Source organism: Fulvivirga imtechensis AK7, from assembly GCF_000331535.1.
GTDB classification, from domain to species: domain Bacteria; phylum Bacteroidota; class Bacteroidia; order Cytophagales; family Cyclobacteriaceae; genus Fulvivirga; species Fulvivirga imtechensis.
This window is the reverse complement of the sequence record NZ_AMZN01000026.1, coordinates 1-57,671: the sequence shown is the minus strand read 5'-3', so window position 1 is coordinate 57,671 and position 57,671 is coordinate 1. Positions and strand designations below refer to the sequence as shown.

The following is a 57,671-nucleotide window of genomic DNA, read 5'->3' as shown; positions in this document are numbered from 1 at the left end:
TTAATACCCCATATGAATTCACTTTCATAGTTATCCGCATCCAGTCCTTGAGAGAAGCCGAGAAGAGGGAAAGTAAATAATGAAAATAGTAACACTATTTTGCGCATATCAAATCAATGGGAATAAAAGATTCTTTAAATTTAAGGATTATTAACTCTAACGCAAATTACGAAATTATAGTTTAATAATTTAGAAACATTATGCACTCAATGACAACTGAATACCTCGGTGAATTGCGAACATCTGCCAGGCATCTCAAGTCGGGTAATACTATCATTACAGATGCGCCTACAGATAATAATGGCAAAGGAGAGGCGTTTTCTCCCACCGACCTTGTTTGCTCTGCACTGAGCAGTTGCATGATGACATTGATGGGTATTACGGCTAATCGGGAAAATGTCGATCTCACCGGACTTCAGGCAGAAGTAACGAAGATCATGGGTGCTAATCCCCGGAAGATTGAAGAAGTAAAGATCAGTTTTTCAATTGCCCATTTGGACGCCACCGATGTACAAAAGGAAAAATTGAAACGAGCGGCACTTACCTGTCCGGTAGCTCTCAGCTTATCGGAAACAATCAAACAAACTGTGACTTTTAACTTTTAGTGGCTTCTTTGATGTCGTCATAGTTTATACCCATGTGAGAATTATCATAGATCACTTCTCCATTTTTTACAATGAGTACTTGTGGCGACTCGTGTCGAATGTTAAACTCCGATGATATTTGATTCGAAATGTCCCTGTAGCTGATCAGGTCAAGGTAGTAGGCTTTTACCTCTGTCATTTCTTCGGGAGACCACGATCTCTCCAGGCGATTAAGCGCCATGCTGCTAATGGAACATCGCGTACTGTGCTTGAAAATTACAACGGGCTGGCTCTTGGACTCTTCCTTTATCCTATCCAGATCTTCGTAAGTACTTAGTTTTATCCAATTCATATTAGTCATACCAAATTCCCTGTTCTCTTTTATCGTATCGAGGTTTCCTTTCCTTTTCTTTTAAGTGATCAGGTTGGTTTTCCTCTTTCTTAAATAGCTTTGACCAGAATAACTTAAAGCTGAATGTTTTGTCTTTTTCACTCTTGCCACTGCTGGATTTGCTCAGGTATTTGAAGTCCGGATGTCTGTCGGCAACATTTTTTCTTTTCATTTTAATGTTGCCCTGGTAGTTGCTGGCCTGAATGGCTGCTCTTGATGGTCCTATTCCTTTCATGGCACCTTCAGCAGCATTTGGCTTTTTACTATATTTCCAGGTCATCTTTACATTCCCCTGATACTTCCCGCCTTCCAAATAGTTTTTGCCCGGAGGCCTTACTTTCAAGGCCTCGTCAGATGCGGATTTATTTTTCGTATATCTGAATCCTCTTTTATTGAAACCCTGAAAATTGGCAGAAAGTTTTTCGTTTTTGCCCGGAGCACGCGCTTTCAACGATTCATCTGCTGAGTATGGACTCTTCTTGTATTTTGAGGTCACCTTAATATTGCCCTGGTACTCACCACCTTTGAAATAATTTTTGCCTGGCTTTTTGACCATCAAAGATTCGTCATCGGCCGATTTATTTTTCTTGTATTTAAATCCTCTTTTGTTAAATCCCTTAAAAGTAGCCGATAGCTTCTCATTCTTACCAGGCTTGCGAGATTTTAATGCTTCATCTACTGCATAAGGGCTTTTTTTGTATTTAGGTTGTTTGATTCTGCCTCTGAATTGGTGCTCATCATCTAGCCCCTTTTTTGACATGTATGCCGGCAATTTTCCTCGGTAGTTAGCATTTCTGCGATAATCGCGATTCATGTCTTTTACCTTCAAGGCTTCTTTGGCAGAACTTGGGTTTTTAACATATCCACGTCTTTTCCTAAGGTTTCCGGTGAATTTATGTTCATCATTAGGCCCCTTCTGTAACATATAAGCAGGAATTTTTCCCTTGTATGAGCCTGACTTTCTGGAATTATCCCTGGCGCGCTCCGATCGTCCCGCCTTTATATTTCCCTGAAATTTGGCTATTCCAATGTCTTGTGGTCGTGGTTGCCGGCTTTGGATGGCCCTGCCTTTGTTGTTCCATTGCCTACCGCTAATGCTGCCACCACCCTTATATATTTTGCCACCTTTTATCTTGCCCTGAAATCCTGCCACCTTAAGGTCCTGCGGTCGTGGTTGCCTGCTTTGAATAGCCTTTCCGTTATTATTCCAACGTTTGCCGCTGATGCTGCCGCCACCTTGGGGTTTTTTGCCTCCTTTTATTCTACCTTGAAATCCGGCAACTTTAAGGTCCTGCGGTCGTGGTTGCCTGCTTTGAATAGCCTTTCCGTTATTATTCCAGCGCTTGCCGCTGATGCTGCCGCCTCCTTTGTATGTTCGGCCACCTTTAATATTGCCCTGGAAGCCGGCAATCCTATTATCCTGGCTTCTGGGACCACGGCCTTGTATGGCACGTCCATTATTGTTCCAGCGTTTGCCACTGATGCTACCTCCACCTTTTTGTGGTTTGTCAGATTTGATATTTCCCTGAAATTTCCATGCCTTAACAGTGCCGGAGCCAGGGGGCTTTGAGGTGCGAACTTTAGTTCCAGCTCTCTCTTTACGTGAGGAGATGCTGCGGTAATCTCCACCTTTTATTTTTCCCTTATAAGCTTTGTCGCCCCTTCTTTTTCCTTTAGGGTATGCTTGAAATTGAGAGCCACTAAACTTTGGCTTCTCGGAGGTTCTGATCCGAAGCCTGTTCCCTGAAATATCATTTTTCCATGCTTTTTCACGTGTACGGGTAGCTGATCGATAGCCTCCTTTTATTTCACCGTCATAAGCACGGTCTCCTCTGCGCCCTCCTGAGGAGGTGTATTTTACCCGGGGTGGTTGCTGTATGCCGGGGCGTTCCAGTGTCCTCTTAGAGCGAAACTTCCGGCCGGTAATATCACCCTGGTATGCACTTTCCCATTTGGACCTTTCCCGCCATACGTATGGGTTTTTTCTTTTCCTGACCCTGTAAGCTCCTGATGCGGAGCGTGGTACAATACGAGTGATCTTCCGTGGACGCTCTGGGTCTCGGGAGATGGACTGTGCGTTGCGTTGTTGGTATGATCTTTTCCCTGTAAAGGTGATACGCTTGGATTGGGTGTTTATAGCCCTTCCTGAGCCGCCTCTCCACGCTTTTTCTCTTTGCCGGGCAGAATAACGTGGTGTCTGCTTTAACGCCTTGGCTCTACTTCCTTCACTGGTTCTTTTCCTTCCGGCATATGGGTTAGGCTTTGCTACTGCAGCGCCCCAATTCGGTCTATGAGAGCGCTTGGTTTGAAATTTTCTACCTGTAATATCGCCTTTAAACGCGCGTTCACCCTGCTTTGACCGGATTTTGAGCTTGGTACTCCTGAGGGCTTTGTTATTTGATTTGCCTTTATCTCCCCGCCTCTTAAGTCTTCGATTCTCTTTGTTCTTTTTCTTGTTGATCTTTTCGTACTTAGACTTTTCCTGGGCAGTAGCTTCAGGGGCATTGACACCGATAAAAAGGGTGATCATGCCTGTTGCTAGCAATAGCCTGAAAGCCTTTGTACGACAAGAAAGAATTTGACTTAGGATCCTCAAATCTGGCAGAATGCGTTGAAAAATAACTTTAGTTAGCCTTTAAACGCACTAATTTAATTAAAATTCCACCAAATCCTTAATTTTTTGTTGAAGCCTTCCTTTAGGTAAAAAGTTTTGTTCAAGTGGCGGTGAAAATGGCACTGCGGTATCCAGGCTGGCCTCGCGCATTACGGGAGCGTCCAAATGCTCGAAACAATGCTCGCTGATCCATGCGCTGATCTCACCTCCTATACCGCCCGTCATACAATCTTCATGAAGGACCAAAACTCTGCTGGTTTTCTTAACGGTTTCCGCAACAGCTTCCTTGTCCCAGGGTAAAAGTGATCTCAGGTCAAGTATGTCTGCTGAAAGTTCCGGCATACTTTCCATCACCTCCCTGGCCCAATGTACGCCCATTCCGTAGGTAATAATTGACAAATTTTCACCCGCTGCTACCAACTTGGCTTTACCGATCTCAGTAGTATAATAGTCATCATGGATGTCATCGGTGAGGGAGCGGTAAAGGAATTTGTGCTCGAAATAAATTACCGGATTGGGATCTTCAATAGCGGCGCAAAGCAAACCTTTGGCATCAGCCGGATTAGAAGGATAGACGATCTTTAACCCGGGTGTATGGAAGAACCAGGCCTCATTCGACTGGCTGTGGAAAGGTCCTGCAGCTACTCCGGCTCCTGTTGGCATCCTTACTACCACATCTGCATTTTGTCCCCAACGGTAGTGTGATTTGGCCAGGTTGTTCACAATTTGATTGAAGCCACAGGTAACGAAATCTGCAAATTGCATCTCCACAACGGATTTTTGCTTTTTGATGGACATACCCAGCCCAATACCGATAATAGCTGATTCACAAAGTGGAGTATTTCGGATCCTTTCTTTTCCAAATGTTTCAACAAAGCCCTCGGTGATCTTAAAAACCCCTCCATACTCGGCAATATCCTGCCCCATGATCACTAATTCCGGGTATTTCTCCAGACTTTGTTTCAAGCCGTCCGAGATGGCATCAACGTACCGCTTTTTGTTTTTGCCTTCTGACTGAGGTTGCACTACTTTTTGTTCGAAAGGAGCATACATATCGGCAATCTCAGTGGCTGTGCTTGCTTTGGGCATTTCTTCGGCATAGGCTTTTTCCAGACCCCTTTCAATATCATTCTGAATCGCCTTCCTTATTTTCTTAATAGTAGCTTCGTCAAGTACTTTTTCCTTTAGCAGGTAGGCTTCATAGTTTTGAAGAGGATCTTTCTTAGCCCACTTTTCCATTAGTTCAGTAGGTACATACTTAGTGCCTGACGCCTCTTCATGCCCTCTCATCCTGAATGTCATTGCCTCGACCAGTACAGGGCGAGGGTTCTTACGCACATTTTCAGCTAATTGCCTGATCGTATCATATACCTCAAGTACATTATTGCCATCGATTTTCACAGCATCTATTCCGTAACCGGGGCCTTTGTCAACAAAGCTTTTGAATTTAAACTGCTCGTTGCTGGGGGTTGACAACCCGTAGCCATTGTTTTCAACAACAAAGATTACGGGCAGATCCCAAACCGCGGCTACGTTAAGCGCTTCGTGAAAATCTCCTTCGCTGGCTCCACCGTCACCGGTAAACACCAATGTGGCCTTTTTTTCTTTTTTAAGCATATTGGCAAGCGCTATACCATCAGCCACCGCCAGTTGAGGCCCCAGGTGAGAGATCATACCGACAATGTGGTAATCATTAGTGCCAAAGTGGAAGGAGCGGTCGCGACCATTGCTAAAGCCGGATAATTTGCCCTGGAACTGAGCAAAAAGGCGGCTATAAGGGATTTTTCTGGTGGTAAAAACGCCAAGGTTGCGGTGCATCGGGAGAATATATTCATCATCCTGTAGCGGATAGGTGCAACCAATGGATATTGCCTCCTGGCCAATGCCGGAAAACCATTTGCTGATCTTGCCCTGTCGCAGCAAAATAAGCATCTTTTCCTCTATCATTCTGGGCCTTAGAAGGGCTTCGTATAGATCTATTAATATCTTGTCGGAATAGTTTTTCCTGTCAAAATGCATAAGTCAAAATTTTGACGACAAAATTAAAGCATTGGCATTATCTGCAAAGTGATGTGATCTTTTTATTTTTGCCATACCTGACGATGATAGAATTCAAAAGCTTTACACTAAATAATGGTCTGAAAGTAATCGTACATGAAGACCCTACCACTCAAATTGCCGTATTGAATATCCTCTACGATGTAGGTTCTCGCGATGAAGATCCTGGTAAGACAGGCTTTGCTCACCTTTTTGAACACTTGATGTTTGGAGGCTCTCAGAATATACCCAATTATGATGAGCCATTGCAACTGGCGGGGGGAGAGAATAATGCCTTTACCAGCCCTGATATTACCAACTACTATCTGACATTGCCTGCACAAAATTTGGAAACAGGGTTTTGGTTGGAGTCAGACCGCATGCTGGGATTATCTTTTGATCCAAAAGTATTGGAGGTGCAGCGCAAGGTGGTCATCGAAGAGTTTAAGCAGCGCTATCTTAATCAGCCCTATGGTGATGTTTGGTTAAAACTTCGACCCATAGCCTACAAAAGGCATTCATATCAATGGCCTACGATCGGTAAGGAGATCAGTCATATCGAAACGGCTACTATGGAAGATGTGAGAGCATTTTTTAAGAAACATTACGTACCCAACCAAGCCATAATGGTAGTGGCCGGAAACGTAAGGTTTGATGAGGTGAAGGCGCTGAGTGAGAAATGGTTTGGACCCATACCAAGTGGAGCTGATTACCATCGGAGTTTGCCGACTGAGCCGGCACAAAATGAGAAGAGATTCATTTCAGTGTCTGCGGAGGTACCTACAGATGCTTTATATATGGTGTATCACATACCTGGGAAATTTGATGAGAGATATTATGCGGCAGACTTAACCAGTGATATCCTGGGCAGAGGTAAATCTTCACGGTTATACCAAAAGCTGGTGAGAGACAGATCTATATTCAGTTCGATCAGCGCTTCAGTAACAGGGTCAATCGACCCCGGCTTGCTGGTGATCAACGGGAAAGTTTCTGACAATATTTCTATTGAACAGGCAGAGGAGGAAGTTCAACGTGTGGTGGACGAATTTTTGAAAGAGGGGGTTGGAGCAGAGGAATTGGAAAAGGTAAAGAATCAGGCGGAGGCCAGCCTCATATTTTCAGAGGTAGAGGTGCTGAACAGGGCGATGAACCTTGCTATGGCTACATTGTCGGGTAATACTAACCTGGTGAACGAGGAGGCCGATAAAATACAAGCTGTAGATGTCGAACAACTCAATAGTGTTGCCCGGGAAGTTCTGGCGCTCAATAACTGCACAATAATGCACTACAGGTCAAAACAAAAACAGAAATGAAGATAAGAACCGGATTCGGATATGACGTGCATCAATTGAAAGAGGGGGCCGAGTTTTGGTTGGGAGGCATTAGAGTAGAGCATACAAAAGGAGCCGTAGGTCACTCTGATGCCGATGTGCTGATCCATGTGATATGTGATGCATTGCTTGGCGCTGCCAATATGCGAGACATTGGGTTTCATTTTTCTGATAAAGACCCTGCATACAAGGGAATAGACAGCAAGATCCTTTTGAGGGATGTTATGACACTAATTCGGGATAATGGCTGGGAAATAGGCAATATAGACTCCACTGTGTGTCTTCAGCAACCAAAAATCAATCCTTGCATACCAGACATGAAGGCCTGTCTGGCTCAGGTAATGAACATAGCTGAAGATGACCTGTCAATAAAAGCTACAACAACTGAAAAGTTAGGTTTTGTTGGAAAAGAAGAAGGGGTGGCTGCTTTTGCTACCGTTTTAATTCACCGACCCTGATGGCGGAAGCAGAAAATAAAGGGAATATAAGACTGATCATTACCGATGATGGGTCTCATTCTCTTTTTGTTCCTGCACTAAACGAAACTTATCACTCTTTTCATGGCGCTCTTCAGGAGTCGCGTCATGTCTTTATCAAAATGGGGCTGGAGTATGCTTTGAACCAAAAGGCCTCACCTCATGTTCTGGAAGTGGGTTTAGGTACAGGCTTGAATGCCCTGCTCGCGGCAGAATGTGCAGAAACGTACAAAATATCGGTACATTTTACATCCATTGAAGCGTTTCCGGTTGATTATAGTTTAGCTGCAAGCCTCAACTACCCCAAGTTTATAGCGCATCCTGACGCAGAACAATGGTTCGAAGATATTCATCGTTCAGACTGGCATGTGGATAGACCAATTCATTCTTTATTTACGCTGAAGAAGCTACATACAAAGCTTGAGGACTGTCAGCTTCCATCTTCACAATTTGATGTTGTGTTTTTTGATGCCTTTGCTCCTTCAAAGCAGGCCGAACTTTGGGGCATGGAAATCCTCACCCGCATAGTGGAAAGCATGGCCAGCCAATCTGTATTTGTTACCTACTGTGCTAAAGGACAATTGAAGCGGGACCTAAAAGCCCTTGGCCTGCAAGTAGAGACCTTGCCGGGCCCTCCGGGCAAAAAAGAGATGGTAAGAGCGCTGAAATTCTAAGAAAAAAATTTTTCGATAGAATGGATTCTGCAAACGATTCCTATTTGTGTATTTTCATTGATTTCCCGGAAAGTGGTGAAAATTTCATAAAAAACAGCCAATATTTTTGCTAAATTTCATGGTAGTTAGCTGATTACATTAAATTTTTTTCATTAACTTGAACCTCAGTTCTGGTTTGGATGCCCTGAAATAAGCACTCTACTTTAAAATTTTTTGACCAATGAGAAAACTACAACAGCGTGGGTTGTATACCCCTGAGCTTGAGCATGATGCATGTGGGATAGGCTGTATCGCCAATATTGATGGCAAAAAAACTGCTAAAACAGTGCAGGATGCTCTCGATATGTTAGAGAATATGGAGCATCGCGGAGGCACAGGCAGTGATCCGGAAACAGGTGATGGTGCGGGTATCCTTATACAAATACCTCATCATTTTTATAAGAACGAATGTGAAAAGCTAGGTATTACCCTGCCTGAGTTTGGAGCATATGGTGTGGGTATGCTTTTTTTTCCTACTAACAAGTCGGTTAGAGAGGAATGCAAAAGTATACTTGAAAAACACGCTAAGGAGTTGGGCTTTGAGGTGCTGGGATATAGGCCTGTACCCGTTGATCATAATGTGCCGGGCGCCGGCTCTTCAAAAGTGGAGCCTGTAATAGAACAGATATTTGTTAAGCATAAAGACAACCTCACTGGCGACAACCTGGAGAGAAAGCTATTTGTGTTTAGAAATTATACCACACATTATATAGGTCATCATGTTAAAGGTAATAATGCTGATTTTTATTCACCGAGTTTTTCTCATAAAATAGTAGTCTATAAGGGTCAGCTCAGAACTAATCAGGTTCGTCCATACTATTATGATCTGCAGAATGAGGAGGTCAAATCCTCATTGGCCATAGTTCACTCAAGGTATTCCACTAACACCTTCCCCAATTGGAAGCTGGCACAGCCTTTCAGGTATATCGCTCACAATGGAGAAATAAACACCATCCGGGGAAATGTTACAAAGATGAAGTCTAAAGAGGCTATGATGGGGTCTGATCTTTTTACCGATGAAGAGTTGAAAATGCTCTTGCCGGTGACAGATCCTACCCATAGCGACTCAGCTAACCTGGATGCACTTGTGGAAATGCTGGTGCTGAGTGGTCGTTCGTTGCCGCATGTAATGATGATGCTCGTGCCGGAAGCATGGGAGGATAACCCATTGATGGACACTGAAAGGAAGGCATTTTATAAGTATCATGCTTCTCTGATGGAGCCCTGGGATGGACCTGCAGCGCTCGTATTTACAGATGGAAAAGTCATAGGGGCAACACTTGACAGGAACGGACTACGGCCGGGCAGATACTATATCACCAAAGATGACAGGCTTATTATTGCCTCGGAAGCAGGTGCTTTACCTGTGAAGCCTTCCAACATCATTAGCAAAGGGCGTATGCAGCCGGGAAAAATGCTAATTGCTGACCTGGAGCAGAAAAAGGTGGTGTATGACGAGGAAGTGAAAGCACAGATCAGTCACAGACAACCTTATGTCGACTGGATCAAGCAGCACAGGGTCAAGCTGAGACTTATTCCCACGCCCACGAATATTGAATATTCATTTGCTCAGGGGGAACTGGAGTTGAAGCAGAAGGCATTTGGGTACACGTCCGAGGAATTGAAGATAATTCTTAGCCCCATGGCGGTTAGCGGCACTGAGCCGGTGGGGTCTATGGGGGCTGATACCCCTTTGGCAGTGCTGTCGGATCAAAGTCAACATATATCAAACTACTTTAAGCAGTTGTTTGCCCAGGTGAGTAACCCACCTATTGATCCAATCAGAGAGCGTATGGTCATGTCGCTGTTTACCAGGGTGGGAGAAAGCTTGAATATTTTAGCTGAGACCCCCGAGCACACCAAGCAGATACACATCTCGCAACCTGTACTGCTAAATTCAGACCTTCAGAAATTCAAGAACCTGGATCATATAGATTTTCCTTACAGCGTATTGCCTGCTGTTTTTGAAGCAGACGGCAAGCCGGGGCGTTTGGAAGCCGGCCTGGATAAGCTGTGCAGGCTGGCCGAAGAGGCTGTTATCAGCGGCAGCAAGGTGTTGATCATTTCAGACAGGAATATCAACAATGACTATGCGCCCATCCCGTCTCTTCTTTCGACAGGAGCAGTTCACCACCACCTGGTGGATAAGAATTTAAGAACCAAAGCCGGAATTATAATAGAAGCCGGAGATGTGCGTGAAACGCATCATTTTGCAACTATTATTGGCTATGGAGCCAGTGCGATCAACCCCTATCTTGCACTAGAGACCATCAAAGATCTGCATGAAAAAGAGTACCTGGATAAAGAGTTAACGCTGGATCAGGCGTTTGCTAATTATCAAAAGGCTATCGGTTACGGGTTGCTGAAAGTGTTGTCCAAAATGGGTATTAGTACCTTACAGTCCTACCAGGCTTCGCAGATATTTGAGGCTCTCGGGCTAAACCAGAAGGTGATTAACAGGTGTTTCAAAGGTACCATTTCCAGGATAGAGGGCATTGGCTTTGATGGTATTGCCCATGAAGTATTAACGCGGCATCATTCAGCATGGAATGAATTAGAGGAAAATTCACAACTCCAAGTGGGAGGTGTCTACCAGTGGAAAAGAAGAGGGGAAAAGCATATGTTCAATCCTGCGACTATTCATTTGCTTCAGCACTCTACTAAAACGAACAACTTTGAGCTATATAAAAAATATGCCAATAAAATAAATGATCAGACGCGGCATGCTTTAACGCTGCGTGGATTACTGGATTTTAAACCCAGAAATGCGGTGCCTATCGAGGAGGTAGAGCCTAAAGAGAGCATTTTCAAAAGGTTTGCCACTGGCGCCATGTCTTTTGGCTCTATTTCACATGAGGCCCACACAACCCTGGCAATTGCGATGAACCGTATAGGTGCAAAAAGCAACAGCGGAGAGGGTGGAGAGGATGAAGTTCGCTTTGAACCAAAACCTAATGGTGATTCTGAGCGATCGGCTATCAAACAAGTGGCTTCCGGCCGGTTTGGTGTAACAAGTTACTATTTAACTAATGCAGATGAGATACAGATCAAGATGGCTCAAGGCGCAAAACCCGGAGAAGGAGGGCAGTTGCCGGGCCATAAAGTAGATGAGTGGATCGGCAGAGTAAGGCATTCCACACCAGGTGTTGGGTTGATATCACCCCCACCTCACCACGATATTTATTCTATTGAGGATCTCGCTCAACTGATCTATGACCTTAAAAATGCTAACCGGAATGCACGTATCAATGTGAAGCTGGTTTCAGAAGCCGGTGTGGGCACTGTTGCTGCCGGGGTCTCCAAAGCGAATGCTGATGTAGTGCTTATCTCTGGAGCTGACGGAGGAACAGGAGCATCTCCGTTGAGTTCTATTCGTCATGCGGGTTTGCCCTGGGAACTTGGGCTGGCAGAAGTGCATCAGACATTAGTGAAAAATGATTTGAGGAGTCGTATTACTGTTCAAACAGATGGACAGTTACGGACAGGTAAGGACCTGGCGATCGCTACCTTGTTAGGAGCCGAAGAATGGGGTATTTCTACAGCAGCGCTAGTGGTAGAAGGGTGTATCATGATGAGAAAATGTCACTTGAACACCTGCCCTGTAGGTATTGCCACACAAAATCCGGAGTTAAGGAAGCTGTTTACCGGTAATCCCGACCATGTAGTTAACTTTTTCACCTTCCTGGCGGAAGATCTGCGTCAGATCATGGCACAACTCGGCTTCCGCACAATTGATGAGATGGTAGGTAGAACAGAGGTTCTGAGACTTCGCGATAATATAGCGCACTGGAAATTTAAAGATCTTGACCTGAGCCCGATACTTTACAGAGAGGATGCCCCCGAATATGTAGGGGTATACAAGCAAATGGAACAGGATCATGAACTTGAAAAAGCGCTTGATTGGGAGTTGTTAGAAGCTGCGAAACCAGCTCTTGGAGATCGACAGAAAGTATTCAAAAAGTTTAGCATCAAGAACACCAATCGCAGTGTTGGGGCTATTCTTTCCAATGAAATAAGTAAAAAATATAAGGGAGAAGGGCTACCGGAAGATACCATCCATTTTAATTTCCGTGGTTCGGCGGGTCAGACTTTCGGAGGTTTTCTTACCTCGGGTGTAAAGTTTGAGCTCGAGGGAGAGGCAAATGATTACTTCGGAAAAGGTTTGTGTGGCGGTAGGCTTGTCACATATCCTGATAAAACTTCAACTTTCAAAGCAGAAGAGAATATCATCATTGGAAACGTGGCATTCTACGGAGCCACAAAAGGTGAGGCTTACATTCGAGGTATGGCAGGGGAGCGTTTCTGTGTCAGAAATTCCGGTGTAGAAGTAGTGGTAGAAGGAGTCGGGGACCATGCTTGCGAATATATGACCGGTGGTAAAGCTGTGATTCTGGGGCCTACAGGTAAAAATTTCGCAGCAGGAATGAGCGGTGGTATCGCCTATGTATATGATCAACAGGGGCAGTTTGAAAAACTGTGCAATAAAGGAATGGTGTCACTTGACCCTTTAGACGCGGAGGATCAGGAAAAGCTTGAAACCATGATCAAAAAACATGTGGAATATACCGAAAGCGAGGTAGGCAAAAGGATATTGGCACAATGGCCTCTCGCCCTTAAAAGCTTTATAAAAGTTATACCTAATGACTATAAAGCCATTTTAATGAAAAAGAAGGAGCCAATAAAAGTAGCAGTATAATTATGGGACAGACAGACGGATTTTTAAAATATAATCGTGAGCTGCCAGGCTCACGTTCACCAAAAGAACGGGTCAAAGACTTCAAAGAGATCTATGATCCGTTTCCGGAAAAGAAAACAAAAGAACAGGCTGCGCGATGCATGGACTGTGGCATTCCATTTTGCCACAATGGTTGTCCGCTTGGAAATATTATTCCTGAATTTAATGATGCGGTATATCGCGAACGCTGGGAAGAAGCGGTACATATATTGACCTCAACTAATAATTTCCCTGAGTTTACCGGCAGGATATGCCCGGCGCCATGTGAGGCAAGCTGCGTACTGGGCATCAACAAACCTCCCGTAGCAATTGAACATATTGAAAAAACAATCGCAGAAAAAGCTTACGAGCTCGGCTATATTACCCCAAAACCACCCAAAACACGTACAGGGAAAAAGGTAGCCGTTATCGGCTCGGGCCCTGCCGGCCTGGCAGCAGCAGCGCAGTTGAACAAAGCAGGGCATTGGGTTACTGTATTTGAGCGGGAAAACCGAATAGGTGGGTTGCTCAGGTATGGTATCCCTGACTTTAAGCTGGAGAAATGGGTTATTGACCGTAGGCTGGAAGTGATGAAGGCCGAAGGTGTAAAGTTTCAGGTTAATGCTAATGTTGGTGCTAATGTTGATGCAGCCCAGCTTAATGAAGAATATGATGCCATCGTAATATGTGCGGGCGCCACTCTGCCACGGGACCTGCCTATTCCCGGGCGAGAATTGGAAGGAGTACATTTTGCGATGGATTTTCTTACTCAGCAAAATAAAGAAGTAGCAGGTGACAAGGTGCATGGTAAAATATCTGCCAGGAATAAAAATGTTCTTGTGATAGGTGGAGGTGATACCGGATCGGATTGTATTGGGACTTCGCATCGGCAGGGAGCCAGGTCAGTTACCCAAATAGAACTTCTGGGTAAGCCCCTTTCACACCGCACTGACAAAGATCCCTGGCCGTTGTGGCCCATGACTTTGCGTACCTCCTCTTCGCATGAAGAAGGCGGAGAAAGGGAATGGGCTATTCTCACCAAAGAATTTGCGGGCAATAATGGGAAGTTGGAAAAAGTACGTCTTGTAAATATTGAATGGGTGATAGGTGAGGACAGCCGGCAAACCTTCAGAGAAGTAGAAGGTACTGAGCGGGAAATCCCTTGTGAACTAGCGCTTTTGGCTATTGGCTTTGTGTCTCCTGAAAACAAGTTGCTTCAGGCATTTGGAGTGGAAACAGATGCCCGGGGAAATGCCGAAACTGAGAAGTATAAGACAAATGTCGGACATATTTTTGCAGCAGGAGATGCCAGGAGAGGTCAGTCATTAGTTGTTTGGGCAATTTCGGAGGGGAGAGAGGCCGCTCTGGAGGTTGACAAATACCTGATGGGCAGCAGCCGTTTGCCGTCCAAAGACGACTCTTTTTTAAATGTAGCGACAGCGAAAGAAATTTAATCCCGGGTCAGAACAATATATTATTGTAATTATGTTTATTTGATACCAATATTGGATATCATTTAATAAACATGACATTACAGACAGGATTGAAGCAACAGCTCTACGATCGTTGTAAGGAAATTGTAGAGCAAAGGATTAGAAATGCCAAAGAAGCTATGGACTCAGCTCAGGAGGCAGCTAATGACGAAACAAAGAGTTCTGCCGGAGATAAGTACGAGACGGGAAGGGAAATGATGCAGCAGGAAATGGAAAACAATGCAGTTCAGCTTACTGAAGCCAGAAAGCTGAGAGAAGTATTGGAAAGGATCAATCCCGCTAAAAAATATGATACCGTTCAGGGGGGCAGTCTGGTGATAACCAATAACGGCAGTTTTTATATTTCCATAGGGCTTGGCAAGATCACTGTTGATGGTAAAGATTACTTTGCCATTGCACCCACTTCCCCGCTTGGAGCTTTGTTGATGGAGAAAAAACCAAAAGAAGTGGTAGAATTCAATGGTAGAAAATTTGAGATTGAGGAAGTTTTGTAAATAATAAAAGTTTTTTTGTAATCATTCCATTGAAGTAACTAATTTAAGGTGGCGCAATTAGCATTAGTTGCGCCATTTTTTTATTATTAGATTGTTTCAAATCGTGCTTACCCTAAACCATCAATTTTTTAGTAGCTGTTTAGCTGTAGACGCAAACAGGCCTATTTATGACTGAGTTAGGTTTTCAAGCTAAGCTGACAAATGTGTTATGAAGTGTGTTTTTTTTCTCCTTTTAGTTTTGTTCACTTTCACCACGACTAGCCATAGTCAGAAAAAATATATTACTGAGATTGACAGCCTGAACAAAGTGCTGGCTGTATCTAGTGGCGTTGAGAGGTTAGAAATTCTAGATCAGTTGATTGAACGGTACTTTGCCAACAGTGAGAATGAAAAAATGTATGAATTACTTGCTGAAATGGATACTCTGGCACATCAGCTTAACGATGGTCAGGGGATCCTCAGGGCCTATTATTACCAAGGGTTAATTGCATTTCATAAAGAGTGGAAGGCAGATCAGGCTAAAGAATATTTTCATAAAGCGTTGAAATATGGCAAAAAAAATAAAATAGAATCTCCTTTGACTTACTCTGGCCTTTATAATAACCTGGGATTGGTTTATAAAAATATTGAGCAGTATGATTCAGCTATTTATTATTATGAACGAACCGCTGCAATTAATGAAGCCCATCAACTTGATAAGAGAAATGTCTCATTATTTCTTAACTTGGGGAGAATATATAGGACTGTTGGTCAATTTCACCTTCACTTGACATATGCACAAAAATGTTTAGATGTAGCTATTAAAGTTGAGGACGAAACAGCTATTTGCACAGGCTATCGAGCGATCTCAGAGGCGTTGCATTATGATGGTTCGTCAGATTTAGCAAGGGAATATTGTAGGAAGGCACTGGACCTTTCTATAAAACTATATGGTGAGAATCACTCAAATACCGCTTTGATTAAGAACTGGCTTTCAAAATGCTATAGTAGCATGGGTGATTATGAGGCGGCTTTGTATTATGCAAGAGGAAGCTGCTATAGCCTTAGACAGGTGTATGGTGACTTACACCCAAAATTAGGTAATGCATATGTCGTACTTGCAGGGATACATATGGAGACAGCTACATATGATTCAGCCGAATATTATTATTTAAAAGCTTACGATTGTGCGGTGATGGCGCAAGTTGAGAAAAATGTTATTATAGGGATGAGTGCCCGTAATGTTGCAAAATTTTACCTTAGCGTTGGTAAGTTTTCAGAGGCTCGTAAGTATCTAAATCTAGCATTTGCCAAGGGGTTAAATTTTGGAAATAAGGCGGAGACCAATATATTAAATGGAGACCTCTATGTCAGAGAAGGCGACTATTTGAAGGCCCTGGAAGCTTATAACCATGCCTTGAGCGCGCGCTTTGGAATTTTCAACTTTCAATTTTCTCTTGAACCAATAGACTTTCAAGATATTAGTACGCATATTAATGGATTAACCATAAGCCAAAAAAAGGCAGCAACCTATGAAAAATTATTTAAATCAGAAAGTGAAAATATTGGTTATTTGTTTGCAGCAATGAATAACTATTTACTCAGTGATACGCTCATCAATAATTATAGAAATTCCTTTACAAGTGATGAAGACAAGCTTGTACTTAATAACAGTAGTGCCAAAACTTACCACGGGGGTATTAGGGTCGCTCACCAACTGTATGAAACATATAATAACAGTGACTACCTTAACCTGGCTTTTAATTTTGCGGAAAAATCCAAATCAAATCTGCTCTATCAATCGATCTCACAACATAACGCGATGCAATATGGCGCCCTTCCCGATTCAGTGGTGCATTTTGGAGAGGAACTCAAAGCCAGAATAAATTTTTACTTTTCACAGATCAATAAGTCCTCTTTGAGCGGAAGTAAAAAAAGATACTATAAAGATCTTTTATTTAATGTCAAAAGAGAATATGAATCATACCTGAGTGAATTAGAATTTGAATACCCCAAATACTACCAACTAAAGCATGCTAGCCATTTTCTAACATTACCTGAAATACAGCATAGACTACAAAATAATGTACTTCTGGAGTATGTACTTGCTGAGGGGGCTATTTACATATTTTTGGTGAACAACCAGAATGCTGACATATTGACCCTGGATCGACCGGAAGAATTGGAAAGTTGGATAGAGAAATTTAGAGCATCAATTGTTGGCAAGGATTATGTGACATACCTGGAAACAGCCCACCAATTATACAAACTGCTTTTTGAGCCTGTTGCATCATATCTTGAGAAAGATGATCAGATTATTATAGTGCCCGATGGCAATTTGTGGTACTTGAATTTTGATTTGCTGCTGCAGGAGCATGTCAGTGGGAAACCTTTTCAAGACCTGGCTTACCTGATCAGAGACTATAGTATTAGCTATACCAACTCGGCTAATCATTTCTTTATCAATGATGACCTATCCGGTATAAAGGATGCCCCCGGCAAGTGCCTCGCCTTTTCATACAGCAATGATGCTAGCAGCACAAATTCATCAATTGACTTTTCAGTTCTACGAAATTTAGGAGATGACTTACCGGGAACCAGGAAGGAGATCAGGAGTATTTCGAAACTGATTCCGGGAAAATATTATTTCGGCCCTCTGGCTTCAGAGTCGGTTTTTAAAGAGGAAAGCAAAAAGTATTCTATTCTACACCTGGCTCTGCACGGAGAGATAGACAATAAAAACCCTCTTTATTCAAAGCTGCATTTCTCCAGAAATGTGAAGGATACCCTAAATGATGGTTACCTTAACACCTATGAGATCTATAACATGAGCTTTAATGCTCAGATGGCAGTTTTGAGCGCCTGTAATACAGGATATGGTAAACTGGAGAAGGGAGAAGGGTTGATGAGCCTGGGAAGGGCGTTTCAGTATGCCGGGGTGAATAGCTTGCTGTTAACCCATTGGGAAGTGGCTGATGAAGAGGCGCCTGAGATCATGTATAATTTCTATAAATACCTTAAACAAGGTATGGGCAAAAGTGAAGCCCTCCGCCAGGCAAAGTTGGAGTACCTACAGACGGCAGGGATGTTCAAAAGTGCACCATTTTACTGGGGCAGCTTTGTTGTGATCGGAGATACCAGCCCTGTAGAGATAGAAAGTGAGGGTTTAGGCTATTGGATGTACCTATTGGCAGTTGTTGCTCTCCTGGCTATGGCTTTTATAGTCTACAAAAGAAATGTAATGAGCTAAATACCTGAAATTGAGTCGCTACTGCGAAAACTCATAGATATCAAATGGGCTGATACAAGCATCCAGTCTTACATCCATCCTATCTGAGTATGGAATGTGATCCAGGGGTGGAGTAAGCGCAAGTCCTATTTTCTTCGCCCGGGAAACCTTTTTCAAAAACCGATCATAATAACCTTTTCCATAACCGATCCTATGCCCTTCCTTATCAAAGCTGATCAGCGGAACCAGCACAATATCTATTTCTTCAATATCCGCTGCCTCTCCTTCTACAGGTTCAGGTATTCCCCAGTTATTCTTTTCGATTTTGGTCTGATCGTTTAGTAAAAAATGTGAAAGCTCCCCCTTCGGAAGTGTTTTTGATATGGCTATCCTGATCTCCGGATTGCCTGATCGTATTTCTTCAATTATGGCAAAAGTATCCACCTCTTTTTTATCTGTCATCGCTAAAAATGAGTGTACAAAATGTATTTTTCCGATATCAAGATAATTGAGGAGCCGGTTGATCAGCAATTGGTTTCTTTTCTGGTATTCGTCAGTACTGAGCGATAGCCTTTTTTCAAGGTATGTATTTCTGAGCGTCCCTTTATCCATAGATTAGATTACCAAAATGAGTGAAATATTTCAGCGATTTTTAAATGAGTTACAATTATACTGATCTATCAATAAATGAGGAATGAAACCTGCTGTTTTTGGGTTGGCACATTATTGTTTCAGTACAACATAACGGTAGTCAAAAGGGTCAAAACTTCCAGCCAACTGGTCGATAAGTTGGGAGTTGCCCAAATAGAAATTAAGGAAATTGTCGATGCGTTCCTGAGGTGTACCATTAGGGAATAATTCACCTAGTACATTTTCAATTTGTCTTAATTTGTCGGACTGGTGCCTCTTTTCTGCCCGTATGAATTTCTTTTCAATGATTTCAAGCCTGCTTTTGGTCTTTGCCTGTTGAGCTTCCACATGAGGTGCAAGGGTAGGGTCGATCTTAGCCGCCTGCGCCTTGATTTTTTCGAATAGCGACATCACATTTTGCATTTCGCCATTGAGGTGTATGTCGTGTGCGGCCTCAGCTTTCACAGCTTTTTTGAAGAGATCATCTTTATCAAGAAACAGATCCGTCAGCGTTAACCCTGTTTTTGCCCACTTCTCATGGATATGTTTTGGTAGTATCATAGCAAAATTTCTGGGTATGAGAGCAGGAAAAGAAATACCAAAATGGTCGAACACAGGCTTCAACTGAAGCCAATAGGCCACTTCTGCAGGCCCTCCAACATAAGCCAGGTTAGGTAACACCATCTCCTGATAAACCGGGCGTAGCACAACGTTGGGGCTGTAGTGTTCCGGGTGAGCTTCGATGTCGGCCTTTATTTCATCCTCAGTGAAAGATAGCTCCGAATCAAGTATGCTATACCTTCCATCCTCCTCTACTATTCTGCTCCTCAGGTTATCGGCCATGTAGAAAAAGTTGATCTTCCGTGGGAATATTTGAGCTTTGTAACCCATTTGATCCAACTTCATTGATTGCTTTTCAACGAGGTCATTGGGGGTATGATCAAAAATATCATCCTTTATTACCGGGATCAGGAGTTTTTTCAATTCCACGCAATCTGCGTCAACCACCACCAATCCGTACGCGCCAAAAAGCTCATTTACATAGTATCGGACAGCATCGGCCAGGGTGTCATGCTTCAGATATGCTTCTTTAAAAAGATCAGGAATACCTGGGATTTGAGAAACAAGCTCTTTTAGCTCCTTAGGATTAAAATTTCCCACAGCACCCTTTTGATTAGTCTGCCATTGATGTTTTCTGCCATTAAGCCTGAAGTAGCTGATTTCATCAAAGTCGTGATCTTCAGATGCCATCCAGTATACCGGCACAAAATTTTTGTCAGGGTAAGTCTCCTTTAGCCGCTTACAGCTATTGATGACAGAAATTATTTTGTAGATAAAGTATAGTGGGCCGGTGAAAATGTTAAGCTGATGCCCGGTGGTGATGGTAAAAGTGTCACTGCTTTCCAGAAGGCTTAGATTTTTTCTGACATGATCTGTAGGGATCAGTTGCCGGTACTGCCGGTTTAATGCCTGACACAATATCTTCCTGCTCTCGGGAGGGAAATTTCGCTTGTGTATAAGTGCACGAAAAGCATTAACCTCAGGCCGTTCCCCGTAAAATTCCCTCAGTTGACTTTTATCATTGATATAATCGAGAAACAATGGCGAAAATTGGTGGGTATCCCGGTAGGCAACTTTGGTCAGATCCATATCAGTAAATTAAGGTCGTGTTTTTACAGCAGCCTTTAGATAACTTCACCGTACAAATCAAATTCGGTCGCATCATTGATCTTTACATTTACAAAATCGCCCAGCCTCAGGTGCTTTGACTTTTCTTCAATAATTACCTCATTGTCTACTTCCGGTGAATCATATTCTGTTCTTCCAATGTACTGTCCCCCTTCTTTTCTATCTATCAGAACTTTAAAAGTTTTACCTACTTTCTCCTGGTTCAGTTCATGGGAAATTTGCTCCTGTACTTCCATTACGGTATTGGCCCTTTCTTGTTTCACTTCCTGGGGTACATCATCAGGAAAATTATGTGCGTGGGTGTTTTCTTCATGTGAATAGCTAAAAATCCCGAGACGGTCGAAGCGTGAACGCTCTACAAAACCGAGCATCTCGTCAAAATCCTCCTGCGTTTCGCCCGGGTAGCCGGCAATTAGTGTTGTTCTTAAAGCAATACCCGGTACTTTGTCACGGATGATCTGTATCAGTTCTTCCTGTTTTTCACGGGAGGTGCCTCTGCGCATATGCTTCAATATACGGGTTGAGCCATGCTGTAAGGGCATATCCAGGTAGTTACATATATTATCACGCTCTGCCATTACATCCAGCACATCCAGGGGGAAGCCCGTAGGGAACGCGTAGTGCAGCCTGATCCATTCAATGCCCTCTACATCAGAAAGATTTTTCAACAGCTCTGCCAGGTTCCTTTTTCCATAAATATCTAATCCATAGTAAGTAGAATCCTGAGCGATCAACAGCAATTCCTTCGTTCCGTTCTTCGCCAGGTTTTTGGCCTCAGTCACCAGCTCTTCAATGGATTTGGAGATATGCTTACCTCTCATTAATGGAATGGCACAAAATGAACAGGGCCTGTCGCAACCCTCAGCTATTTTCATATAAGCATAGTGGTTACTCGTAGTGAGTATCCTTTCACCTACCAACTCGTGCTTATAATCAGCCTTGAATTTTTTCAAAAGCAAGGGAAGCTCCATAGTGCCGAAGAAGGCATCCACCTGAGGTATTTCTACCTCCAGATCGTCTCTGTAACGTTGAGAGAGGCATCCTGTGACATACAGTTTGTCTATCAGACCCTCATCTTTGGCGTCAGCATAGCGCAGAATAGTATCTATGGACTCTTGTTTGGCATTGTCAATAAAGCCACAGGTGTTTACAATAATGATATTCGCATTGTCATCATTAGCTTCATGAGTGGCATTGATCTTATTGCCACGGAGCTGGGTAAGCATTACTTCTGAGTCAACCAGGTTTTTGGAGCACCCCAGTGTTACAATATTTACCTTGTCCTTCTTTCTTCCCTTCGTTTTCAAATTATTATTAGTTAAAAGTAGCCGCAAAATTAGCAAAAGGTAATGTCAATGCGAAGTAATTATGCAATACAGCAAAATCACTGATCGTTTAACCTCTACTTTCATACAGCAATACTTATATTTGTGCCCGTTAAATGAGAATTATAATTGCTATATTATTCATCATGGCTGTTATGCTGATGTCAGCATGTAATGAGCCGGATTGTCAAAGTAAGACAACCAATTTTGTAAATGTAAAGTTTTACAAAATTGAGAATAATGAGCTTGATACGTTGACCATCTTATCCATAACGGCCATAGCCGCAGATGATACGGTTTTTGTGGAAAATTTAGAAGTCAGCTCCGTAAGGCTTCCTTTACGGCCAGATACTACAGCCACAGTCTTTGCGTTTGATAGTAATTTTGGCCGGGATACACTGATATTGACTTATAGAAAAAAGGCCAGGCTGATATCAGAAAATTGTGGCGTTGAAGTCATCTTTTCTGATTTGGGGTATAGCCGCAACGATTTTGACTCCATAAAAGTGGTGAACCAAACTTTGATCGAGGATATTACCGAAGATGTTAAAATATATAACTAGTGGCTTTAAGAAAACGCCAATGTCTGCGTTACGCTTGTCCCAAAAATGCTCCTCCCGACAGTTGTACGGGACTCCCGCTTTTCGGGACTTCGACCCGCCCTTTGGCGGGAATGTTTTCTTAAAGCCACATAGAATTTTCTTACAAACACTAGCTAATATATTGCTGCTTTTTGTAGCTACCTCCGGTTTCTGCCAGGAAGCAGGAGAGCTCAAAATACCCATAGATTCGTTGAAAGGTAAATTTGTGCCCACGGGCATCAGAATTGGCGCTGAGGCGGTGAATATTACCAGATCTTTCATCGGAGAGGATTACAAGGAATATCAGTTTCAGGCCGACATAGATTTTTATCGCTATTTTTTTAATGTGGAATACGGTATCCTTGAAAGGACCTTCACAAGTGAAAATGGCTTGTATAATGTAGAAGGTAGCTATTTGAGAATAGGACCGGATATCAATTTCCTGCATCGTGATCCTGACATGAGTGCACTATTTTTTGGGCTGAGATATGGGATGGCAACTTTTAGCGACAAATTAAACTATTCATACCGGGATAAGGCTTTTGGCGATGGCACAGGACAGGTTGCCAATAATGACATAAACGCCAAATGGTTTGAGATGGTAGCCGGAATGAAGGTAAAAATGTGGAGGATGGTTTGGCTGGGTTATACAGCCAGGTTTAAGTTTGGCGTGGATACCTTTGAAAATAATGAATTGATACCTAACATCATTCCTGGCTTTGGACGTGCCGATGAAACTGTAGTGTGGGGGCTAAATTACTACCTGATCATCAGGATCCCAGTGCGAAAGGAGCCCAGGTCGATCGTACTGCCAGCGAAAACTAACTAACTTTTTCAGCCCCCACGTTCATACCTTTGCTACTGCTATGAGGTAATCACATCAGTCAGGTCCGGTTTCTTATTGCGCAGATCAAGTCCACCCTCAAGTATGGATTTCAGATTGGCCATATAAAATATCCAGCCTCTGGAATCGCCTACAAAGTACTTTAGTCCATTTTCACGGTCTGTAGGCAAATTGCTTTCAATCAGCTCTACAATAGTTTCACCTGCCTCGGGGTATATAGAAATTGTCACGGGGCATTTCAGAGAAAATGTAAAGCTGAAAACATCCTTGCCATTTGCTTTTAGAATGGTGCCCTTTTCCACTATGCTATCCGGGTATCCGTGCCAGTACCATTCATAAGTGTCTCCTTCTTCGATGGCAGCCTGGCTGTCTTTGATGTTTCCCTGAGCGTCTTTAAAAATAGCCTTTCTCAGAAACCATGATTCCAATGCTTGTGGCGAACTCCAGGCCTCGTATGCTGCTGTAATGTCTGCATTAATGTTCACTCGCAGGCGAAATTTACTCCATTCGTTTTCTTCCATAGTAATTTTAATTTTGTTGCTATTCAAAGCTAGATGAAAGCTAAAATAGGCTTTTATTGAAAATTGACATTTTTATGCAACTGGCGAAATGCGGAAGGAGAAACACCACACCGTTCTTTAAAAAGTAAACTAAAAGAGGAGAGGCTGCTGAAACCGACCTGATAACATATTTCCGATATTGAAAGCACGTTTTTTCGTAAGAGTTCCCTGGCTTCAGCTATCCGAATATCTGTCAGGTGTTGGTGGGGAGTAATGCCAAAGGCTTTCTTAAAAGATCGTAGGAAATGATATCGGTTCAGCATGGCTACATCAGCCATCTGATCGGCCGTTACAGGCTCGTAAAAATTTACTTTCAACCACTCCTTTACAATTGACAGTCGCTGATAAAGCGTTATCCTGGTTGAAGACTTGGCTACCGATAAATTAGAAGCACATCGAAAAGCTGAATAGTTTTCAGCGACAACATGGTCTAATATTGTTCGAAGTAGCATGTCGGCTTTCAATGCATAAAATGAAGCACAACTACTTCCCAAATTAATGAGTAGCGGCAGGTAATCTCTTAGCGTTGCATTTTTGTAATGAACGTGTTCGATGAGTGAAAAATCATGAAGGTTATCAAAGGCAATTTTCTCTTTTTCCAGTTTGAAGATATTACCAGATACCAATTCGGATAAAATGGTATTAAAATAGATTAATGCCAGAGTACTCCCTTTTTTGCCGTCTTTTATAGCCAGACGGCTACCCCTGTTTATGATTAAAAACGAGTCGGGATTGAGCTCCACCAGACTTCCATTGATGCTTATTCCCGCTGTCCCGCTAAGCATTGTAACAATGCCTAAGCCTGTGAAATGTTCGGGGTACGTGAATGAGTCCTTGATATTTTCAACAAAAAGATGGTGGTCAGAATAGGTGGGAACACCATTTCTCGGCTTTGTTTTTTCAGGATCCGGAAGCGAGCGCAGGATCATAGTGCTATAGCGATCATGCGAGTGATATATTAATATTTTGTTTCAAGCAAGAACTGCTCAAAAATCCATTACAGTGACTTCTTGAATAGAGAGTCTACAAATTCCATCTTATTAAATACCTGCAAGTCATCTACTTTTTCACCCACACCGATATATTTCACAGGGATCTTAAATTCATCGGATATTCCTATTACCACGCCACCCTTGGCAGTGCCATCGAGTTTTGTGATAGCCAGGGCAGATACATCAGTTGCTTTTGTAAATTCGCGCGCCTGTATAGCTGCATTTTGCCCGGTGCTGCCATCCAGTACCAGCAGTACTTCATGCGGAGCCTCTGGAATGAACTTTTGCATTACTCTTTTGATCTTGCTCAGCTCATTCATCAGGTTTACTTTGGTGTGAAGCCTTCCTGCCGTATCGATGATTACTACATCTGCGCCTTCGTCAACACCCTGCTTAACGGCATCAAATGCTACAGCGGAAGGGTCTGTATTCATACCTTTGGCAATTACCGGCACGCCTACACGTTCACCCCATAGTTTTATCTGGTCTACGGCTGCCGCTCTGAAAGTGTCGGCTGCTCCCAATAGTACATTCAGACCTTTCTTTTTGTATTGGGCAGCCAGTTTACCAATGGTGGTAGTTTTGCCTACACCATTTACACCTACTACCATGATCACGTAGGGCTTGATGTTTTGGGGTATGGAAAAATCGCTGAGGTCAGTCGTATTATTTTCTGCAAGTAGTCCTGCTATCTCTTCTCTTAATATCCTGTCCAGCTCTTCTACACCAAGGTATTTATCGCGAGCCACACGCTCCTCTATCCGCTCAATAATTTTGATGGTGGTGTTTACTCCTACATCCGAAGTAATGAGCACCTCTTCCAACTCATCCAGTACTTCTTCGTCAACTTTTGATTTCCCGGCAACAGCCTTTCCAAGTTTGGTAAAAAAGCTTTCTTTAGTTTTTTCCAGTCCCTCATCAAGAGATTTTTTCTTTTCCTTTGAAAATAAACCACCAAAAATTGCCATAGGTATTAAGTTGTTTTATTAAATGGAGACCATTGCGGTCTCCATTTGAAGATAACAAAAAAGTCCTTCCTGATTGTTATCAGGAAGGACTTTTACATGAATTGTGCGAAAATATTTATGTAAGAATTATTAGCTCTTCTTAGCCAATACATCCTTTACCTGATCAACAGGAACCATTTCTTCTTTGAAAGTGTATGCGCCAGTCTTTTCTGACTTTACGGCTCTGATCACTTTTGCGAAGTTTTTACCTTCTTTTTTCTGGAGGGTTGCAACTACCTTCTTAGCCATAATTATTTAATTTCTTTGTGAACAGTATATTTCTTCAGAATAGGATTGTACTTCTTCAACTCCAATCTCTCGGTAGTGTTTTTCCTATTCTTTGTAGTGATGTATCTTGAAGTGCCAGGCTGGCCGCTATTCTTATGCTCCGTGCACTCCATGATTACCTGTACTCTATTACCTTTCTTAGCCATGATAAATATTATTAAATGCCCTTAATGCTTAAACTAAAGTGTTACCGTTTGCCCTGGCTTTTTTCAAAACGGCAGTGATACCATTTTTGTTAATGGTTCTTAAAGCAGAAGTAGATACTTTCAAAGTTATCCACTTATCCTCCTCAGGGATATAGAATCTCTTCTTCTGAAGATTAGGATTGAACCTTCTCTTCGTTTTGTTGTTTGCATGCGAAACATTATTACCTACCTGAGGCCTCTTTCCGGTGATCTGGCAAACTCTTGACATCTTTTATAGAAAATTAAAATTTGTACCTTTTTAAATTGGGTCTGCAAATATCGGAAAAAGATTGTTAATATTCAAAACGCTATTGAATATTTTCCGAAGAAAGAGCAATCGAGAGAATAAAACCTGTTCAACAGGCTAAAAAGCTCCCAAATATAAGCACATTTTACTACTTTTGTAATTTCAGGATGATTTCTCTCCATAAATGAGGAAAGGATGACTACTCTCCGTGATGAGTAGTGCATTTTTAATCATTAAATTCCTACTGTTATGGTAACACTCACGAACACAAAATTGACTTCTCAGGAAACTATTCAGCTTGAAGACAAACATGGAGCACACAATTATCATCCGTTGCCGGTAGTTTTAGCCAAAGGAGAAGGTGTATTTGTATGGGATGTGGAGGGAAAAAAGTACTATGATTTCCTTTCCGCTTACAGCGCTGTAAATCAGGGGCATTGCCACCCTAAGATCATCAACACGCTAAAAGAGCAGGCTGAAACGCTAACACTTACTTCCAGGGCATTTTATAATGATGTACTGGGCACCTATGAGAAATATATTACTGAATATTTCGGTTTCGACAAGGTACTGCCAATGAATACAGGAGCTGAGGGGGTGGAAACAGCTATTAAAATATGCAGGAAATATGCCTATGAAAAGAAGGGCATTCCTGAAGATGAAGCCAGGATCATCGTCTGTGAAAATAATTTTCATGGCAGGACAACCACGATCATTTCTTTTTCTAATGATGAAAATGCGAGAAAGAACTTTGGCCCTTACACGCCAGGCTTCATTAAGATCCCTTATAACGATCTTAATGCTCTGGAAAATGCTTTGCAACAGGAAAACATAGCAGGTTTTTTGGTAGAACCTATCCAGGGAGAGGCAGGTGTTTATGTGCCGGATGAAGGCTACCTGTCCAAAGCCGCTGCGCTTTGCCGGCAGTACGAGGCAATGTTTATTGCTGACGAGATCCAGACAGGGATAGCCAGAACAGGAAAACTGTTGGCTTGCGATCATGAAAACATCAGGCCGGATATGCTGATATTAGGTAAGGCTATTTCCGGTGGTGTATATCCGGTTTCAGCCGTACTTGCAGACAATGAGATCATGGATGTCATTAAGCCAGGGCAGCATGGAAGCACTTTCGGTGGCAATCCGCTCGGATGCAAGGTTGCCATTGCCGCTTTGGATGTAGTAAAAGAAGAGAAGCTGGCTGAGAATGCTGAGCGTCTGGGGAAGATATTCCGAGAACGTATGAATACTTTTATTCAGGGGTCATCGCTCGTGAAGCTGGTTCGTGGCAAAGGATTGCTGAACGCGATTGTGGTAAATGATTCTCCCGAAAGCTCTACAGCCTGGGACCTTTGCGTTGCACTGAAAGAAAATGGCCTGTTAGCCAAGCCTACTCATGGGAATATTATCAGATTTGCTCCACCGCTGGTAATGACAGAGGAGCAGTTACACGAATGTTGCGATATTATTGAAAAGACGATCAGCGAGTTTAAGAAATAGCTGCTATCATCGTACGACTAATAAATCTTACAAGGAGTGATTTTTAAATCACTCCTTTTTATTGCCCGATTGTATGCATATTTTGTCCATAATACCTAACATCGTCATTTTTATTTGACCCGTATATTAAATTTGTTGTATATTGCGCGGCATTTCTTACATCATTTTGTAATTGACTAAGGTCTATGGAGTACTCATTCAGAAATTCGCCTAATGAAAAGGTTAAAAAAGTTTTTTTAAATCAGACGGGGTTGGATTTATATGTAGATGGTGCAAAATACGTAATTCCTTATTGCGATATTAATGGTGTCTGGCTTCAAAGGCCCGGAGGCATATGTACGCCACGTGCATACTCCTGTACGCTGAATATTAATGATAAAAAGCCTGTTTTTATCTCAAGCAAAAACTATGATGAAGCGGGAGACCTTGTAGAGCAATCCAATCATTACAATTCTTTTGTCAGAGTGCTTCACCATCACTTGCAAAAGCAAGGCAGAGCCCAATATAAGTTCGGTGTTCAGCCATTGCAATATGCATTGAGGGTAGTGGCGATCATAGCCATTCTGGGGGGCTTCACCTTGTCATATCTATACCTGAACATTAACCAATATTTACTTGCTGTACCTGCTTTACTATCCTTATTTGTTGCTGTTTGCGGCCTCAATTTTTGCATTGCCAATTTCCCAAAAGGGTATAGGCCTGAGAATATACCATTACAGCTTTTACCCAGTCAGATATAGCAATGGCTGGTATCTTGTAACTTGTCGCAGGTAACAGGTTCTGCAACGTAAATTTGGTCTTAGGTCAAGTAGTTTCTAACGTGTATCTTTGCTCCGTTAATTCTAGAATATATTGGCAATGATAAGACCACGAAGAAATAGAAAATCTGCTGCTATCAGAGCGCTTGTTGAGGAAACTAAAGTGACCACTGATGATCTGATCTTCCCCTTGTTTTTATTGGAAGACCCTAAGGGAAAAGTGGAGGTGAATTCCATGCCGGGAATTTACAGATTAGGCCTTGATCACATGCTTACCGAGGTAGAGAAATGCCTGAACCTGGGCATCCGTGGCTTTGACATTTTTCCTGTTGTGGATGAAAGACACAAAGATAAGATGGCTACGAAGAGCCATGATTCAAATTTCTTCTATATCAAGGCTTTAAAAGAGGTCAAGAAGAGGTTTCCTGAAGCATGCATTATGACTGATGTGGCTATGGATCCTTATAGCACAGATGGCCATGATGGTATGGTAGATGAAAACGGTAAGATACTGAATGATGAAACGCTGGAAGTGTTGGGCAAAATGGCCCTGACTCAGGCGGAAGCCGGTATTGATATCATTGGCCCGTCTGATATGATGGACGGTCGTGTCGGATATATTAGAGATGTGCTGGATGAAAATGGATTTACAGAGGTCTCTATCATGTCGTATACGGCCAAATACGCCAGCGCTTACTACGGCCCATTCCGCGATGCGCTGGACTCAGCTCCTAAAAGCGGAGACAAAAAGACCTATCAGATGAACCCTGCCAATCAGAGGGAGGCCCTTATCGAAGCGGATTTGGATGTGAGTGAAGGAGCGGATTTTCTGATGGTAAAACCCGCACTGGCTTACCTGGACGTGATTAAGTTACTTAAAGACAATTATGATCTACCTATTGCGGCTTACAATGTAAGCGGTGAATATGCTATGGTGGCGGCCGCGGCAGAAAAAGGATGGCTGGACAAAACAGCGATCATGAAAGAGATGTTGTTGAGTATTAAAAGAGCTGGAGCAGATATTATTCTCACCTATTTTGCGAGAGATTTTGCGGAGGCTACACGTTAGGATTTAATTCCCTGATCTCAAAATCTTTCCCTCGGCCATATTTCACCAGGTCATGGAGCTCGTACTTTTCCAGCGTATGTAGATCTTTAAGCAAGAAGTTATCTTCTTGCAGTTTTTTTAACGTTTCAAATTCATATACCTCGTCAAAATTAACGAGGCGATATTGAAGCCCTACTCGCATGGCATTGATCGACAATCCTTGCATAGACGTTTATTTTACTGTTGGATATTACCAACACCTTTGGTTAGTATCTTGTTTGATCTGACGGTTTTTATTTCTATAGGTTTTCCTCTCTTTCGAGCATCAATATGGATGACTGCGGCACAATGAAGTACTTTTCGTTTTCATACATCACTTCCACCGCACCCTTTTGCAGAAATATAGCCAGATCACCCTCCTGCGCCTGCAACGGTACGTATTTTACCTGGCTGTCTTTCCCTTTCCACAAATCGTCTTCGTCCGATGGGAGAGGGATAGGGTAGCCGGGGCCGGCCTTGATGATGTAGCCACTTTGGATCTTCTCTTTCTCCTGTACTCCCGGAGGTAGAAAAAGGCCACTATTCGTTTTCTCAGATTGTTTTTTAGGTTTTATCAACACGCGATCGCCCACCACAATGAGCTTCTTCCACTTGTTATTCGATGTTAACTGTTGCATGAGCTTCTTGTTTAGGTAATGGCCTTGGCCTGTATGAAGGAATAGAAAAATACCGCATTAGGATCCTTACTTACCAAATGCATTTCTTGCTTTACCTTTTCACCCAAGTCCTCATCTACATATTTAGCTTCTATCAGTTGAGGGAGGGCGCTCAACAGCAACTCCGTCCAGAAGCGGATCATGTCGGCCCGCTTGGCTGGATTTCTATTGTCGAGGTGAAAAGTCTTCGTCTCCGTTTCTATGCTTCTGTAGCCCTGGGATTGTAGCATGTTGCCTAACTTGGCGCCTACAAAAGGGTCACCACCCATATCGTATTGCAGATCATTGAACTTCAACCAATAATTCAATACATTAGGAGAATAAGGCTCAACGAAAAATGTTGAGTTCAGCACCTCCGTGATGACCACCGGGCTACCCGGCGTAAGCACTCTCCGAATTTCTGACAGCACTCTGGCAGGCTCAGGAATATGCTCCAATACCCAACAGATAAAGGCGCCATCAAAATTTGAATTGGAGTCGAAGTCCATATCCATGGCATTGCCTTGCAAGATGTTGTACCTGCCTGATGTGTAGGGAAGCACACTTAAAAAGTTTTTTGCCCTTTTGATCTGTTCTTTTTCATATTCAAGGCAGGTGAGGTGTAGTTCCGGGAATCTTCTGAGTAGTATTTCAGTCTGTGCTCCCACACCACTTCCTACTTCCAGCACGTGTTTATTACCAGAGAAGTCTACCGTTGAATATATTTTATTTTCAATAAACCGCGCTTGCTTATACAGTCGGTTTTGCTCGGTTTCTGTATAGCCGTGCAGGTATTTTTTTGAATCTGCCTTCATTACCTCAATTTATTTTGCGGCAAAAATAAATATATGTTAAAAAACTATATGGAGTTTATCCGATTTAATCTTCATCAGACGCACGATCTATGAGCTTTTGATCCAATGACTTACTCGCCTTCGCTCCCAGCTCCTTGATCTTTTTGGCTCTGTTGATCAGGTTGCCTCTACCGTCATACAGCTTTTTCATGGCCTCTTTGTATACCCGCTGTGTTGAATCCAGGCTGTTACCAACTTTAACGAGGTCTTCTGTGAAAGCTACAAATTTGTCGTAAAGATCACCACCTTGCCGGGCAATTTCCAGGGCATTGCGACTCTGGTATTCATTTTTCCAGATGTTTGATATGGTTCTTAAAGTAGCAATAAGTGTAGATGGGCTGACAATAACGATGTTTCTTTCATAGGCATCATTGAAAAGGTCCACATCGGCCTGAACAGCCAGGCTGAAGGCTGGCTCTATGGGAATGAACATAAGCACAAAGTCAAGTCCTTCAACCCCATGTATGCTGTGATAGTTTTTTTCGCTCAGCCCCTTGATGTGGCTACGCATAGCCATAATATGTGCTTTTAGGTTTACCGTTTTTTCGTCATGCTGAGCATTAGCATATCGCTCATAGGCCACCAATGTTACTTTTGAGTCGATAACGATATTTTTATTTTCGGGCAAGCTGACGATGACATCCGGTTGCAACCTTCTGCCCTCTTCATTAGTAAAGGATTCCTGTACAAAATACTCTCTTCCCTTTTCTAATCCTGATTTTTCCAGGATGCTTTCCAGGATGAATTCACCCCAGCTTCCCTGGGTTTTTGTGTCACCTTTTAGGGCCTTTGTTAAGTTCTCAGCCTCCCTGGTCATTTGCTGATTCAACTCTCTCAGTCCTTTCAATTGTTCTCGAAGGGCAGTACTTTGCTCAAGGCTCTCCTTACTATTCAGCTCTACTTTTTTCTCAAACTCAAGTATTCTTTCCTTTAAGGGGTTCAGTAGCTCACCCAGGTTGACCTTATTTTGATCGGTAAATTTTTTGCTTTTCTCTTCGAAGATATCGTTAGCGAGATTCTTAAATTCGATGGAAAATTTTTCCTGCAGTTTCTCGAGCTCCAGCTTTTGGTCTCGCAGCTTTTCTTGCAAATTCCGATAGTCAGCTTCTGTTGAAGACAGGCTGTTGTTGAGAGAAATAACTTTTTCTCGTTCGCTGGAAAGTTCCTTTTTCAATGCCTCGGCATCACGTTGCAGGGTGGCTACTCTTTCTTTTTCTACCTCCAATGCCGCACCCGAGTGCTGCGATTCGCTGGCATATTTAAACTTTGCAATAAACCAGGCGGCCAAGCCCCCAATAATAATTCCACTAACAAGCCAGATGATTTCCATACAGGGTCAAAGATGGGCCAAATAAATGAAAAATTAAACAGGGCACGGCTTTACGTTGGGTGAAGAAACTATTTTGGGCCTCTTCTATTATCGAAAAAAAAAGTTGCTGCCCCGAAAATGTAAAACCTTTGAGGCAGACTCAAATATCAGATCAAGAAATCAAAATTTTGCTCTTTCAAGTTCTTCAGCCTTATCGAATAATTTCACTGCCTGTTGAAGAATCTCATTGGTCTGGTTATAGATGGGATAAAATCCTTTGTTGTTCCAAACCTGTCGCGCAATCTGAGCTTTCATGTGCAACTTGAAAAGGTCCTTTGACTTTTTTAGCTCTGTATTATTTGGTTTTACACCATTGCCTTTTCCCGCTTCCACCAGTTCGGCAAGCATATCATTGGTTATAGTGAAATTTTGAAAGAAATCCATATAGTCCATTTGATTCAGTTTCGTTTTGTTGCGAGCCACATAGTTAAAGGTATACTCCTGCATCGAATTGCTGGTGAAGAGCTGGTTAAGATATGTTGACGTAAGAGTGGTATCCAGTGGAACAAAATAATCCGGCATAATACCTCCGCCACCATAGACCGTTCGTCCATGAGCAGTTTGATATTTTAGTGAGTCGTTGAAATGAATACTGTCGGCACTGAAGAATTCGCCATGGTTATAGCGTTCCATAATATCCTGTGCATATTCCTCCTTATCTACATACGGTTTTTGAATAGAGCGGCCGCTTGGAGTGTAGTACCTTGAAATAGTAAGTCTCAACTCCGAGCCATCACTCAGGTCCATTGGCGCTTGTACCAGCCCTTTGCCAAAGGTCCTTCTTCCAACTATCAGTGCGCGGTCATTGTCTTGCAGGGCTCCGCTTACGATCTCCGAGGCCGAAGCACTGCCTTCATTGACCAAAACAATGAGTTCACCTTTTTCAAACTCGCCCGTCCGTTGTGCATTGGCCTCGCTGTTAAAGCGCGATTGTTTTCCTTTGGTATAGACGATCCGCCTTTTGTCATCCAAAAATTCATCAGCCATGTTAATGGCATGATTCATATATCCGCCAGGATTACCCTGAAGATCGAGCACCAGTTTTGTCATGCCGCTCTTTTTTAACTCTCTCAGGGCGGACAGGAATTCTTCATATGTAGTGGCTGAAAAACGGCTGACTTTTATATAGCCGATTTCATCATCTATCATATAGCTGGCATCTACTGAGTACTGCGGTATTTTATCCCTGATTATATTAAATTTGATGGGTTCCTTTTTTCCTTTTCTGAGTACAGTAATCTCTACAGATGTGCCTTTCGGGCCCTTTAGGTGGGTCTGAACATCTCTGTTAGTAAAGCCAACGCCTGCTACATCTTTATCATCGATCTTGATGATCTTGTCGCCTGACATCACGCCAACAGCTTCACTTGGTCCCCCGCTAAGAGGAGATACTACCACTATTGTGTCCTTGAAAATGTTGAACTCTACTCCTATTCCCTCAAAATTACCCTGAAGTTCTTCATTGGCACGCACTCTTTCTTCTGCTGAGATATAGGCGCTGTGTGGGTCAAGTTTGGTGAGCATGTGGCTTATAGCATCTTCAACCAGCTTATCCGTATTCACCTCATCCACATAGTTACGATCTATGAGCGTTAGTATCTCTTTGAATTTTTGCAAACTGGAATTTACATCATTTTGAACAGGAGAAGAATCTGTAAATGTTGCTCCTATGAGAATTCCCGCGGCTATGCCAATAAACAAAATAATGGGCAGCCTGATTTGATATTTGGTGTTTTTGTATTGACTCACGAACTAAAGTATTTTGAGTTAATCTTTGGCTAATAACAAAGAAAATAAATTTCCAACAATATAAAATATTAACGAGACTTCAGCCAGATTTGTTGACCACTTATTAATTGACCATACTTTGCATAAATTTCTGACCGGTTTTGTATATTTACATTAGGAAAACCACACACCGCGATTTTTAGTTTTGAATAACAGGAAAATTACCGATATCGTAGATGCCAACTATGTGCATGCCTCTGTACTGTTCTATCTGGGTATTGAGTTTTATGACTATTCGCAAAAAACGCTGGAACAAGTATGTCAGGAGAAGGGATTGAATGTAAATTCCGTTATCAAAAAGCTGGAATCGGTTTCAAATTGTAAGGAGGAAAACCTTTCACTGAGGGAGTACCCCATTGATCTGATCGTAGAATACCTGAAGCATACACACTATATTTTCATCAAACAAAAGCTGCCATATATTGCCAGGCTGATCGAAAGCTTTGAGGCTGGCCATCCCGAATATGCTGTTATTGAAAGGGATTTGAAGTTTGTCTTTCCTTTGTTTGTCGAAGATTTCATCCATCATATTTACCAGGAAGAAGATACACTGTTTTCCTATATCATCGCACTACACCGGTATGTTTCCAATAAAGGCAATATTTCACAGCTTTATTTCATGCTGGAAAGGCATTCTCTGCAGCGTTATGCGGTGGAGCATAGCGAACATGATGATGAAATGAGAGGTATACGCAGGATTACCAACGGATATCAGTCCGATGCGGAAACACCTTTGCATGTGAGGGTTATATATGCTGAACTTCAGGCGCTGGAGAAAAACCTGATCACACACGCCAAAGTAGAAAATGAAATATTGTTTCCTAAAGCCCTGATGCTTGAGAAGGAAGTGAAGGCACGTTTTCAGGAAAAGATCAGGCTCAACTAGTGGGGCGGATCGTTGGAATTGACTTTGGCCTTAAGCGTACAGGCATCGCTGTTACCGATCCGATGAAAATCATTGCTTCTCCTCTAACTACCGTAGCTACAAAAGACATTTTTCCGTTTCTGAAAGATTATTGTGGAAAGGAATCAGTAGAGGGATTTGTTGTAGGGATGCCAAAAAACCTGCAAAATCAGGATACACATGCCACTTCATCGGTTAGAAAATTTATTGCCAATCTTCAAAAACAATTTCCGGGAATAGGTGTAACTGAGGTAGACGAGCGATTTACAAGTAAAATAGCTTTAGATGCTATGATAGCAGGCGGAATGAAAAAGAAAGACAGGAGAGACAAAGCCAATATCGACAAAATAAGCGCCACAGTAATACTACAATCGTACCTTGATGGGAACCAGTTGTTTTAATTTTATCGTTATTTTTGAGTTGAAGTTTAAATTGCAATAGTAAGAAATGATTTATCCGATAGTTGTTTATGGAGATCCTGTGCTAAAGAAGAAAGCCAGTGATATCGAAAAAGGGGAAATAGATGTAAAAGTGCTAAGTGAAGATATGTTTGCCACAATGGAGGCGGCCAGTGGTATAGGCCTGGCGGCTCCGCAGATCGGGAAAAGTATTAGAATGTTTGTGGTAGATGGCCGTCCGCTGGAAGAAGAAGGGATGGAAGACTTCAGGAAAGTGTTTATAAATCCCCAAATACTAGAGGAAACCGGTGAAGAATGGGCTTTTGAAGAGGGCTGCCTGAGTATCCCCAATATCAGAGAAGAGGTATTCCGTAACGAAAAACTCAGGATCAGATACTTCGATGAAAATTGGGTAGAACATGAAGACGAATATAATGGCATGAAGGCCAGGATAATTCAACATGAATACGATCACATTGAAGGGGTTCTTTTTACAGATCATCTGTCGCCCTTGAAGAAGCGAATGTTGAAAGGGAAGCTTCAGAATATCACAAAGGGAAAAATGAAGGTTGATTACCGGGTTGTGATACCTGTAAAGCGCTAATATGACTGAGCTACAATCCAAACTTCCCGATGTTGGCACTACCATTTTTGCAGTGATGTCAAAGATGGCGCATGAGCATGCAGCCATTAACCTTTCACAGGGCTTCCCGGATTTTCAGGTTTCCCCGGAGCTGATCAGCCTGATCAATGAATATATGAAGAAGGGGATGAACCAGTATGCCCCTATGCCTGGGCTGCCCGCATTACGTGAGCAGATAGCGAATATGGTGAAAGGTAGATATGGATATAATGCTGACCCCGAAACAGAAATAACTATTACCTCAGGGGCCACAGAAGCACTTTATAACACCATTACTGCCTTGGTGCATCCTGGTGACGAAGTCATTATTTTTGACCCGGCATATGATAGCTATGACCCTGCTATAAGGTTGAGCGGAGGAAGGCCGGTGCATCTCACTTTGAGGCAACCCGATTTTTCTATCGACTGGCAGGAAGTGAAAGAAAATATCAATGACAAGACCAGGATGATCATCATCAACACTCCGCACAACCCTAGCGGGGCGGTGCTCACAGATATGGACATGCAGCAGTTAGAAAAAATAGCCGTGGAGCACCCAAAACTACTTGTATTGAGTGATGAGGTTTATGAACATATTATTTTCGATGGGTTTCAGCATTTGAGTGTTCTTCGTTACCCGGAACTGTATGACAGGTGTATTGCAGTGTTCTCTTTCGGTAAAACTTTTCACGCCACGGGGTGGAAAGTTGGATATATCGTGGCGTCAGACAATATCACAACTGAGATTAGAAAGGTACATCAATTTGTGACTTTCAGTGTCAACACTCCCGTGCAATGCGCTTTGGCGGATTATCTGAAAGATGAAAAAAATTATTTATACCTGCCTGATTTCTTTCAGAGGAAGCGGGATTTGTTCATAGGCAAGTTAAAAGGCTCACGTTTTGAGCCTGTTCCTTGTCATGGCACTTATTTTCAGCTATTGTCTTACAAAAATATTTCTGACAAAAGCGATATGGAAATGGCTGCTATGCTCACACAGGAACATGGGATTGCTTCTATTCCTATTTCTGCTTTCTATGGCAATAAGCAGGATGATCAAATATTACGTTTTTGCTTCGCCAAAGACGAGAAGACCATAGAAAAAGCTGCTGAGATATTATGCAAGATCTAAAGGTCACACTTATCCAATCCGAATTGCATTGGCAGAATGCTGAGGCTAACCTCGCAATGTTTGAAGAAAAGATCTGGCAGATCAATGAGCCCACCGACCTGATCATACTTCCTGAGATGTTCACCACAGGATTTTCCATGGATGCTGAGAAATTAGCTGAACCAATGAACTTCAGAACATTCCGATGGATGAGGCAGATGGCTGAGCAAACCGGGGCAGTTGTATGTGGGAGCTATATTGTAAAGGAAAATAATCATTATTTCAACCGCCTGATCTGGATGAAACCTGACGGAGCGCATTCTACTTATGATAAACGACATCTGTTCCGCATGGCCAATGAGCATGAACATTACTCGCCCGGCCGGAAAAAACTCATTGAAAGTTTGAAAGGCTGGCGTATATGCCCGTTGATCTGCTACGACCTTCGCTTTCCGGTATGGAGCAGAAATCTGCCAGAAGGATCTAATAATGAAATGACTTACGATCTGGCTGTTTATGTCGCAAACTGGCCTGCTGCACGGGTTAATGCCTGGGATATTCTGTTAAAGGCTCGTGCGGTTGAAAATCTGAGTTATGTAATAGGTGTAAACAGAGTAGGGGCAGATGAGAATGGTATTGCATATAATGGTCACTCCGCAGTGAGCAATCCCAAGGGAGAATTAATCCATTATGCGGATGAACATCAGGAAATTAAAACATTGGTACTTGATCCTGAAGAGGTGAGGGGGCTACGGGAAAAATTTCCGGCCTACCTGGATGCGGATAAGTATAAAATTATTTAGTGTCTCTAAGAAAACGTCAATGTCTGCGTTACGCTTGTCCCAAAAATGCTCTCGTACCTTAGTACGTTCCGCTTGTTCGGACTTCGCAAGCCTTGACCTTGCCGTTTTCTTAAAGCCACTTAGAGTTTTCTTAGGGGCATTATTTAGAAAAAATGCCGTACCGCCTCGGCCAGATTTTCCTTTTCGCTAACTGCCGTTTTACGTTTTAATGTGATCATCAGTTTATCGAGCATTTCATGTGCTCCCTGGTAAAATATGACAACGGGACATTTCAGCTTGGTGATCTTGCTTATGAGGTGGAGCAGCTTGCCCGGCTCAGGCCCTGGTTCGGCTTCAATAAAAATGAAAGTTTTTGTTGACTCCCTGATCGCTTTTAATGCTGTGTCCACGGTTACATTATCCGAATAGTTGTCGACATCAAAAAAAGTGACATCAGGAGCAAGTGACCTTATAAGCACCGGCAGGTCGCTGCTAAAGTGAAATTTTTCTTTGGTGATATGGATATAGAGAAATAGTCGCACGGTTATTCAACGACAATGAACCTTTGTCCGATCACCTCTTTGCCCCCCACATTCAATATTACCATATAAATGCCTGACGACAGTTGGTCAACCGGTATTTTGAGCGGTATATTGGCAGGTAAAAAGAAGTTATCCGTGACGCGCTGACCTAAAATGGTGATGATAGTTGCATTTCCGGCTATTTTAGATTGCACAGTAAGTGACCTGCCGGTTGATTTAATGATAGGGTTAGGAAAAATGTCTATAGTAAACTGATTGACACGTCCGGAAGTGCTTTCGCTATTGCGGATAACCTGTATTCCGCCCTGGCCTGAACCAATGATAATAGCGGGCTTGTCCTCCCCGAATAAGTTGGCAACAACCGGGTACAGTTTGCTCCCGAATGTATATGCGCTTAGTTCGTCACCGGCAAGAGGTTTTATAAACTCTGTTATCCCTTCCTGTGGATTGTCAAGATTGCCGCGAAAGTCGCTATAAATCGTAAGGCTGCCTCTTTCATCGCCAGCAATCAAGTCTTCCCTGCCATCAGCATTGAGGTCAGCTATAGCTATAGCTGTATTGTATCTTGAGGTGCTGAAATCAAAGTTATAAAAGCTTTCATCCTCTAAAGCAAATGTAGGGGCATTATTTTGACCAATATTGACCCAATATTCCACCTTACCTGTAGATTTTCCGACCAATAGGTCAACCAGCCCATCTGAATTAATGTCAAATATTTCAAAGTTTTCGTCTGCGCCTATGTTGCTAAACAAGATCTCTGATGGTGAGCTGAAATCAAAGGCACCATTACTTTGATTGATAATATAATAGATGTTTGTAGAGAAGTTGGTCAGGCTGGTTGCACTAAAAACCAGGTCAACCAAATTATCCGCATTAATATCTTTTAGCTTAGGCCTGATGTTGAACAAGTTCCGGCCGGCAAGATTAAGATAATCTTCGTTCTCCAGAACAAAATAGGGATTACTGGCAGAGCCTGTATTTTTAAAGAGCCTGATCGAAGAGAAAAAACCAGGATTATCAAGGTTTAAATAGCTTCCTACCAGCATATCCAGATCACCATCGTTGTCATAATCACCAAATGCAGGAGCAGCATTTTCCCCCAGGTCTATCATTTGGTCCTGCAGAAAGTTTTTCTTCACCTGGGTAAACTCAGGTTGTTGTGCTGTGCCGGTATTTTTATAGAGCCAGTTGGAGGCCTGAAAATTCACTGATCCGGATATATTACTGCTTATGTTGGGTGAAACGATAATATCCTCAATGCCATCAAAATCCACATCCTCATAGTATGCAGCAGGGAAAAGATACATATACACCGGGTCGGTAGCATTAGGAAAAATGTTGCTGGCACCGGTTACCAGTTCATTGTCTTTGTCTCCTCCGTTTTCAAGGTAAAAAAGGTAAGGGCATGACTCTTCTGAAACCACTGCGTCTTTATCCCCGTCACCATCCATATCCAAGAGTAGCAGCGCTTTCCCTGATTGGTGTTGTTGCCTCCCGCCGGAAGAGCCACAACCTGTGCCGTTGAAGGCAAAGCTACCACATTCGCACTCTTCAAAGTTGCCCCAAGCCTGGGTAACCCGTTCATATTGTAGCGAATCACATGTGCCCGTTCTCTCTATATTTAGATTTTTATGGAATTCTATGGTAGAAGCTCCGCTTGGCCTGAAAAAGAGTATATCAAGGTCCGAATCACCATCTACATCTACAATAGCGGGTATGTCGGAAAGGTTCATCTGCATGTTGATATCAGAGGTGAACCCGCGGGTTTTCAGGAAGTACTGATCATTGCCACTATTATCCTTACCGGTAACATAAGGAGTCCAACTGAGGTCTTCTCCGGCTACTGTTGTATTGATAAACACCCGTATACCAAAGGAATGGCTGGTGAAAATATCCTTTTTGCCATCACAATTGTAGTCACGCAATAACATCCACCCCTTCAGATCGTCAGGGAAGAGTTGTGCATACTTAGGGGCAAATGTATACTCACCACCCGCTGTTTGCAAAAAGGTATATACTTTATGACCTGTTCTGTCGAAAACCACAATGTCTTCTTTACCATCTCCATTCAGATCCATGGTGTTATACTGAGCAGCATTTAATCCTCCGGCCCAGGGATTTGCCAATGTAATATTAGATATACTGACCGGTATGGTTTGATCTACCTGATAAGCAAATTGAGCCTGAGCTGTAGAAAAAAATAACGAACAGATCAGGAGCAGTAAATTTCTCATGTATCGGGATTTAAACAGCCAACGCTATTGTTTACGAAGAAGTTTTGACAGGGGTTAATAAAATTAAAAATTAATATATCTTAGCACTAAACGAGGCATTATGATCGCAAATTTATATCAGCATTACCTAAAGTGCAGGAAAATTAACACTGATACTCGGCAGATTGATCACGGATCTATATTTTTTGCATTAAAAGGGCCTAAATTCAATGCTAATGAGTTTGCGTCTGAAGCCCTGGCTAAAGGAGCCTCATTTGCAGTTATTGATGATGCGAGGTATAGGGAAGATGAACGCTATATTTTGGTTGATAATGTGTTGAAAACTCTGCAAGAACTTGCACGTCATCATCGCGATCAGCTAAATATTCCTGTTATAGGCCTTACGGGCTCCAATGGTAAGACCACCACAAAGGAGCTGATAAATGCTGTTTTGAGCAGAAAATATAATGTGTTAGCCACCAAAGGCAATCTTAATAATCATATTGGCGTGCCGTTGACAGTCCTGTCCATACTTGAGGATGATCATGATATGGCCATAGTAGAAATGGGGGCTAATCATGTTGGGGAAATACAACAATTGTGCGAGATTGCCAACCCCACACATGGACTGATCACCAATATTGGCAAAGCTCATCTGGAGGGCTTTGGAGGGTATGAAGGTGTAATCAGGGCCAAGAGCGAGCTTTATCATCACCTGATCAGAACTTCAGGTGTGGTTTGGATCAACTCGCAAAACGAAGTGCTGAATAACATGGCCAAGCGCTTTGCCAATCCTCTTTTTTACCCGGCAAAGGGAGATTATTACCACTGTGAATTTTTGAAAGCTTCCCCGTTTGTGGAGGTAGAGGCTGAAAATGGGGAGCACATTACAACTCAGTTAATTGGGAAGTACAATTTCGAAAATATAGCTGTGGCCCTATGCATCGGCAAGTTTTTTAATGTACCTGAAGATGAGGCTAACCAGGCGGTAGCTGAATATACTCCACAAAATAACCGCTCCCAGATTATCAGAAAGGGGAGTAATATGGTGATCCTCGATGCGTATAATGCCAACCCAAGCTCGATGGCTTTAGCGATAGAGAACCTGGCACAGATGGAGGCCAGACATAAGATAGTGATCCTCGGGGATATGAAAGAACTGGGGCCGGAAAGTGCTTCCGAACATGAGAAGCTGGGTGCTGAACTTTCGGGTAAACATCTGACGGACATTTATTTGTGTGGAGAATTGATACAGCCCGCAGAGAAGCATTTGAGCAGAGCGCACTATTTCCCAACCAAAGTGGAGCTGATCGAAGCACTTAAAACTGTTAAGTTTAAAGATGCTGTTATTTTGGTCAAGGCTTCAAGAAGCCTGGGCTTGGAGGATGTGGTCGAATATATCCGGTGACAGTTTATAGTTCACCGTTCTCAGTTCTCAGTTTTCTCTTACTTCGGACTCCCTGTCTTTTTAACATTCATGTGATGAGACTTGCTCTGAGCAAACAATGACCCGATGAACTGAACATCACCGGTTACCGATCACTGATTACTTCACCCACTCAAGACTCATTACTGCCTGCTGCTTTTGCCTACCGCGACCTGATCAGGGTTTCCGTTCCACAATCCATTGATAACTTTTAACATATCTTTATGGACATTACCAGCGGCTACTATTTCCCCGCCAAACAAGAAGTTGTTTCCTCCGCTGAAATCGGTAACAAAGCCACCCGCTTCCTGTACTATAATAATGCCAGCGGCAACATCCCAGGGCTTGAGGTTGTACTCAAAAAAACCTTCAAATCTACCACAGGCTGTGTAGGCCAGGTCTACAGCAGCGCTTCCCAGGCGCCTGAGACCATGTGTCTGTTGCATAAAACTATCAAGGATGTTGAGATAGGTAGACATTTTGCCAAAGTCATGGTAGGGAAAGCCTGTTGCCAAGAGGCTGTTGCCAAGCTCATTTACTTCAGATACCTTTATGAGTTCTCCATTGCAATATGCTGAGCCGCCTTTAGTAGCGTAAAAGCATTCATCGCGATTTATCTCATAAATTACACCCAGCACAACATGATTATGAAATGTCAAAGCAAGACTGATGGCATATACAGGGAGCCCGTGAGTGAAGTTTGTTGTGCCATCAAGCGGGTCGATTATCCAATTATATTCTCCCTGTTGCGTTGATGCAGTCCCTTCCTCAGTAATAAAACCTGCCTCTGGCACTATTTGGCGGCAGCCGTCAACCAGTTTTCTCTCCGCTTCTTTGTCTACATAGGAAACCAGATCGTTGAAACCTTTATGTTCAATATCTGAGGTTTTAAAATTTTTACTTTCCGATCTGATAAAATCGCCCACCTCCTGAGTGAGTGTTTTTACGGATTTAAGTACGGGATCAAGGTCTCTCATTAGTTCTTACTTCTCTCTTTACAAAACTATACAATAGTAGTAACACAGAAATCCAGACGGCTGTTTTCCCGATAAACTCACTGCTGCCATATGCCTGTTTTTCTAAGGCGCTTCCACCTGATACCAGGTCTTTGTGTGTTATTGCTATAGCGTCTGTGGCCAAAAAGAATGGCACACAGGTAACAATAATAGCTGCAATAAGACCAGCCCATCGGATGTTCCCATTAAAAAGAGCATTATCTTTAAATACGCAGTAAAATAGCAGTATATTAATGATCAGTATCCATAAGCTTACGCCCAAAAATCCTGTGTAAATATTCCATGAGATAAGCTCAGGGTGATCGCTAAAAACACTGCCTAGAAAAAATCCGGCAAATACCGGTTGGAACTGAAGAAGCAAATATTCCAGGGCCAGCCAATATATAGGGATTGTGAAGAATCCCAGCCGGTTGCGTGCGTATTTATTAGTGAAACCATAAATAGCAAAGGGAAGTAGCATAATAATAGCATGGAAAACAGGCTGGATATGGGAGATCAGATTTTCATTAGAATAAGCTGCGTTCCAAAGCAGGAATGTGGTTGCAAGAACGATAAAAATTTTGACGTAAAGAGATAATTTTGCTGAGGCCTCTTTTTGTCTATTATAAAACAATGTAAAAAGCGGTGCCAGACCCAGAAATGTCAAAAATGGCATGGCGGCTATCAATTTTCCTAAAGAAAGAAAGATGATAGCTGTGGCCATGAGTATCAAGTCTCTTGTTTTATTTTTTCCCATCGATCACTACAACTATTTCTCCTTTTACCTGTCCTTTTTCGAAATATGTTTTAATATCTTTCAAACTGCCATTGACCGTTTCTTCATGCAGTTTCGTCAGTTCACGAGATACCGAGGCCTGCCTGTCTTCCCCAAAATGTTCAATAAACTGATCCAGCGCTTTTACCAGCCGGTGTGGCGATTCATATAGTATGATGGTTCGCTCTTCCTGTGCTAAAAACTCAAGTCGTGTTTTACGACCCTTTTTATGAGGCAGGAACCCTTCAAAGACAAATTTATCTGATGGTAATCCGGATTTTACCAGTGCGGGAACAAAAGCCGTAGCGCCAGGAAGGCATTCCATTTTAACATCAGCCTTCAAACATTCCCTTACCAATAAAAACCCAGGGTCTGAAATAGAAGGGGTGCCCGCATCTGAGATCAGGGCCATGGTCTCCCCTGCTTTCATTCTTTCTACGAGTTGGGTTACCGCCTTATGCTCATTAAAAATATGATAGCTCTGTAAAGGCCTGGAAATTTCATATCGCTTTAAGAGCTTTCCTGAAGTCCTGGTATCTTCGGCAAGTATTACGTCTACAGATTTGAGTACGTTGATGGCCCGAATGGTAATGTCTTCTAAGTTACCTATTGGGGTAGGCACAAGATACAATTGGGTTGCTTGTTCCAAATGAAAATAGTTATGATGCTAAAATAAGAAACTTAAAGCGGCCATAGTACCTGCAAAAACAGTTCATCAGGGATTCACTGTGTCATGTAGCCTTAGCGAGACAAATATAGAAGTTTTGGTACACGAAACAAGCTTCATATCGCATAGCAATATATGAAACCGGGCACCATCCATCGAAGCTCCGCTAAACGACCTGATTTATAACAATTTATCAATTTCTCTGGCTAATGAGTGATCTTTTTCTGTCACTTTGTCACCAGCGTCATGGGTGTTTAGCTCAAAGCTCACTTGGTTATATACATTAGACCAGTTGGGGTGGTGGTTCATTTTTTCAGCTACTATGGCCACCTTGGTCATAAAGCCAAAAGCTTCTTTAAAATCTTTGAATTCAAAGGTTTTCTTTAGTTTATTATCTTCCTCTTTCCACATAACTGTTATTTTTTTGTTCCTGATATTATATATTGAAACTGAAGGCCTGACTCATCTACTTCAATGTTTTCAAACCCTGCCCGCAACAGCTCATTTGTAGCCTCATCAGGGGAGATTTTCACTTCTTCCGGGGGGCCAACGGGCATTGCCCCTGCTTTGTAATCTACAATCACCAGTTGTCCTCCAGGTTTTAGACCTTTCTTTACTTTGTCTAAGTAGTTAACACGGTTATCCAGAAAATGATAGGTGTTTACCAGCAGGGCTGCATCCACTTCGTTTTTATTCAAAAGCGGATCATCTTCTAGTGATAAACGAGTCTCTACGGCATTTTCCGGAATGATGTGCAACAGTTCCGTCCTTCGCTCTTCAATGTAGTTTAAAAAGCGTTCATCGATATCAATTGCAATTACCCGGGCGCCTTTTTCAGCCATTCTGAAGGTGAAGTAGCCTGTTCCGGCACCAATGTCGGCCACCACCTTTCCGCGGAGGTCATTTAGCTTTTCAACCACTAATTGCGGGTTCTGCCATTCGCTACGCTCCGGGTCCTCATAGGTTTCCACCAGGTTCTGAAAGCCCTGAATATCAAAATTGTCAGCTTCTCCTTCCATGGATAATGCTGTAGTATCAATATCTACCGAAGTATCCGCTTTCTCTTTACCTTCCTGCTTATTGCACGAAAGTAAGAGGGTCACAGTTGCTAACAATAATATGGAAGTTGTTTTGAAGGTCACCAGATTAGCATGTTTTAGGGAGGAATGTTACAGGGCAATGACGCCTTCTACCTTATTGGCCTCCAGGTAGTATTCCACTACTTTGTCACTTGATTGGATCATAACTTCTGCAGTAATACTTACGTAGTTGCCATTGCTGGAGAACTTTTCCCTGGTCATATGATTGCTGAAAAGCTGCTTGATCTCGTCCTCCTTTCCTTTCGGAACAATAAACTTAAATGTATATAAAGAAGGCCAATCGTACTCTTTGTCAAGCTTTTCTTTAAATGAATCTATCGAGCTACCTTCCATGGCTTCCAATATTTTGTTATCCACATTTCCTTTTAAATAACAAAAGCGGAGCTCAAAGTTCTCCGCTTTTGATCATATTATCTTTTATGAAGATCAATAGAACTTATAGCGTTCATCTTCGATCTCAGCGTACTCCTTAATAGCTTCGGTTATGCTGAAGCTGATCCTGTTTTGCAAATTCTGCTGCAACTGGTTTTTATAAGCCGAGTAGTCAGCTATTTCAGGTGAGGCAGTTTTATTTTGCATCTCTATAATCAGTACACCGTTTTCTGAAGAAAAAGGTTGCGTTTTTTCTCCACTTTTAAGAGAAAATGCCTTTCCCACGGCCTTAGGATCATAACCTACATTAGGCAAAGAGTTTGAATTCAATTTCAAATCACTGGAAGTGTAGATATTGGCATCATCGCCATATGCTGCTGCTATTTCTTCTAAAGAGCCGGAAAGTCCTTTTAACTTGTTAATGATCTGCTCCCCTTTTAGTTCATTCTTTACTTTAGCAGTGATCTCATTTTTTACCGCTTTCAGGCTCTGGTGTCCTTCTTTAATTTCGCCTGTCATAACTGCCACCACATATTGATTATCCAACTCAAAAACCTCTGACACATCACCTTTTGAAGCATCTCTGAATAGCCACTGTACAACAGTACGGGCATCGCTTAGAGTAGCTATTCTGCGGTCATTTTTCTTTACTCTTTCAACAGGGATAATAGTTATAGAGTCATTTTTGGCATTATCCTCGAATGATTCAATGCTGCTGCTGTTAGAAGCGAAAAGATCCGCTTTTCTGAAAGCATCATTTCTGGTTTCATCGCTTGAGATTATGCTTCTTTTGATAGTAGCTATCTTATAAGCGGTATTGGTTTTTGGCTCATCCACTTTGATGATATGATATCCGAAGTCAGTTTTTACCACATCATTTAAAAGACCCGGCTCCTTAGCATTGAATACTGCATTTTCAAATTCTGCTACCATTCTTCCTGATTCGAACCATCCCAGGTCACCCCCTCGTGAAGCGGTGCCGTCAGTACCGTGCTGTCTTGCCATGGCAGCAAAGCTCGCGCCTTGCTTTATTTCGTTTAGGATCCTTCTGGCCTCCTTCCTTGCTTCTTCGTCTTCTCCTTTGATAAGAATATGGCTTGCTTTTGCATATGCAACTGTATCTTCAAATATCTCTGATATTTTATAAAGTACAAATCCATCGGAGGCTAGATATGGACCACGTACGTCACCCTCACTCAGGTTGCCTTCATTGGCCTTCAACTGGGTGGGAAGCGTGCCGGTGTGGTATTTTGAGAAGAAAATATCACTTTCAGTTTGGGTGCCAGCGTAGATGGAGTCATTGTTTACTGTCTTAAATTCTTCCTTGAGCTCCATCATTTCCTCCTTCACAAAAGTAGTATCTTCTTTTGATGGTTCTATTGAGAAGGTAACATACTTAAGACCTCGTGTATGTTCCACTTTATACTTTTCCTTGTTTTCATTGTAGTACTTTTCCAACTGGCCGTCTGTGACACTAACGGCTGAATCGCTCACTGCATAGAAAGGAACATATAAATATTTTACTTCGGCAACATCATTTTGAGCAGCGTATTCTTTTTGAGCCTCAGCGGAAGTTACATAGCTGGTTTTGAGCAGCAGGTTTTCATACTTCAGCCTTTCTCTTGCAGGTTTCAGGTTGCTTTTGATCATGTACCAGTAGTTTTGGTAGATGGGCGCCTGATTTTCGTAATTGTTAAGGAAATCTAGAAACAACTGCCTGTCAAATTCACCTGTTTCAGGATTGGTAAAGAAACCACGAACGGTAGGATCCTGGTTTTTGCCCTGCATTATATCCCATACCTCGTCAGCAGTTACTTCAATACCCACTTTCTCGTATTGTTTATTGAAGGCATATTTGGTGATGAGCAGATCCCAGGCCTGTTGCCTCATTGTAGGTCTTTCGTTCTCAGAAGGCTGCCTGTTATATTGCAGTGCATAAAAGCTCTCACGCTCCTGTATCACACGTTGAAATTCCTGTAAAGAAATATCTTCGCCTGCTATTTCACCTACTTGGTTATCGTTGTTGAACAGTCCTGATCCACTTCCCAGCAGGTCAGCCAGAATGAAAGCAAAAATAGCCAGGGCTACGAAAGCCACCACTACCTTACCCATCTTATTCCTTAGAGTGTTGATTAATGCCATGTTAAATTACTCAGTTGCTTAGTTTTCAAAGAGGCGCAAATTTAAACAGTATCCTACTAAAATCAAACTACATCAGAAGTAGCCTGTCTATTTATTTTCCCTGCCCTTTTTTTCTATGGTTAGTTTTACAATATTTATACGGATATCATTGGTCGACTGGATGGTGAATGTAAATGGCGACAGCGTTACCATATCACCTTCCTGTGGCAGGTCTTCTGTCACCGAAAGTATCAGTCCGCCAAGCGTTTCGTAGTCTCCCGTAGGCAGCCCCCAGTCATATTTATCATTCAGGTAGTCAATTTCATGCCTGGCGCTGAGCAAATAGTTCTGATTATCCAGCTTCTGCTCCACCCAGTCTTCTACGTCATGCTCATCCTGTATCTCACCAAATATTTCTTCGATGATATCTTCAATGCTCACAATGCCCGAAGTACCTCCATATTCATCTACCACCAGCGCCAGGCTTTTTCTTTCGCTGATAAATTGTATCATGAGTTCATTGGCCAGCATGGTTTCCGGTACAATGATGATGGGGGTCAGGATCTCGGCAATGGTCTTTGGTTTTTTAAATAGTTCTAATGAATGACAGTAGCCGATCACATCATCTATGGATTCCTTGTAAACGATGATCTTGGAATGCCCACTATCAATAAAGGCTTTTTTCAGCTCTTCGATATTATCTTCAATGTCTACAGCTACTATTTCAGTTCGGGGAATCATACACTCCCTGATCCGTATAGTTTTAAATTCGAGCGCGTTATTAAATATTTTGGTGTCAACCTCTACATTGGTATCCTCATCTGAAACAAGTGTATTTTTAATGTAGTTGTTGAGATCAGTAAGACCAAATGCAGGCCGGTCTTCAGAGTATTCCAGTCCAATTACCCTGGTAATGATCAATTTTGACGCTCCTACCACAGCCCACACTACCGGCCCCATGAGCCAGTAAATAATAAACATAGGAATAGCTAAAATGGTCAGCATCCAGTTCGGATTGATCAGGAAGATGCTTTTTGGAAGAAATTCAGCGGTTAATAATACGATTACAGTAGATAAGATGGTTTGAACGATCAAAACCGTGACCTCATTATAAAACATCCCGGGGATGGATTCCCTGATAATAGGGTCCAGCAACTTTGCCATGAAAACACCATAGATCACCAAAGCAATAGTGTTGCCAATGAGTGTAGTGCCAATAAACCTCGATGGGTTGTTGATGAAGGTAGAGAGCATTTTGCCTACTCTGAATCCCTTTTTGGCCTGTAGCTCGATATGCAATCTGTCGGCAGAGACAAAAGCTATCTCTATGCCGGAAAAGAAAGCCGAAAATAATAAAGTCAGAAGTATAGGAACAGCCAATGTCAGGTCCATTATCAGGATTTGTCTTTTTTGTCTTTTATAAGTTTATATAAAAATAAGAGACTCACGCATAACATAAAAATCCAATACGAGAAGGCGAATCCCACTGTCATCAACTGATGAATACCAATTACAAAAAGGGCAACGCATGCTGACAATATGAGGGTAGGAACTAATTTATTCATCTTCCAGGTAAAATATACCTTCCGGCTCCGTTATTTCATATGAGGAGAAGTCTTGCTTTGCGGTAAGTCCACGCCCGTACAGCACCTGATCAGGTAATTTGATAGTAACGAATTTATCTGTATACATTCTTTCCTGGTCGGGTTTCCAAAAAAGCTCTTCTGTATTAAGCTGTTGGTTATTCTCAATGCTTTTTATCTCTACATCTCCGCGTCCTCTCCATACATCTTGTTCTTTGGTATAAATGGCTTCATTAGCCCTCAGGGTGGAGGTCATCTTGCCGGCTTCATTGAAAAATTCCATATACAGTCCCTCAGGGAATTCCTGGTTGCCGTTGGCGAACTCCAGCATCTTCTTAGCGGTTAGTTTTACCTTCACAGTAGCCGATTCGCTGTAGTATAGTTCTATATTTTCAGCCTCACGCAATGGCCCTGTATATGGCTGGAGGTCTTTGGGGACATGATCACTTTTATCGCAGGAAGCGAATGTAAGTAACAAAAATATTATAAAGAATGGTTTTTTCATGAAGTAAAAAAGGCCACAGAGAATATTTCTCTACGGCCTTTTATTTTTTTTACCGGTTCTCAATCTCTACTTCTGATAGTGGTAGTCTCATTGATCCAGCAGTTGACAGTTAACTTATCTCCTTTAGTATAATCGTATGAGAAGATCTCTTCTTTCGAAGGAAATTGCTCTTGTGCAGACTGCATTCCTCTTGTATTACCAGCTCTCTCAAACATATCGTAAGCTGCCAGGAATACCGCTCTGTCCTTTACAATATCTTTTTCTTCCTTACACTGGTTGAAGCTGTTAAAGTACAGGTTTCCAATCGCAGAATAAGCATCTTTGTTGGCAGGATCTACAGAAAGTGCTTTTCTATACATATCTCTGGCCGCAGCGCCACTTTTCATAGAACCTAGCATGATGTACATCTCAGCTTTTTGAGCAGGATCTTCCGTAAGTTCAAGAGCGCTGTTGAAGTATTTTTCAGCTCTTTCGTTTTCTCCACTGCCTTTAAACTTCAGCCCCAGGTTTTTAGCCAATCCATAGCTTGGTTCCTGGTCCTGGATCACTTTCCCGGCCTCAAGCCATAAAGGATCATCAGTACATTTGCCATTAAGCATAAAGGCAAAGATCTTTTTAGCCAGTTTCAGGTCATTAGGATTTTTCTCAAATTTGGGAGCAAGGTTTGTTCTAACGAAATCACAGTTCACGTCCACCACGCTTACCAATAAACCATCGATTGTTCCTTTATAATCAGATAGCTTGTCAGCGTATTTGCCGCCCTGGTTAATATTGTGATCGATCACTTCCATGATCTTGTCATACCTCTCAAGGATCTCAGTATCAGAAAGGTTGTCAAGATATTTTTTGTTGTAAACCACCACACTCATGTAGGGAACATGCATATAATAGTCTACATTATCGCCATTAAGTGAATATGCCTCATCAAACAGCTTCAATACGTTTTGCAGTTCATTCTTTTTCTTCACGTTATATCGATATGCAGAATAAGCCTTACGCGCCATAACATCGGCCTTCTCGTTACAATTTGCAATTCTCATATCATAGATCAACATTAGAGAGTCGATATAAACCTGTTGTTTTTCTTCATCTTTTGTTTCCTCGATCAGGCCCTTGTATATTTTCTCGCCATTGATATAAATGGAGGTATTTAATGATGGTGCATTTTTCAGCAACCACAGATGAGGGGCTTTTGCAGCCTGAAAGTCTCCGTTTCTTAGGGCATCTGTATAAAGAACGTTTTTCTCTTCAGCCGAAGATCTGTCTTCCGGCCAGTTCCAACCTTCACATTGTGCCTGTGCAAAAAAGGGCATCAATGCGATAGCTCCTAATAATAAGATGCGTTTCATCATTTTACTGTTCATAACTATATTAAATTACTTAATCATATTTTCTCTTAATAAACCATTGGTCGTTGAAGTTGATGCCGAGGTACGCCTTGTAGTAACTCTCAGCGATCAGGTTATCATCCACATTTCCTCGTCTTCCATATTTGAAAGCCATATCAAGACTGGAAAAACGACCCACTGGTAAAGACCAGCCAAAATTAATGCCAAAGTCTTTAACTTGCTTACCGTTGATCACATAAGGGGTCTCTTCATAAGAAAAACCCATTCTATAGGTGACCCTTTTGAGATAGCTGCTCACAGAGCCGGGATCAGGAGCAAACTCACCCCCCAGCGCTATTTTGAATGAATTTCCTAAAAAATCATCACTATTGCCATCAAAATCCTTATAATCGGTCCATTGCTGCATTCTGACATCGATACCTGCGCTCCATTTTAATCCGTTGTTTAACGAAATGCCTGCGCCTATAGCCTGAGGTATGGTAATATTGCCACGGGAGTCATCTCTTAATGTATCCAGGAACACGCGCTGATCCAATACCTCAAGCCCCCAGGTCTCAAATAGCTTAGCATTAATATCTGATTTAAAATCATAAGTTAGGCCTACTTTCAAATGGATCCTATTGTTAAAGATAGAATCTTTGTTCAGAGCAATACCTGCTGTGAAAAGGAAATCGGATGCATTCAGTCTTTCGCGCTTTGTTGGAGAAAAACTGGTAGCAACATTGCCATCCAATAATCGATTCGAAAAATCCGTTTCAATGGAGCTGAATAAATATGTGGCCTTTAAACCTACATATAGATATTTATTTACCGCTACACCATTGGACCAATAAAATTGATTAAAGCCTCCCGAGCCTGCTTCTGTTATTCTTGCTTCCGTATCAGCTCCCTGCACCTGATCTACATAACTAAATTTATAATCCACGTTGCTATAGGGCATCAAACCTATTGAGGTAGTCCACCATCCCGGCTTGATGGGAAAAGCCGTGGCGAGGTAGTTCAGGTTTCCACCACCGTTACTTTCTGATGCGGCAGCATTTTCAACGGTGCGGTTTTCGCCAATAAATCCAGCGGAAAAAACAGTGAGCGAATTGTAGGGTAACAGTGCGGGATTAAGGTTATTGAGGTACCAAAAGTTGCCGTTGCTGATGCCGATACCACCCATCCCCTGATTATGGACTAATCCCATATCATAGATGTCGCCAATTCCCCTGGCCATAAATGGCGATTTGGCAGCCTGCCCCCAAGCAGAAAAAGTGATGAAGCATACGGCAATTGTAAATAGAATATTTTTTTTGTACTTACACATTGTAAAGTAAAATCCGGTTTAAACCCCTAAGAACCAATTCAGGGGCTGCAAATATGCTAGCTTTAAGTCTGTTTTCAAAGAATTTAGCGTCCCCACCGCACATTATAATCTGCAAATCTGCAAATTTATCGCAATACTGGCGAATTATTTCAGTAATTTCGGCTATCGTGCCGTTTACTACACCGCTCAAAATGGAGCCTTTTGTGGACTGCCCGATCAGGGGTGTTTCTTCTTCAAAGTTTATCAACGGCAGATTGGCTGTAAAAGTATGCAGGGCCTGGAATCTCATTTTTATACCCGGGGAAATACCGCCACCATGATAAATACCCTGGCTATCGAGGAGATCATAAGTAAAACATGTGCCGGTATCTATTACCAGGCAATTAGCTCCGGGAAGCATTTCCTGGGCTCCAGCTACAGCCGCTATCCGGTCCAATCCCAGGGTATCGGGAGTTTTGTATGCTATTTTGAATGGCAATGGAATATCGTGTCTCAGGATCAAAGCGCCTTCACCACCTAAACGACTGACAATATCTGAAGGTTTGACACTCACAGAGCTTATGATTATGTTATCCGGGGCATATGTGCCAACGATGTCGGGTAAATGATCTAACTTAACATCGGTAATCACCTTTTGCAGCATGGAACCTTCAAAAAGGCCGGCTTTTGCAAAAGTATTACCGAAATCAAGTGCTAAATTCATTTTTGGTCTTTGTCTGGGTATTCTAATTGTTTAGAAATCAGCGGGCCACCACTTGACATCCGGTTTTGTGAGGACTAACTAGTGCTTATAGCTTTTTGAACGGTGCAAAATTATGAAAAATAATGACAACTATAAAGTAATAGGGCTAATGTCGGGAACGTCTTTGGATGGACTTGATATAGCTTATTGTGAATTTACACGGGAAGATGGCAGATGGTCGTTTATACTTCAAAAAGCTGAAACTATCGAATATCAGCGGGAACTTCACGAAAAATTGCAATCGGGAACGGAATTATCCGGCTTGGAATTAACCGCTTTGGACGTGCAATTGGCGCTGTGGATGGGCAAGGGAGTTAATACTTTTATTAGAAAGCACGATCTTTCACCAGACCTGATAGCCTCTCATGGGCATACGATCTTTCACCAGCCGGAAAGGGGAATAACTTTGCAGATCGGTAAGGGAAGCACACTGGCTGCTGTTACGGGCCTACCGGTGGTTTTTGATTTCCGGTCGCTGGATGTAGCGTTGGGTGGTCAGGGCGCCCCGCTGGTGCCTATCGGAGATCAATTACTCTTTCATAAATACGATTTCTGTCTCAATCTGGGAGGTATTGTGAATATCTCATATGAATCCGGTGGAGTACGTTATGCGCTGGATATTTGTCCAGGTAACATGCCTTTGAATTATTTGGCGGCTAAGGAAGGCATGCCTTATGATGCAGGCGGTGATATGGCTCGCAGTGGGCGACTTATTCCTGATCTGCTTCGGGAACTTAATGCATTAAAATATTACAGCCTGTCAGGTCCTAAATCTTTAGGTTATGAATGGGTAAGGGCGGAAGTTTTGTCATTATTGGAAAGCAACAGCAGCCCGGTGGTCGACTTGATGTATACAATAGTGGAACATATCAGCTATCAAATAGCACAACTTATCAGCCAGACGGGCCGGACCGGGAGGCTGTTAATCACCGGAGGGGGAGCTTTTAACAACTATTTGATAGAACGTATGAAAGCTTATTTGCCCGCCAATATTGTCGTTGAAGTACCTTCAGCAGAGATCATCAGCTATAAAGAGGCCATTATTTTTGCCTTTCTGGGCGTACTTAGGTTGAGGTCTGAAGTTAATTGCCTTTCTAGTGTAACAGGGGCTATGCGTGATAATTGTGGGGGTACTTTGATAGTCATTTGAAATCTCCCTTAAATTTCGTATTTTTTATAGTAACAAAAGGTCAGTTACTATGAGTCGGAGAAAGCTAAATATTGAAACTCTGAAAGTAGAGAGCTTTGTTACTTCAGTATCACAGGCGTGTGCCAAAACAGTTGTTGGCGGGCGTAGCATCATGCCTATTGGAATTATGAGCGATGAGGCACATTGCTCGGAAACCAATCCTGTGGATTGTGACGAAGCTACCGGACTAGGCTCGGGCTGTGAGTTCCACATCGTCTAGTCCTTTATTTTTGGGATATGAATATAAAATATTAATGTCTTAAGGGTGATTCTATGCCCTTTTTTTTATCTGTCATTGAGAAGCGCTCCTCTGCGCTAATAGGAAAAACAAGTTTTTTTGTAGATTTGGGCCGCACTAAATTGTCTATGAAGGACTTCAAATCAAGTTTGAGGGTAAAAAGCCTGAGATTATTTTGAAAGGAGCGATCCAGAGAAGGACGCTCGAGTGGAGTGGTGATCAACTCTCTGCTGGGAGGGCCACTGCTCAAACCATGGCAGTGAAGCTTGTTATCTGAGGTGAGTCTGGAAGATTTAAGATACTTCAGATATGGCTGAAAGATTAACGAATAGAAACTTACCAGGTGAAATAAAAACTCAAATAGCCAATGTCTCGGTCGTAGAAATTGAGTCAATATGTATACCTTTGGCAGCGAACCCTTAATCAACGGGATAAATTGCCTAAGAAGGAATATTTCTGTTATTTTTAGCACAAAAAAGCACGTCTTCGTGAAAAAAGCACTCTATACCATCTTATTCATCAGCATTTTATTTCTCATGGGATCGCCTTCATACGGGGCACAGTCTTCAAATTCCGGCCAGGCAGACAGGCAGGAAGTTGTACAAGATGAGACGCACGACCAGGTGGAAGAAGAACATGAAGCCGATGAGGCACACCATGCTCCCCCGGGCTGGACAGTAATTCCATTTGTACTGTTGTTGTTGATGATTGCCACCGGCCCATTGTTTTACGAACATTTCTGGCATAAAAACTATCCGATCATTGCGGTTGTATTGGCCGTAATGGTTGTGCTTTATTATCTCTTTGCTCTACATAACGTACACGGGCCGGTGCATGCTTTAGCTGAGTATGTACAGTTCATAGCCCTGCTGGCTTCCCTTTACATTGCCTCAGGAGGTATTATGATTGATGTGGATAAAAAGGCAACCCCTCTTGCTAATTTAATTATCCTGCTTACCGGGGCCATTATTTCTAATCTCATTGGTACCACAGGGGCATCAATGCTATTGATCAGGCCTTTTATCAGGTTGAATAAAACCCGGATTAAAGCTTATCATATTATATTCTTCATCTTTATAGTAAGTAATGTGGGGGGCTCACTCACACCAATCGGAGATCCACCTTTGTTTCTGGGGTTTTTAAAAGGTGTTCCTTTCTTCTGGACATTGGAGCATAATCTTTTTCCCTGGCTATTTGCCCTGGCGCTGTTGCTGGCAACATTTTATTTCTTTGACAGGCGCAATACTTCAAACTACGGTCTTTCTGATGAGGAACCTACGTTTACAAATAAAATCAAACTTGTTGGGTTTAGAAACTTTGTATGGCTTGGCGTGGTCATAGGCTCTGTATTCCTGGACCCTAACGTTTTAGACTGGGTGCCTGCAATACATTACGATGGGCAGAAGTTTTCATTTGTAAGAGAGATCATCATGTTCTCCGTTGCATTTTTGTCGTTTAAGTTTGCCAATAAAGGGGCCATTGCCGGGAATGAATTCAGTTTTGAGCCTATTCGCGAAGTCGCGTTTATATTTATCGGAATTTTCGGTACTATGATGCCTGCGTTAGAACTGGTAGGAGGTTTTGCGGCTTCTCCCGAAGGTGCAAAGCTGATCAACCATAACACACTCTATTGGGGCACGGGCATACTGTCTGGCTTTTTGGATAATGCGCCTACATATATCAACTTCCTGACTGCTGCCATGGCTTCACAAGGTGGAAATATTAACAAGATCAGTGAAGTCGTGGCGTTTGCTCAAGGCGGCACTTTCCATGACAGTGTAATGGACCTAAAGGCTATTTCAATAGCTGCGGTGTTTTTTGGAGCGTTAACATACATAGGAAACGGCCCTAACTTTATGGTGAAATCTATCGCAGAGCAGATCGGTATCAAGATGCCATCGTTCTTTGGTTATATTATCCGGTTTTCTATTCCATTCCTGCTGCCGTTGCTCCTGTTAGTATGGCTTGTATTCTTTGCATTTGCTTAGCCAGGTATGATCAACTACAACAACAGAAAATTCCGGTCGGTAAGTAATTCCTATACTTATTCGGGCAGTAAAATCAGGCACGGCCATCTTATTGCCCTGGTTGACGAGGACGGTTCTCTGGATATACGGTACCATCAGGTAAATGCTGCTGGTCAGTTGATGATAGGTACCTGTCACCACCCCTGAATACTTGAGGGTGGGAAAATCCGGCTTCATGAGTGGTGGAAATGGACTTCGGGTGATCTTTCGGAAGGTACTTCTGTCCAGGAGGAGGTGTAATGTATTTAACGTGAGTTCGATATAAAGATACTAATCAGAGGGGCAAAAT

56 protein-coding genes (1 of these 56 running past the window's edge) are annotated in these 57,671 nt (G+C 42.4%); 23 read left to right on the top strand and 33 right to left on the bottom strand.

All coding sequences use genetic code 11. The features are described from left to right. Window positions 1–107 carry the 5' end (the start) of a hypothetical protein gene (locus tag C900_RS07915; protein ID WP_009579213.1) on the bottom strand. The gene continues 622 nt to the left of window position 1, outside the view, so only the first 107 of its 729 coding nucleotides appear in the window; it begins with the start codon at window positions 105–107; its stop codon lies beyond the left edge, outside the window. Between the two features lie 93 nt (window positions 108–200). On the opposite strand from C900_RS07915, the gene C900_RS07910 reads away from it, so the two are divergent. Next, window positions 201–605 (top strand): OsmC family protein, encoded by a 405-nt coding sequence (locus tag C900_RS07910; RefSeq protein WP_009579211.1) that lies wholly within the window; start codon window positions 201–203, stop codon window positions 603–605. Here C900_RS07910 and ytxJ read toward each other — a convergent pair. The 3 genes from ytxJ to C900_RS07895 form a co-directional block, all read right to left on the bottom strand. Continuing rightward, on the bottom strand, window positions 595–936 hold the full coding sequence (gene ytxJ, locus C900_RS07905; RefSeq protein ID WP_040496145.1) for a bacillithiol system redox-active protein YtxJ: 342 nt from the start codon (window positions 934–936) through the stop codon (window positions 595–597). The two genes, C900_RS07910 and ytxJ, sit on opposite strands and share 11 nt — an antisense overlap. Window position 937: 1 nt before the next feature. Beyond that, complete coding sequence (locus C900_RS07900; protein WP_009579209.1) at window positions 938–3,505, bottom strand: hypothetical protein; 2,568 nt, start codon at window positions 3,503–3,505, stop codon at window positions 938–940. Window positions 3,506–3,628: 123 nt separating this feature from the next. After that, window positions 3,629–5,608 carry an alpha-ketoacid dehydrogenase subunit alpha/beta gene (locus C900_RS07895; RefSeq protein WP_009579208.1) on the bottom strand — a complete coding sequence of 660 codons (1,980 nt, stop codon included), beginning with the start codon at window positions 5,606–5,608 and terminating at the stop codon, window positions 3,629–3,631. Between the two features lie 83 nt (window positions 5,609–5,691). Between C900_RS07895 and C900_RS07890 the strand changes: the two genes are divergently transcribed. The 7 genes from C900_RS07890 to C900_RS07860 all read left to right on the top strand — a co-directional run bounded on the left by C900_RS07890 (window position 5,692) and on the right by C900_RS07860 (window position 18,076). Further along, window positions 5,692–6,939: a M16 family metallopeptidase gene (locus tag C900_RS07890; protein ID WP_009579207.1), complete on the top strand. Its 1,248-nt coding sequence runs from the start codon at window positions 5,692–5,694 to the stop codon at window positions 6,937–6,939. After that, on the top strand, window positions 6,936–7,415 hold the full coding sequence (gene ispF, locus C900_RS07885) for a 2-C-methyl-D-erythritol 2,4-cyclodiphosphate synthase (RefSeq protein WP_009579206.1): 480 nt from the start codon (window positions 6,936–6,938) through the stop codon (window positions 7,413–7,415). The genes C900_RS07890 and ispF overlap by 4 nt, the downstream gene beginning before the upstream one ends. Continuing rightward, window positions 7,415–8,107: a tRNA (5-methylaminomethyl-2-thiouridine)(34)-methyltransferase MnmC2 gene (gene mnmC2 / locus C900_RS07880; protein WP_009579205.1), complete on the top strand. Its 693-nt coding sequence runs from the start codon at window positions 7,415–7,417 to the stop codon at window positions 8,105–8,107. Before ispF ends, mnmC2 begins: the two co-directional genes overlap by 1 nt. 220 nt (window positions 8,108–8,327) lie before the next feature. Beyond that, entirely contained in the window at window positions 8,328–12,842 is a 4,515-nt protein-coding gene (gene gltB, locus C900_RS07875; RefSeq protein ID WP_009579204.1) for a glutamate synthase large subunit, read from the top strand. Between the two features lie 2 nt (window positions 12,843–12,844). Beyond that, the gene (locus tag C900_RS07870) at window positions 12,845–14,314 is read left to right on the top strand and encodes a glutamate synthase subunit beta (RefSeq protein WP_009579203.1); all 1,470 of its coding nucleotides are present in this window, start codon (window positions 12,845–12,847) and stop codon (window positions 14,312–14,314) included. Between the two features lie 71 nt (window positions 14,315–14,385). Continuing rightward, window positions 14,386–14,847, top strand: a complete 462-nt coding sequence (locus tag C900_RS07865) for a 3-oxoacyl-ACP synthase (RefSeq protein WP_040496117.1) — start codon at window positions 14,386–14,388, stop codon at window positions 14,845–14,847. A 208-nt stretch (window positions 14,848–15,055) separates the two neighbouring features. Then, on the top strand, window positions 15,056–18,076 hold the full coding sequence (locus tag C900_RS07860; protein ID WP_009579201.1) for a CHAT domain-containing protein: 3,021 nt from the start codon (window positions 15,056–15,058) through the stop codon (window positions 18,074–18,076). An 18-nt stretch (window positions 18,077–18,094) separates the two neighbouring features. Here C900_RS07860 and C900_RS07855 read toward each other — a convergent pair whose 3' ends face one another. The 3 genes from C900_RS07855 to rimO form a co-directional block, all read right to left on the bottom strand. After that, entirely contained in the window at window positions 18,095–18,667 is a 573-nt protein-coding gene (locus tag C900_RS07855; RefSeq protein WP_009579200.1) for a 5-formyltetrahydrofolate cyclo-ligase, read from the bottom strand. Window positions 18,668–18,778: 111 nt separating this feature from the next. Next, on the bottom strand, window positions 18,779–20,335 hold the full coding sequence (gene bshC / locus C900_RS07850; protein ID WP_009579199.1) for a bacillithiol biosynthesis cysteine-adding enzyme BshC: 1,557 nt from the start codon (window positions 20,333–20,335) through the stop codon (window positions 18,779–18,781). A gap of 35 nt (window positions 20,336–20,370) precedes the next feature. After that, on the bottom strand, window positions 20,371–21,681 hold the full coding sequence (rimO, locus tag C900_RS07845; RefSeq protein WP_009579198.1) for a 30S ribosomal protein S12 methylthiotransferase RimO: 1,311 nt from the start codon (window positions 21,679–21,681) through the stop codon (window positions 20,371–20,373). Between the two features lie 134 nt (window positions 21,682–21,815). Between rimO and C900_RS07840 the strand changes: the two genes are divergently transcribed. Together C900_RS07840 and C900_RS07835 are read left to right on the top strand one after the other, a co-directional pair. Next, window positions 21,816–22,262, top strand: coding sequence for a DUF6452 family protein (locus tag C900_RS07840; protein WP_009579197.1), 447 nt, complete (start codon window positions 21,816–21,818; stop codon window positions 22,260–22,262). Next, window positions 22,243–23,109, top strand: coding sequence for a DUF6048 family protein (locus C900_RS07835; RefSeq protein ID WP_342662389.1), 867 nt, complete (start codon window positions 22,243–22,245; stop codon window positions 23,107–23,109). Before C900_RS07840 ends, C900_RS07835 begins: the two co-directional genes overlap by 20 nt. Before the next feature lie 35 nt (window positions 23,110–23,144). Here C900_RS07835 and C900_RS07830 read toward each other — a convergent pair whose 3' ends face one another. The 6 genes from C900_RS07830 to rpmB all read right to left on the bottom strand — a co-directional run bounded on the left by C900_RS07830 (window position 23,145) and on the right by rpmB (window position 26,385). After that, window positions 23,145–23,645: an SRPBCC family protein gene (locus tag C900_RS07830; RefSeq protein ID WP_009579195.1), complete on the bottom strand. Its 501-nt coding sequence runs from the start codon at window positions 23,643–23,645 to the stop codon at window positions 23,145–23,147. 53 nt (window positions 23,646–23,698) lie between these two features. Further along, window positions 23,699–24,613, bottom strand: coding sequence for a helix-turn-helix transcriptional regulator (locus C900_RS28215; RefSeq protein WP_009579194.1), 915 nt, complete (start codon window positions 24,611–24,613; stop codon window positions 23,699–23,701). 68 nt (window positions 24,614–24,681) lie between these two features. After that, a complete protein-coding gene (gene ftsY / locus C900_RS07820) occupies window positions 24,682–25,644 on the bottom strand; it encodes a signal recognition particle-docking protein FtsY (protein WP_009579193.1) in 963 nt (320 codons plus the stop codon). Window positions 25,645–25,773: 129 nt separating this feature from the next. Continuing rightward, window positions 25,774–25,932 (bottom strand): DUF4295 domain-containing protein, encoded by a 159-nt coding sequence (locus C900_RS29180; RefSeq protein ID WP_009579192.1) that lies wholly within the window; start codon window positions 25,930–25,932, stop codon window positions 25,774–25,776. Window positions 25,933–25,934: 2 nt separating this feature from the next. Then, window positions 25,935–26,117, bottom strand: coding sequence for a 50S ribosomal protein L33 (gene rpmG / locus C900_RS07815; protein WP_009579191.1), 183 nt, complete (start codon window positions 26,115–26,117; stop codon window positions 25,935–25,937). Between the two features lie 28 nt (window positions 26,118–26,145). Further along, window positions 26,146–26,385 carry a 50S ribosomal protein L28 gene (gene rpmB / locus C900_RS07810; RefSeq protein WP_009579190.1) on the bottom strand — a complete coding sequence of 80 codons (240 nt, stop codon included), beginning with the start codon at window positions 26,383–26,385 and terminating at the stop codon, window positions 26,146–26,148. Window positions 26,386–26,652: 267 nt separating this feature from the next. Here rpmB and rocD point away from each other — a divergent pair, with 267 nt between their 5' ends. The 3 genes from rocD (at window position 26,653) to hemB (ending at window position 29,727) form a co-directional block, all read left to right on the top strand. Then, window positions 26,653–27,900, top strand: a complete 1,248-nt coding sequence (gene rocD / locus C900_RS07805) for an ornithine--oxo-acid transaminase (RefSeq protein ID WP_009579188.1) — start codon at window positions 26,653–26,655, stop codon at window positions 27,898–27,900. Window positions 27,901–28,151: 251 nt separating this feature from the next. Next, window positions 28,152–28,640 carry a hypothetical protein gene (locus C900_RS07800; RefSeq protein ID WP_157493942.1) on the top strand — a complete coding sequence of 163 codons (489 nt, stop codon included), beginning with the start codon at window positions 28,152–28,154 and terminating at the stop codon, window positions 28,638–28,640. Window positions 28,641–28,758: 118 nt separating this feature from the next. Continuing rightward, window positions 28,759–29,727 carry a porphobilinogen synthase gene (gene hemB, locus C900_RS07795; RefSeq protein ID WP_009579186.1) on the top strand — a complete coding sequence of 323 codons (969 nt, stop codon included), beginning with the start codon at window positions 28,759–28,761 and terminating at the stop codon, window positions 29,725–29,727. Here hemB and C900_RS07790 read toward each other — a convergent pair. The 5 genes from C900_RS07790 to C900_RS07770 all read right to left on the bottom strand — a co-directional run bounded on the left by C900_RS07790 (window position 29,717) and on the right by C900_RS07770 (window position 34,373). Next, window positions 29,717–29,932, bottom strand: a complete 216-nt coding sequence (locus C900_RS07790) for a hypothetical protein (protein WP_009579185.1) — start codon at window positions 29,930–29,932, stop codon at window positions 29,717–29,719. The two genes, hemB and C900_RS07790, sit on opposite strands and share 11 nt — an antisense overlap. Before the next feature lie 73 nt (window positions 29,933–30,005). Continuing rightward, window positions 30,006–30,383, bottom strand: coding sequence for a co-chaperone GroES (locus tag C900_RS07785; protein ID WP_009579184.1), 378 nt, complete (start codon window positions 30,381–30,383; stop codon window positions 30,006–30,008). 11 nt (window positions 30,384–30,394) lie between these two features. Next, window positions 30,395–31,216 carry a class I SAM-dependent methyltransferase gene (locus tag C900_RS07780; RefSeq protein WP_009579183.1) on the bottom strand — a complete coding sequence of 274 codons (822 nt, stop codon included), beginning with the start codon at window positions 31,214–31,216 and terminating at the stop codon, window positions 30,395–30,397. Window positions 31,217–31,280: 64 nt separating this feature from the next. Next, on the bottom strand, window positions 31,281–32,585 hold the full coding sequence (locus C900_RS07775) for a DNA recombination protein RmuC (RefSeq protein ID WP_009579182.1): 1,305 nt from the start codon (window positions 32,583–32,585) through the stop codon (window positions 31,281–31,283). Between the two features lie 159 nt (window positions 32,586–32,744). Then, window positions 32,745–34,373 (bottom strand): S41 family peptidase, encoded by a 1,629-nt coding sequence (locus tag C900_RS07770; RefSeq protein WP_009579181.1) that lies wholly within the window; start codon window positions 34,371–34,373, stop codon window positions 32,745–32,747. A gap of 184 nt (window positions 34,374–34,557) precedes the next feature. Here C900_RS07770 and C900_RS07765 point away from each other — a divergent pair, with 184 nt between their 5' ends. The 5 genes from C900_RS07765 to C900_RS07745 are packed head-to-tail and all read left to right on the top strand — an operon-like array spanning window position 34,558 to window position 38,250. Continuing rightward, window positions 34,558–35,298 (top strand): hemerythrin domain-containing protein, encoded by a 741-nt coding sequence (locus tag C900_RS07765; protein ID WP_009579180.1) that lies wholly within the window; start codon window positions 34,558–34,560, stop codon window positions 35,296–35,298. Beyond that, window positions 35,298–35,717, top strand: a complete 420-nt coding sequence (ruvX, locus tag C900_RS07760; protein ID WP_009579179.1) for a Holliday junction resolvase RuvX — start codon at window positions 35,298–35,300, stop codon at window positions 35,715–35,717. The genes C900_RS07765 and ruvX overlap by 1 nt, the downstream gene beginning before the upstream one ends. A 46-nt stretch (window positions 35,718–35,763) precedes the next feature. Beyond that, complete coding sequence (gene def / locus C900_RS07755; protein WP_009579178.1) at window positions 35,764–36,318, top strand: peptide deformylase; 555 nt, start codon at window positions 35,764–35,766, stop codon at window positions 36,316–36,318. Between the two features lies 1 nt (window position 36,319). Beyond that, window positions 36,320–37,468 (top strand): methionine aminotransferase, encoded by a 1,149-nt coding sequence (locus C900_RS07750; RefSeq protein ID WP_009579177.1) that lies wholly within the window; start codon window positions 36,320–36,322, stop codon window positions 37,466–37,468. Beyond that, window positions 37,456–38,250, top strand: coding sequence for an amidohydrolase (locus C900_RS07745; RefSeq protein ID WP_040496112.1), 795 nt, complete (start codon window positions 37,456–37,458; stop codon window positions 38,248–38,250). The genes C900_RS07750 and C900_RS07745 overlap by 13 nt, the downstream gene beginning before the upstream one ends. A gap of 143 nt (window positions 38,251–38,393) precedes the next feature. Here C900_RS07745 and C900_RS07740 read toward each other — a convergent pair whose 3' ends face one another. Continuing rightward, window positions 38,394–38,771: a hypothetical protein gene (locus C900_RS07740; protein WP_009579175.1), complete on the bottom strand. Its 378-nt coding sequence runs from the start codon at window positions 38,769–38,771 to the stop codon at window positions 38,394–38,396. Window positions 38,772–38,773: 2 nt separating this feature from the next. Next, window positions 38,774–41,005 (bottom strand): T9SS type A sorting domain-containing protein, encoded by a 2,232-nt coding sequence (locus tag C900_RS07735; RefSeq protein WP_009579174.1) that lies wholly within the window; start codon window positions 41,003–41,005, stop codon window positions 38,774–38,776. A gap of 100 nt (window positions 41,006–41,105) precedes the next feature. Between C900_RS07735 and C900_RS07730 the strand changes: the two genes are divergently transcribed. Further along, a complete protein-coding gene (locus C900_RS07730; protein ID WP_009579173.1) occupies window positions 41,106–42,392 on the top strand; it encodes a UDP-N-acetylmuramoyl-tripeptide--D-alanyl-D-alanine ligase in 1,287 nt (428 codons plus the stop codon). A 161-nt stretch (window positions 42,393–42,553) separates the two neighbouring features. On the opposite strand, the gene C900_RS07725 is transcribed toward C900_RS07730, so the two are convergent. The 12 genes from C900_RS07725 to C900_RS07670 form a co-directional block, all read right to left on the bottom strand. After that, complete coding sequence (locus C900_RS07725) at window positions 42,554–43,387, bottom strand: inositol monophosphatase family protein (RefSeq protein ID WP_009579172.1); 834 nt, start codon at window positions 43,385–43,387, stop codon at window positions 42,554–42,556. Continuing rightward, window positions 43,374–44,162, bottom strand: coding sequence for a hypothetical protein (locus C900_RS07720; protein WP_040496109.1), 789 nt, complete (start codon window positions 44,160–44,162; stop codon window positions 43,374–43,376). Before C900_RS07720 ends, C900_RS07725 begins: the two co-directional genes overlap by 14 nt. Beyond that, window positions 44,149–44,829 (bottom strand): 16S rRNA (cytidine(1402)-2'-O)-methyltransferase, encoded by a 681-nt coding sequence (gene rsmI / locus C900_RS07715; RefSeq protein ID WP_040496107.1) that lies wholly within the window; start codon window positions 44,827–44,829, stop codon window positions 44,149–44,151. Before rsmI ends, C900_RS07720 begins: the two co-directional genes overlap by 14 nt. 198 nt (window positions 44,830–45,027) lie before the next feature. Continuing rightward, complete coding sequence (locus tag C900_RS07710; protein ID WP_009579169.1) at window positions 45,028–45,258, bottom strand: 4a-hydroxytetrahydrobiopterin dehydratase; 231 nt, start codon at window positions 45,256–45,258, stop codon at window positions 45,028–45,030. Between the two features lie 5 nt (window positions 45,259–45,263). Further along, a complete protein-coding gene (locus C900_RS07705) occupies window positions 45,264–45,989 on the bottom strand; it encodes a class I SAM-dependent methyltransferase (protein ID WP_157493941.1) in 726 nt (241 codons plus the stop codon). A gap of 27 nt (window positions 45,990–46,016) precedes the next feature. After that, window positions 46,017–46,304 (bottom strand): DUF493 family protein, encoded by a 288-nt coding sequence (locus tag C900_RS07700; protein ID WP_009579167.1) that lies wholly within the window; start codon window positions 46,302–46,304, stop codon window positions 46,017–46,019. Between the two features lie 69 nt (window positions 46,305–46,373). Beyond that, entirely contained in the window at window positions 46,374–48,461 is a 2,088-nt protein-coding gene (locus C900_RS07695) for a peptidylprolyl isomerase (protein WP_040496105.1), read from the bottom strand. Window positions 48,462–48,548: 87 nt separating this feature from the next. Next, entirely contained in the window at window positions 48,549–49,832 is a 1,284-nt protein-coding gene (locus C900_RS07690) for a hemolysin family protein (protein WP_009579165.1), read from the bottom strand. Window positions 49,833–49,997: 165 nt separating this feature from the next. Next, entirely contained in the window at window positions 49,998–50,528 is a 531-nt protein-coding gene (gene lptC, locus C900_RS07685) for an LPS export ABC transporter periplasmic protein LptC (protein ID WP_083867453.1), read from the bottom strand. 59 nt (window positions 50,529–50,587) lie between these two features. Continuing rightward, the gene (locus tag C900_RS07680) at window positions 50,588–51,892 is read right to left on the bottom strand and encodes a tetratricopeptide repeat protein (RefSeq protein WP_157493940.1); all 1,305 of its coding nucleotides are present in this window, start codon (window positions 51,890–51,892) and stop codon (window positions 50,588–50,590) included. Window positions 51,893–51,908: 16 nt separating this feature from the next. Continuing rightward, window positions 51,909–53,186, bottom strand: coding sequence for a BamG family beta-barrel-assembly machinery protein (bamG, locus tag C900_RS07675; RefSeq protein ID WP_040496103.1), 1,278 nt, complete (start codon window positions 53,184–53,186; stop codon window positions 51,909–51,911). Continuing rightward, window positions 53,179–53,889: a type III pantothenate kinase gene (locus tag C900_RS07670; protein WP_009579161.1), complete on the bottom strand. Its 711-nt coding sequence runs from the start codon at window positions 53,887–53,889 to the stop codon at window positions 53,179–53,181. The genes bamG and C900_RS07670 overlap by 8 nt, the downstream gene beginning before the upstream one ends. A 112-nt stretch (window positions 53,890–54,001) precedes the next feature. Here C900_RS07670 and C900_RS07665 point away from each other — a divergent pair, with 112 nt between their 5' ends. From C900_RS07665 to C900_RS07655, 3 genes are all read left to right on the top strand, one after another. Beyond that, complete coding sequence (locus C900_RS07665; protein WP_009579160.1) at window positions 54,002–55,078, top strand: anhydro-N-acetylmuramic acid kinase; 1,077 nt, start codon at window positions 54,002–54,004, stop codon at window positions 55,076–55,078. Window positions 55,079–55,127: 49 nt separating this feature from the next. Then, a complete protein-coding gene (locus C900_RS07660; RefSeq protein WP_009579159.1) occupies window positions 55,128–55,337 on the top strand; it encodes a pinensin family lanthipeptide in 210 nt (69 codons plus the stop codon). A gap of 506 nt (window positions 55,338–55,843) precedes the next feature. Then, window positions 55,844–57,343 (top strand): sodium:proton antiporter, encoded by a 1,500-nt coding sequence (locus C900_RS07655; RefSeq protein WP_040496135.1) that lies wholly within the window; start codon window positions 55,844–55,846, stop codon window positions 57,341–57,343. On the opposite strand, the gene C900_RS30950 is transcribed toward C900_RS07655, so the two are convergent. Then, complete coding sequence (locus C900_RS30950; RefSeq protein WP_051052801.1) at window positions 57,311–57,559, bottom strand: hypothetical protein; 249 nt, start codon at window positions 57,557–57,559, stop codon at window positions 57,311–57,313. The genes C900_RS07655 and C900_RS30950 overlap by 33 nt on opposite strands. On the opposite strand from C900_RS30950, the gene C900_RS31105 reads away from it, so the two are divergent. After that, a complete protein-coding gene (locus tag C900_RS31105; protein ID WP_483788251.1) occupies window positions 57,530–57,622 on the top strand; it encodes an avidin-fold protein in 93 nt (30 codons plus the stop codon). The genes C900_RS30950 and C900_RS31105 overlap by 30 nt on opposite strands. Window positions 57,623–57,671 lie beyond the last annotated feature (49 nt).

Excerpts from the sequence above, each read along its gene's own strand:
- rpmG (WP_009579191.1), bottom strand. The coding sequence starts at position 26,117 with ATGGCTAAGAAAGGTAATAGAGTACAGGTAATCATGGAGTGCACGGAG.
- C900_RS30950 (WP_051052801.1), bottom strand. The coding sequence starts at position 57,559 with ATGAAGCCGGATTTTCCCACCCTCAAGTATTCAGGGGTGGTGACAGGT.
- C900_RS07790 (WP_009579185.1), bottom strand. The coding sequence starts at position 29,932 with ATGCAAGGATTGTCGATCAATGCCATGCGAGTAGGGCTTCAATATCGC.
- C900_RS07710 (WP_009579169.1), bottom strand. The coding sequence starts at position 45,258 with ATGTGGAAAGAGGAAGATAATAAACTAAAGAAAACCTTTGAATTCAAA.
- C900_RS07670 (WP_009579161.1), bottom strand. The coding sequence starts at position 53,889 with ATGAATTTAGCACTTGATTTCGGTAATACTTTTGCAAAAGCCGGCCTT.
- C900_RS07780 (WP_009579183.1), bottom strand. The coding sequence starts at position 31,216 with ATGAAGGCAGATTCAAAAAAATACCTGCACGGCTATACAGAAACCGAG.
- C900_RS07895 (WP_009579208.1), bottom strand. The coding sequence starts at position 5,608 with ATGCATTTTGACAGGAAAAACTATTCCGACAAGATATTAATAGATCTA.
- rpmB (WP_009579190.1), bottom strand. The coding sequence starts at position 26,385 with ATGTCAAGAGTTTGCCAGATCACCGGAAAGAGGCCTCAGGTAGGTAAT.
- C900_RS07830 (WP_009579195.1), bottom strand. The coding sequence starts at position 23,645 with ATGGAAGAAAACGAATGGAGTAAATTTCGCCTGCGAGTGAACATTAAT.
- C900_RS07890 (WP_009579207.1), top strand. The coding sequence starts at position 5,692 with ATGATAGAATTCAAAAGCTTTACACTAAATAATGGTCTGAAAGTAATC.
- gltB (WP_009579204.1), top strand. The coding sequence starts at position 8,328 with ATGAGAAAACTACAACAGCGTGGGTTGTATACCCCTGAGCTTGAGCAT.
- C900_RS07910 (WP_009579211.1), top strand. The coding sequence starts at position 201 with ATGCACTCAATGACAACTGAATACCTCGGTGAATTGCGAACATCTGCC.
- C900_RS07665 (WP_009579160.1), top strand. The coding sequence starts at position 54,002 with ATGAAAAATAATGACAACTATAAAGTAATAGGGCTAATGTCGGGAACG.
- C900_RS07785 (WP_009579184.1), bottom strand. The coding sequence starts at position 30,383 with ATGCAACAGTTAACATCGAATAACAAGTGGAAGAAGCTCATTGTGGTG.
- def (WP_009579178.1), top strand. The coding sequence starts at position 35,764 with ATGATTTATCCGATAGTTGTTTATGGAGATCCTGTGCTAAAGAAGAAA.
- C900_RS07690 (WP_009579165.1), bottom strand. The coding sequence starts at position 49,832 with ATGGACCTGACATTGGCTGTTCCTATACTTCTGACTTTATTATTTTCG.
- C900_RS07735 (WP_009579174.1), bottom strand. The coding sequence starts at position 41,005 with ATGAGAAATTTACTGCTCCTGATCTGTTCGTTATTTTTTTCTACAGCT.
- mnmC2 (WP_009579205.1), top strand. The coding sequence starts at position 7,415 with ATGGCGGAAGCAGAAAATAAAGGGAATATAAGACTGATCATTACCGAT.
- C900_RS07870 (WP_009579203.1), top strand. The coding sequence starts at position 12,845 with ATGGGACAGACAGACGGATTTTTAAAATATAATCGTGAGCTGCCAGGC.
- bamG (WP_040496103.1), bottom strand. The coding sequence starts at position 53,186 with ATGTGTAAGTACAAAAAAAATATTCTATTTACAATTGCCGTATGCTTC.
- C900_RS07900 (WP_009579209.1), bottom strand. The coding sequence starts at position 3,505 with ATGATCACCCTTTTTATCGGTGTCAATGCCCCTGAAGCTACTGCCCAG.
- ispF (WP_009579206.1), top strand. The coding sequence starts at position 6,936 with ATGAAGATAAGAACCGGATTCGGATATGACGTGCATCAATTGAAAGAG.
- C900_RS07745 (WP_040496112.1), top strand. The coding sequence starts at position 37,456 with ATGCAAGATCTAAAGGTCACACTTATCCAATCCGAATTGCATTGGCAG.
- C900_RS07730 (WP_009579173.1), top strand. The coding sequence starts at position 41,106 with ATGATCGCAAATTTATATCAGCATTACCTAAAGTGCAGGAAAATTAAC.
- C900_RS07720 (WP_040496109.1), bottom strand. The coding sequence starts at position 44,162 with ATGGGAAAAAATAAAACAAGAGACTTGATACTCATGGCCACAGCTATC.
- ytxJ (WP_040496145.1), bottom strand. The coding sequence starts at position 936 with ATGAATTGGATAAAACTAAGTACTTACGAAGATCTGGATAGGATAAAG.
- C900_RS07660 (WP_009579159.1), top strand. The coding sequence starts at position 55,128 with ATGAGTCGGAGAAAGCTAAATATTGAAACTCTGAAAGTAGAGAGCTTT.
- lptC (WP_083867453.1), bottom strand. The coding sequence starts at position 50,528 with ATGAAAAAACCATTCTTTATAATATTTTTGTTACTTACATTCGCTTCC.
- ftsY (WP_009579193.1), bottom strand. The coding sequence starts at position 25,644 with ATGGCAATTTTTGGTGGTTTATTTTCAAAGGAAAAGAAAAAATCTCTT.
- C900_RS07840 (WP_009579197.1), top strand. The coding sequence starts at position 21,816 with ATGAGAATTATAATTGCTATATTATTCATCATGGCTGTTATGCTGATG.
- C900_RS07860 (WP_009579201.1), top strand. The coding sequence starts at position 15,056 with ATGAAGTGTGTTTTTTTTCTCCTTTTAGTTTTGTTCACTTTCACCACG.
- C900_RS07835 (WP_342662389.1), top strand. The coding sequence starts at position 22,243 with ATGTTAAAATATATAACTAGTGGCTTTAAGAAAACGCCAATGTCTGCG.
- rocD (WP_009579188.1), top strand. The coding sequence starts at position 26,653 with ATGGTAACACTCACGAACACAAAATTGACTTCTCAGGAAACTATTCAG.
- C900_RS29180 (WP_009579192.1), bottom strand. The coding sequence starts at position 25,932 with ATGGCTAAGAAGGTAGTTGCAACCCTCCAGAAAAAAGAAGGTAAAAAC.
- C900_RS07725 (WP_009579172.1), bottom strand. The coding sequence starts at position 43,387 with ATGAGAGACCTTGATCCCGTACTTAAATCCGTAAAAACACTCACTCAG.
- C900_RS28215 (WP_009579194.1), bottom strand. The coding sequence starts at position 24,613 with ATGATCCTGCGCTCGCTTCCGGATCCTGAAAAAACAAAGCCGAGAAAT.
- C900_RS07865 (WP_040496117.1), top strand. The coding sequence starts at position 14,386 with ATGACATTACAGACAGGATTGAAGCAACAGCTCTACGATCGTTGTAAG.
- C900_RS07695 (WP_040496105.1), bottom strand. The coding sequence starts at position 48,461 with ATGGCATTAATCAACACTCTAAGGAATAAGATGGGTAAGGTAGTGGTG.
- C900_RS07775 (WP_009579182.1), bottom strand. The coding sequence starts at position 32,585 with ATGGAAATCATCTGGCTTGTTAGTGGAATTATTATTGGGGGCTTGGCC.
- bshC (WP_009579199.1), bottom strand. The coding sequence starts at position 20,335 with ATGGATCTGACCAAAGTTGCCTACCGGGATACCCACCAATTTTCGCCA.
- C900_RS07750 (WP_009579177.1), top strand. The coding sequence starts at position 36,320 with ATGACTGAGCTACAATCCAAACTTCCCGATGTTGGCACTACCATTTTT.
- C900_RS07855 (WP_009579200.1), bottom strand. The coding sequence starts at position 18,667 with ATGGATAAAGGGACGCTCAGAAATACATACCTTGAAAAAAGGCTATCG.
- hemB (WP_009579186.1), top strand. The coding sequence starts at position 28,759 with ATGATAAGACCACGAAGAAATAGAAAATCTGCTGCTATCAGAGCGCTT.
- C900_RS07680 (WP_157493940.1), bottom strand. The coding sequence starts at position 51,892 with ATGAACAGTAAAATGATGAAACGCATCTTATTATTAGGAGCTATCGCA.